At 52.2% G+C, this 57,671-nt stretch carries 50 protein-coding genes (1 of these 50 cut by a window edge); 31 read left to right on the top strand and 19 right to left on the bottom strand.

What is annotated here, in order from left to right; all coding sequences use genetic code 11:
- The 4 genes from acs to ACXYMU_RS14465 form a co-directional block, all read left to right on the top strand.
- Nucleotides 1-1,698: the 3' portion of an acetate--CoA ligase gene (acs, locus tag ACXYMU_RS14480; protein WP_458987121.1), read on the top strand. It extends 204 nt beyond the left edge of the window; only the last 1,698 of its 1,902 coding nucleotides appear in the window; its start codon lies off the left edge, out of view; the stop codon is at nt 1,696-1,698.
- A gap of 734 nt (nt 1,699-2,432) precedes the next feature.
- The gene (locus ACXYMU_RS14475) at nt 2,433-4,910 is read left to right on the top strand and encodes a family 16 glycosylhydrolase (RefSeq protein ID WP_458987120.1); all 2,478 of its coding nucleotides are present in this window, start codon (nt 2,433-2,435) and stop codon (nt 4,908-4,910) included.
- Nucleotides 4,911-5,328: 418 nt separating this feature from the next.
- Nucleotides 5,329-6,600 (top strand): DUF2254 domain-containing protein, encoded by a 1,272-nt coding sequence (locus ACXYMU_RS14470; RefSeq protein ID WP_458987119.1) that lies wholly within the window; start codon nt 5,329-5,331, stop codon nt 6,598-6,600.
- A gap of 221 nt (nt 6,601-6,821) precedes the next feature.
- Complete coding sequence (locus ACXYMU_RS14465; protein WP_458987118.1) at nt 6,822-7,247, top strand: hypothetical protein; 426 nt, start codon at nt 6,822-6,824, stop codon at nt 7,245-7,247.
- 30 nt (nt 7,248-7,277) lie between these two features.
- On the opposite strand, the gene ACXYMU_RS14460 is transcribed toward ACXYMU_RS14465, so the two are convergent.
- On the bottom strand, nt 7,278-7,508 hold the full coding sequence (locus tag ACXYMU_RS14460) for a hypothetical protein (protein ID WP_458987117.1): 231 nt from the start codon (nt 7,506-7,508) through the stop codon (nt 7,278-7,280).
- A 209-nt stretch (nt 7,509-7,717) separates the two neighbouring features.
- Here ACXYMU_RS14460 and ACXYMU_RS14455 point away from each other — a divergent pair, with 209 nt between their 5' ends.
- The 12 genes from ACXYMU_RS14455 to ACXYMU_RS14400 all read left to right on the top strand — a co-directional run bounded on the left by ACXYMU_RS14455 (nt 7,718) and on the right by ACXYMU_RS14400 (nt 23,113).
- Nucleotides 7,718-8,359 carry a hypothetical protein gene (locus ACXYMU_RS14455; RefSeq protein ID WP_458987116.1) on the top strand — a complete coding sequence of 214 codons (642 nt, stop codon included), beginning with the start codon at nt 7,718-7,720 and terminating at the stop codon, nt 8,357-8,359.
- A 92-nt stretch (nt 8,360-8,451) separates the two neighbouring features.
- Nucleotides 8,452-9,024, top strand: a complete 573-nt coding sequence (locus ACXYMU_RS14450; protein WP_458987115.1) for an NUDIX domain-containing protein — start codon at nt 8,452-8,454, stop codon at nt 9,022-9,024.
- A 97-nt stretch (nt 9,025-9,121) separates the two neighbouring features.
- Nucleotides 9,122-9,928: a lysophospholipid acyltransferase family protein gene (locus ACXYMU_RS14445; protein WP_458987114.1), complete on the top strand. Its 807-nt coding sequence runs from the start codon at nt 9,122-9,124 to the stop codon at nt 9,926-9,928.
- Nucleotides 9,870-10,157 carry an Asp-tRNA(Asn)/Glu-tRNA(Gln) amidotransferase subunit GatC gene (gene gatC, locus ACXYMU_RS14440; protein ID WP_458987113.1) on the top strand — a complete coding sequence of 96 codons (288 nt, stop codon included), beginning with the start codon at nt 9,870-9,872 and terminating at the stop codon, nt 10,155-10,157. The genes ACXYMU_RS14445 and gatC overlap by 59 nt, the downstream gene beginning before the upstream one ends.
- A 192-nt stretch (nt 10,158-10,349) precedes the next feature.
- The gene (locus ACXYMU_RS14435) at nt 10,350-13,319 is read left to right on the top strand and encodes a tetratricopeptide repeat protein (RefSeq protein ID WP_458987112.1); all 2,970 of its coding nucleotides are present in this window, start codon (nt 10,350-10,352) and stop codon (nt 13,317-13,319) included.
- Between the two features lie 10 nt (nt 13,320-13,329).
- Nucleotides 13,330-14,049: an ABC transporter ATP-binding protein gene (locus ACXYMU_RS14430; protein WP_458987111.1), complete on the top strand. Its 720-nt coding sequence runs from the start codon at nt 13,330-13,332 to the stop codon at nt 14,047-14,049.
- Nucleotides 14,050-14,056: 7 nt separating this feature from the next.
- Nucleotides 14,057-14,608, top strand: a complete 552-nt coding sequence (locus ACXYMU_RS14425) for a cob(I)yrinic acid a,c-diamide adenosyltransferase (protein ID WP_458987110.1) — start codon at nt 14,057-14,059, stop codon at nt 14,606-14,608.
- Between the two features lie 23 nt (nt 14,609-14,631).
- A complete protein-coding gene (locus ACXYMU_RS14420) occupies nt 14,632-15,705 on the top strand; it encodes a branched-chain amino acid aminotransferase (RefSeq protein ID WP_458987109.1) in 1,074 nt (357 codons plus the stop codon).
- Between the two features lie 97 nt (nt 15,706-15,802).
- Nucleotides 15,803-16,880, top strand: a protein-coding gene (gene prfB / locus ACXYMU_RS14415; RefSeq protein ID WP_458987108.1) for a peptide chain release factor 2 whose coding sequence is annotated in 2 segments (ribosomal slippage) — nt 15,803-15,862 and nt 15,864-16,880 — 1,077 coding nt in all. Because the reading frame shifts where the segments join, the coding sequence is not laid out codon by codon here.
- Between the two features lie 825 nt (nt 16,881-17,705).
- Nucleotides 17,706-20,834 carry a SusC/RagA family TonB-linked outer membrane protein gene (locus ACXYMU_RS14410; protein ID WP_458987107.1) on the top strand — a complete coding sequence of 1,043 codons (3,129 nt, stop codon included), beginning with the start codon at nt 17,706-17,708 and terminating at the stop codon, nt 20,832-20,834.
- A 23-nt stretch (nt 20,835-20,857) separates the two neighbouring features.
- Nucleotides 20,858-22,444, top strand: coding sequence for a RagB/SusD family nutrient uptake outer membrane protein (locus ACXYMU_RS14405; protein ID WP_458987106.1), 1,587 nt, complete (start codon nt 20,858-20,860; stop codon nt 22,442-22,444).
- A gap of 84 nt (nt 22,445-22,528) precedes the next feature.
- The gene (locus tag ACXYMU_RS14400) at nt 22,529-23,113 is read left to right on the top strand and encodes a ribonuclease HII (RefSeq protein ID WP_458987105.1); all 585 of its coding nucleotides are present in this window, start codon (nt 22,529-22,531) and stop codon (nt 23,111-23,113) included.
- A gap of 19 nt (nt 23,114-23,132) precedes the next feature.
- Here the strand turns inward: ACXYMU_RS14400 and ACXYMU_RS14395 are convergent, their stop codons facing one another.
- On the bottom strand, nt 23,133-23,570 hold the full coding sequence (locus tag ACXYMU_RS14395) for a response regulator (protein WP_458987104.1): 438 nt from the start codon (nt 23,568-23,570) through the stop codon (nt 23,133-23,135).
- 35 nt (nt 23,571-23,605) lie between these two features.
- A complete protein-coding gene (locus tag ACXYMU_RS14390; RefSeq protein WP_458987103.1) occupies nt 23,606-25,087 on the bottom strand; it encodes a sensor histidine kinase in 1,482 nt (493 codons plus the stop codon).
- A 338-nt stretch (nt 25,088-25,425) separates the two neighbouring features.
- Here ACXYMU_RS14390 and gcvT point away from each other — a divergent pair, with 338 nt between their 5' ends.
- Both gcvT and ACXYMU_RS14380 read left to right on the top strand, forming a co-directional pair.
- Nucleotides 25,426-26,514 (top strand): glycine cleavage system aminomethyltransferase GcvT, encoded by a 1,089-nt coding sequence (gene gcvT, locus ACXYMU_RS14385; protein WP_458987102.1) that lies wholly within the window; start codon nt 25,426-25,428, stop codon nt 26,512-26,514.
- Between the two features lie 82 nt (nt 26,515-26,596).
- Entirely contained in the window at nt 26,597-27,313 is a 717-nt protein-coding gene (locus ACXYMU_RS14380; RefSeq protein ID WP_458987101.1) for a 2-phosphosulfolactate phosphatase, read from the top strand.
- A 103-nt stretch (nt 27,314-27,416) separates the two neighbouring features.
- Here ACXYMU_RS14380 and ACXYMU_RS14375 read toward each other — a convergent pair whose 3' ends face one another.
- From ACXYMU_RS14375 to ACXYMU_RS14360, 4 genes are all read right to left on the bottom strand, one after another.
- Nucleotides 27,417-27,743 carry a nucleotide pyrophosphohydrolase gene (locus tag ACXYMU_RS14375; protein ID WP_458987100.1) on the bottom strand — a complete coding sequence of 109 codons (327 nt, stop codon included), beginning with the start codon at nt 27,741-27,743 and terminating at the stop codon, nt 27,417-27,419.
- A 16-nt stretch (nt 27,744-27,759) separates the two neighbouring features.
- Complete coding sequence (locus ACXYMU_RS14370; protein WP_458987099.1) at nt 27,760-28,671, bottom strand: hypothetical protein; 912 nt, start codon at nt 28,669-28,671, stop codon at nt 27,760-27,762.
- A 99-nt stretch (nt 28,672-28,770) separates the two neighbouring features.
- Nucleotides 28,771-29,223 (bottom strand): D-aminoacyl-tRNA deacylase, encoded by a 453-nt coding sequence (gene dtd, locus ACXYMU_RS14365; protein ID WP_458987098.1) that lies wholly within the window; start codon nt 29,221-29,223, stop codon nt 28,771-28,773.
- A gap of 131 nt (nt 29,224-29,354) precedes the next feature.
- Complete coding sequence (locus ACXYMU_RS14360) at nt 29,355-30,029, bottom strand: hypothetical protein (protein ID WP_458987097.1); 675 nt, start codon at nt 30,027-30,029, stop codon at nt 29,355-29,357.
- Between the two features lie 106 nt (nt 30,030-30,135).
- On the opposite strand from ACXYMU_RS14360, the gene ACXYMU_RS14355 reads away from it, so the two are divergent.
- Entirely contained in the window at nt 30,136-31,032 is an 897-nt protein-coding gene (locus ACXYMU_RS14355; RefSeq protein WP_458987096.1) for an ATP-grasp domain-containing protein, read from the top strand.
- On the opposite strand, the gene ACXYMU_RS14350 is transcribed toward ACXYMU_RS14355, so the two are convergent.
- Complete coding sequence (locus tag ACXYMU_RS14350) at nt 31,033-31,911, bottom strand: universal stress protein (RefSeq protein ID WP_458987095.1); 879 nt, start codon at nt 31,909-31,911, stop codon at nt 31,033-31,035.
- 158 nt (nt 31,912-32,069) lie between these two features.
- Here ACXYMU_RS14350 and ACXYMU_RS14345 point away from each other — a divergent pair, with 158 nt between their 5' ends.
- Nucleotides 32,070-34,796: a hypothetical protein gene (locus ACXYMU_RS14345; protein ID WP_458987094.1), complete on the top strand. Its 2,727-nt coding sequence runs from the start codon at nt 32,070-32,072 to the stop codon at nt 34,794-34,796.
- Between the two features lie 114 nt (nt 34,797-34,910).
- Here the strand turns inward: ACXYMU_RS14345 and ACXYMU_RS14340 are convergent, their stop codons facing one another.
- The 3 genes from ACXYMU_RS14340 to ACXYMU_RS14330 form a co-directional block, all read right to left on the bottom strand.
- Complete coding sequence (locus tag ACXYMU_RS14340; RefSeq protein WP_458987093.1) at nt 34,911-35,498, bottom strand: FEKKY domain-containing protein; 588 nt, start codon at nt 35,496-35,498, stop codon at nt 34,911-34,913.
- Nucleotides 35,499-35,508: 10 nt separating this feature from the next.
- On the bottom strand, nt 35,509-36,639 hold the full coding sequence (gene corA / locus ACXYMU_RS14335; RefSeq protein WP_458987092.1) for a magnesium/cobalt transporter CorA: 1,131 nt from the start codon (nt 36,637-36,639) through the stop codon (nt 35,509-35,511).
- 153 nt (nt 36,640-36,792) lie between these two features.
- Complete coding sequence (locus ACXYMU_RS14330; RefSeq protein ID WP_458987091.1) at nt 36,793-37,395, bottom strand: IMPACT family protein; 603 nt, start codon at nt 37,393-37,395, stop codon at nt 36,793-36,795.
- Between the two features lie 177 nt (nt 37,396-37,572).
- On the opposite strand from ACXYMU_RS14330, the gene ACXYMU_RS14325 reads away from it, so the two are divergent.
- The 8 genes from ACXYMU_RS14325 to ACXYMU_RS14290 all read left to right on the top strand — a co-directional run bounded on the left by ACXYMU_RS14325 (nt 37,573) and on the right by ACXYMU_RS14290 (nt 46,387).
- Entirely contained in the window at nt 37,573-37,980 is a 408-nt protein-coding gene (locus ACXYMU_RS14325) for a sugar 3,4-ketoisomerase (RefSeq protein WP_458987090.1), read from the top strand.
- Between the two features lie 25 nt (nt 37,981-38,005).
- Nucleotides 38,006-39,112 carry a DegT/DnrJ/EryC1/StrS family aminotransferase gene (locus tag ACXYMU_RS14320; RefSeq protein ID WP_458987089.1) on the top strand — a complete coding sequence of 369 codons (1,107 nt, stop codon included), beginning with the start codon at nt 38,006-38,008 and terminating at the stop codon, nt 39,110-39,112.
- Nucleotides 39,113-39,209: 97 nt separating this feature from the next.
- Nucleotides 39,210-40,460 (top strand): MATE family efflux transporter, encoded by a 1,251-nt coding sequence (locus tag ACXYMU_RS14315; protein WP_458987088.1) that lies wholly within the window; start codon nt 39,210-39,212, stop codon nt 40,458-40,460.
- Complete coding sequence (locus tag ACXYMU_RS14310; RefSeq protein ID WP_458987087.1) at nt 40,457-41,413, top strand: glycosyltransferase; 957 nt, start codon at nt 40,457-40,459, stop codon at nt 41,411-41,413. Before ACXYMU_RS14315 ends, ACXYMU_RS14310 begins: the two co-directional genes overlap by 4 nt.
- A 199-nt stretch (nt 41,414-41,612) precedes the next feature.
- The gene (locus ACXYMU_RS14305; RefSeq protein WP_458987086.1) at nt 41,613-42,593 is read left to right on the top strand and encodes an acyl-ACP desaturase; all 981 of its coding nucleotides are present in this window, start codon (nt 41,613-41,615) and stop codon (nt 42,591-42,593) included.
- A gap of 562 nt (nt 42,594-43,155) precedes the next feature.
- The gene (locus tag ACXYMU_RS14300) at nt 43,156-44,253 is read left to right on the top strand and encodes a vWA domain-containing protein (RefSeq protein WP_458987085.1); all 1,098 of its coding nucleotides are present in this window, start codon (nt 43,156-43,158) and stop codon (nt 44,251-44,253) included.
- Between the two features lie 5 nt (nt 44,254-44,258).
- Nucleotides 44,259-44,759 (top strand): hypothetical protein, encoded by a 501-nt coding sequence (locus ACXYMU_RS14295; protein WP_458987084.1) that lies wholly within the window; start codon nt 44,259-44,261, stop codon nt 44,757-44,759.
- A gap of 110 nt (nt 44,760-44,869) precedes the next feature.
- The gene (locus ACXYMU_RS14290; protein WP_458987083.1) at nt 44,870-46,387 is read left to right on the top strand and encodes a sigma 54-interacting transcriptional regulator; all 1,518 of its coding nucleotides are present in this window, start codon (nt 44,870-44,872) and stop codon (nt 46,385-46,387) included.
- Nucleotides 46,388-46,894: 507 nt separating this feature from the next.
- Here the strand turns inward: ACXYMU_RS14290 and ACXYMU_RS14285 are convergent.
- Together ACXYMU_RS14285 and ACXYMU_RS14280 are read right to left on the bottom strand one after the other, a co-directional pair.
- Entirely contained in the window at nt 46,895-47,179 is a 285-nt protein-coding gene (locus tag ACXYMU_RS14285) for a hypothetical protein (protein WP_458987082.1), read from the bottom strand.
- A gap of 152 nt (nt 47,180-47,331) precedes the next feature.
- Nucleotides 47,332-47,652 (bottom strand): hypothetical protein, encoded by a 321-nt coding sequence (locus ACXYMU_RS14280; RefSeq protein ID WP_458987081.1) that lies wholly within the window; start codon nt 47,650-47,652, stop codon nt 47,332-47,334.
- Nucleotides 47,653-47,840: 188 nt separating this feature from the next.
- Here ACXYMU_RS14280 and ACXYMU_RS14275 point away from each other — a divergent pair, with 188 nt between their 5' ends.
- Nucleotides 47,841-48,251, top strand: coding sequence for a hypothetical protein (locus ACXYMU_RS14275; RefSeq protein ID WP_458987080.1), 411 nt, complete (start codon nt 47,841-47,843; stop codon nt 48,249-48,251).
- Between the two features lie 186 nt (nt 48,252-48,437).
- Nucleotides 48,438-49,175, top strand: a complete 738-nt coding sequence (locus ACXYMU_RS14270; RefSeq protein WP_458987079.1) for a hypothetical protein — start codon at nt 48,438-48,440, stop codon at nt 49,173-49,175.
- Here the strand turns inward: ACXYMU_RS14270 and ACXYMU_RS14265 are convergent.
- Together ACXYMU_RS14265 and ACXYMU_RS14260 are read right to left on the bottom strand one after the other, a co-directional pair.
- On the bottom strand, nt 49,153-50,457 hold the full coding sequence (locus tag ACXYMU_RS14265; protein WP_458987078.1) for a dicarboxylate/amino acid:cation symporter: 1,305 nt from the start codon (nt 50,455-50,457) through the stop codon (nt 49,153-49,155). The genes ACXYMU_RS14270 and ACXYMU_RS14265 overlap by 23 nt on opposite strands.
- A gap of 352 nt (nt 50,458-50,809) precedes the next feature.
- Nucleotides 50,810-51,268: a peptidylprolyl isomerase gene (locus ACXYMU_RS14260; protein ID WP_458987077.1), complete on the bottom strand. Its 459-nt coding sequence runs from the start codon at nt 51,266-51,268 to the stop codon at nt 50,810-50,812.
- A gap of 152 nt (nt 51,269-51,420) precedes the next feature.
- Here ACXYMU_RS14260 and ACXYMU_RS14255 point away from each other — a divergent pair, with 152 nt between their 5' ends.
- On the top strand, nt 51,421-52,056 hold the full coding sequence (locus tag ACXYMU_RS14255; protein ID WP_458987076.1) for a fasciclin domain-containing protein: 636 nt from the start codon (nt 51,421-51,423) through the stop codon (nt 52,054-52,056).
- 76 nt (nt 52,057-52,132) lie between these two features.
- Here the strand turns inward: ACXYMU_RS14255 and ACXYMU_RS14250 are convergent, their stop codons facing one another.
- From ACXYMU_RS14250 to ACXYMU_RS14235, 4 genes are all read right to left on the bottom strand, one after another.
- The gene (locus tag ACXYMU_RS14250; RefSeq protein ID WP_458987075.1) at nt 52,133-53,599 is read right to left on the bottom strand and encodes a sodium:solute symporter; all 1,467 of its coding nucleotides are present in this window, start codon (nt 53,597-53,599) and stop codon (nt 52,133-52,135) included.
- Between the two features lie 75 nt (nt 53,600-53,674).
- On the bottom strand, nt 53,675-54,688 hold the full coding sequence (locus tag ACXYMU_RS14245; RefSeq protein WP_458987074.1) for an MBL fold metallo-hydrolase: 1,014 nt from the start codon (nt 54,686-54,688) through the stop codon (nt 53,675-53,677).
- 241 nt (nt 54,689-54,929) lie between these two features.
- The gene (locus ACXYMU_RS14240) at nt 54,930-55,607 is read right to left on the bottom strand and encodes a hypothetical protein (RefSeq protein ID WP_458987073.1); all 678 of its coding nucleotides are present in this window, start codon (nt 55,605-55,607) and stop codon (nt 54,930-54,932) included.
- 112 nt (nt 55,608-55,719) lie between these two features.
- Nucleotides 55,720-57,555: a M61 family metallopeptidase gene (locus ACXYMU_RS14235; RefSeq protein WP_458987072.1), complete on the bottom strand. Its 1,836-nt coding sequence runs from the start codon at nt 57,553-57,555 to the stop codon at nt 55,720-55,722.
- Nucleotides 57,556-57,671: the final 116 nt, after the last annotated feature.

Here is a 57,671-nt window from a genome sequence, read left to right as displayed (position 1 = left end):
GACCGTCACCTGAAAACCCGCGGCAACAAACTGGCCCTGATCTGGGAGCCCAACGACCCGAAAGAACGCTACATCCGGTATACCTACCGCGAACTGCACGAGAAGGTATGCCAGTTTGCCAACGTGCTCAAAAACAACGGGGCCAAAAAAGGCGACCGCATCTGCATCTATATGCCCATGATTCCGGAGCTGGCCTTTGCCGTGCTCGCCTGCGCCCGCATCGGGGCCATCCATTCGGTGGTGTTCGCCGGCTTCTCGGCCTCAGCCATGGCCGACCGCATCAACGATGCCCAGTGCAGCATGGTGCTGACCGCTGACGGCCTGAACCGCGGCTCGAAGCAGATACCGGTGAAGCGCGTGGTGGACGAGGCGTTGGAGCAGTGCGACAGCGTGCGGAAAGTAGTGGTGGTGGAGCGCCTGGGCTGGGCCGTGAACATGGTGGAAGGCCGCGACGTGTGGTACCACGAGGAGGCAAAGGACGTGAGCAAAGAGTGCCCTGCCGAGGAGATGGATGCCGAGGACATGCTGTTTATTCTGTATACCTCCGGCTCTACGGGCAAACCAAAAGGCGTGGTGCATACCTGCGGCGGCTACATGGTATATGCGCAGTACAGCTTCAGCAACGTGTTTCAGTATCAGGAAAGCGACGTGTACTGGTGCACCGCCGACATCGGCTGGATAACAGGCCATACCTACCTGCTGTACGGGCCGCTGCTCTCGGGCGCCACTTCGGTGATGTTCGAGGGCGTGCCGACGTATCCGGACAATGGCCGTTTCTGGCAGATCTGCGACAAGTTTGGCGTGTCTATTTTCTATACTGCCCCTACGGCCATCCGCTCGCTGATGGGCGGCGATATTGAGGATGTGCTCTCGTATAGCCTCGACTCGCTGCGGGTACTGGGCTCTGTGGGCGAGCCGATAAACGAGGAGGCCTGGCAGTGGTACTATCGCCACGTGGGCAAAGGGCGCTGCCCGGTGGTAGACACTTGGTGGCAGACCGAAACAGGCGGCATCATGATCTCGACGCTGGCTGATGTAACCCCCATGAAGCCAAGCCACGCCGGACTGCCGCTGCCGGGCATACAGCCGATACTGGTAGACAGCGACGGCAACGAGATAACTGAGAACGGGGTGGAGGGCTATCTGTGCATGAAGTTCCCGTGGCCGGGCATTATCCGGACAACCTACGGCGACCACGAGCGCGCCCGCCTCAGCTACTTCTCCACGTACAAGGGCCTCTACTTTACCGGCGATGGCGCGAAACGCGACGAGAATGGCCTGTACCGCATCATTGGCCGTGTAGATGATGTGATCAACGTATCCGGTCACCGCTTCGGAACAGCCGAGATTGAGGAAGCCATCAACCACAACGACCACGTGATAGAGTCGGCGGTGGTGGGCTACCCGCACGATGTGAAGGGGCAAGGGATTTATGCCTTTGTGACGCTGAAAGACCGACCAGAAAACGAGGACTGGCTCCGTGCCGAGATTATCGAAACCGTGGTGGAGAAGATCGGTAAAATTGCCCGTCCGGATAAGATACAGATCGTGAGCGGACTGCCCAAAACACGCTCCGGCAAGATCATGCGCCGCATCCTGCGCAAAGTGGCTGAAGGCGACACCTCTAACCTCGGCGATACCTCCACACTGCTGGACCCAACGGTGGTAGAAGAGATTAAGGCAGGCGCAATAGCTTAAGCGTCTCCGGTCAAATTAAAAGCCCTGCAGTTCTATACTGCAGGGCTTTTTTATGCCTCCTATTTCGAAAGTTTTTTCAGGATTCGGCTGATGCTGTTGCGTGAGGAGTTGCCAATTTCACTAAAATCGTACTTAAAAGGAGATGTGCAGTCTTGCTGTTGGTCCTTCTTCTCATGTGGGTTGCGCGTGCTTCTAGCATCGTGATACCCGGTATGCGGGAAGCTTACGGGTAGGACTTTAAAAAGGAACTGCGATTTCTCCATTCACGAATGAAGAGCATTCTTCTCTCCATTTTAAGCGGATTTTATGCCGCAGGCCATTAGCTTTTCAAGTATTTTTGAGAGTCATTTCTTTTCAGTCTGTGACTTACTGCCCTAAGCATCACTGCACGTTTTACAGCTTTAGCCTTTCGATACCAGATGCTCTGTTTTCTCATAAAAATACTAAGTCACCTCGGCACACTTTCTTCATCCGCAGTGGTACTGCTGGAGGTCATATAGCGTCCCATGTTCATGGGTAACTTACGAGCTTTATAATTTAGCCAAAAAAACAAAGTGAGGGATCACTCATATTTATTCTTTGTTATGTGATTTTTGATATTGATTTTTGCTGAATGACGTATTCATGACGTACTGTTTGAAGTAAAATTGAGGTATGTGCTCACTCAACTAAGCAATTGGTTAGGAGTACATTAGGTATGTTAAATGTCGTACAAATTAACTTACCCCCTAAACATGATGAAAAACAGTTACAGAAAGTGGTTTATGGCAACCTTTATGGTTGCTGTGGCATTTATTTGCCCGAGACTAATATATGCACAGCAGTGCCCAAATGTAGTATGGGCCGACGAGTTTAATGGCAGTACACTAGATGGAACAAAATGGAGTTACCAGACCGGTGACGGTTGCGCAGAAGGTATATGCGGATGGGGTAATAGCGAATTGCAATATTACCAGGAGAGCAACGTAACCGTAACCAATGGCCAGCTCCATATCACGGCCAAAAAACAACGGGTGCAGTCGAAGGCGTATACCTCTGGCAGAATCCGGTCGATCAACAAAGGCGACTGGACGTACGGGCGCTTCGAGGCGCGCATCAAGCTTCCGGCAGGCAAAGGCTTATGGCCGGCTTTCTGGATGCTGTCAACGGACGAAGCGTATGGCGGCTGGCCAAAAAGCGGTGAGATCGACATCATGGAATATGTGTCGGCGGAGGCAAACAAAGTATTGGGCACCATCCACTACGGCGATCCATACCCTAACAACCAGCACACGGGTGCTAATTATTACCTGAACTCAGGTTCTTTCTCAGATGCTTTTCATGATTTTGCGGTTGAGTGGGAGCCGGGCGTAATTCGCTGGTTTGTGGATGACATTCTTTTCCTGACAAAAACCTCTCAGGACATCGCGCCTTACAACTGGCCTTTCGATAAGCGTTTCCATTTCCTGCTGAACGTGGCAGTAGGTGGTAACCTGGGTGGTACTGTAGACGACAGCATCTTCCCGAAGGCTATGGACGTGGACTATGTGCGGGTATACAGTGGCTTCAAGCCTTACGCTACCGGTAAACGCGTGGTGCTGAACAAGGAAACCGGAGTGGCCTACAGCGTAGGCAACCTTGATGCAGGTACTTCAGTAACCTGGGCTGTGCCAGCAGGCGCTACCATCACTTCAGGCCAAGGCACCAAAAATATCACGGTAAACTTCGGCGATGCCAGCGGTAACGTGTCGGCTACCTTCTCCACCACATGCGGTTCGCAGCAGATAAACGTGCCAGTGGAAGTAGAGCCTCCGTTCGTGAGAGAGTTCAGCTTCGAAAACTTCGATCAGCCGGCCACTGCCACCTTAGGAACTTACACCGGTACGTATTCCAAAGTAGCGAACCCTTCTGCCAGCGGCGTAAACACATCCGCCCAGGTAGGCAAGTACATTCGTAGCTCTACTCAGCAGTATGATTTGATTACCTACAACGTAACCAATATCACCGACGCTAGCCTGTACACCAGCAAGAGCAAGAAGTTTTACCTGGACGTGTACACCAGCGCACCGGTGGGCACCGAAATCACGCTGCAACTGGAAACGTCAACGGCCACGTCCAGCAATTATCCTACCGGGCGACATAGCCGGTATACCGGAAAAACCACTGTGCAGAATCAGTGGCAGCGCATCCCGTTCACGCTGCTCGACAGACCTGATGGGGCGGCCTCCAACACAGGCGTCACAAAAATGATCCTGCTCTTCGCCTCTAACACCTATACCGGCGATACCTATTACTACGACAACCTGGACAGCTACCAGGCAGGCACCGCAAATGCTGTCCCTACTGTTTCCATCACATCACCGGCTAACGGGGCCAGCTTTGCCTCTGGCGCCTCTGTTGCAGTAGCCGCAAACGCCGCTGACACTGATGGCACGATCTCCAAGGTAGAGTTCTTTGCTAATGGCAACCTGATCGGCACTGCTACTAGCAGCCCATACAGCATAAACTGGGTGATAGGTACCGGTACCTATGCCCTGACAGCCAAAGCAACAGATAATGCCGGTGCCACAACTACTTCAGGCACTGTTTCGGTAACAGGCCAGGGCGGTAGCGCCACATCCCTTGCTGTATCCTCTATCGTAACAGGCACGGTAAGTGCCAGCGGAGGCAACAAGTATGGTTTAGCAACGGTAACGATTAAAGACAACTTAGGAAACCCTGTGGCTAATGCAACGGTAACGGGCACCTTCTCTGGTTCTTATACCGGTACAAGGAGCGGCATAACCGGAGCGAACGGTACAGTGGATATTGTAACCACCAGCACTGCCAAAGGTACTGTTACCGTGAACTTCTGCGTGAACAGCGTGACACACGGCACCCTGCCATACGATCAGTCTAAAAACACCGTTACCTGCACAGGGGCTGGGGCGACCAGCATGAACACCAGCACCACACAAAAAATGAGCGCGCCTGAGATGGCCAGTATACAGGCATACCCGAACCCGTCGAAAGGCGCGTTTACGCTGAGTGTAAACCTGCCAGCTAAAAGCGATGTACAGGTGACTTTGTATGATATTCGGGGCAGAATGGTAGAGCAGGTGCCAACTGCTACCCTTTCTGCCGGAACGCATAGCCTGTCCTTCGACAAGAAGGTGAAAGCAGCAGGGTTATACCTGATTAAGGTGCGCGTAAACGACCAAGAGTACCAGTTGCGACAGGTGAATCAGAAATAACCTATTCTATACTTTATACAAAGGCCCTGGGGAATAAATACCCAGGGCCTTTTTGTTTAAGGGAGTCGGTATAGCACAGCTTCTGTTTTCAGTTGCTGGCAGCCGTGCGGGATATATTGTTCTTCTATTCCAATACCTGCTGTCCTTTCGAGCCCTGGCAAGAAAAATGGAGTGTCAGTGGCTGTGTCTCAGATCTCTCCCGATGGTCGAGATGACGGCGGAGTTTGGTTTTCGCTACGGCTGATAGAGAGCGTGATTGCTTCAGCACAGGGTGCAAACCTTAAGCTCTCCGCCATACAGGTATAGCGGCCTGTCAATAGCGCATTTTCGACGATTATACTGTTTAACACGTTAAAAAATCATATAGGTATAACCTCCCAAATTTTCAAACCCAGTATCGGTACACAGCAGCAAAGCCATGCAACGAAACATTCTTTACTTTATTAACCGCCTGAAAGAGCGCCTATGGATCAGACCGGTTGTGTTTTGCATCCTCTCGATTGGGATTGTTTTTCTGGCGCAGTTAGCCGACAGCTTCGATTTGTCGGTCTACGTGCCAACATTAGAGCGTAGCTCCATCAAGGAACTGCTTACTACCATTTCGGCCAGTATGTTGGTGATCTCTATTTTTGCCGTAGGTGCCATGATCTCAGCCTACAGCGCCGCCAGCAGCACAGCCACACCACGGTCTTTTTCGTTGATCATCGCGGACGATGTTTCCCAGAATGCGCTTTCAGTTTACATCGGCTCCTTTATTTACAGTGTGGTAGCAACCATTGCCTTGCAAAACGGCTATTTTGGTGTAGCCGGCCAGTTTGCTCTTTTAGTTACCACCTTGTGCATCTTCGCCTTGGTGATCATGACGTTTCTGCGTTGGGTAGAGCGCATCGCCCGCCTCGGAAGGCTAAGCACCACCATCGAGAAAATTGAGGAGGCCGCTGCCACCGCCATTAAAAACTATAAGGCAAGTCCGCATTTTGATGGTAGACCCGTTGCATACGCTAAAGGTGTCGGAGTGCCGGTTGATAGCGAAAGCATCGGGTATGTCCAGCACGTTGATTCAGAAGCATTGCAGGAAGTGGCAAAGGAACTGGACGCGACCATCACCGTCAAAACCTTGCCGGGTGCTTTCGCGGCACCGGGCAGGCCAGTCGTGTCTGTTGCCCCACAAAATACGGTGATAACAGCTGATCAGAAGAAAAAAATAAGTGATGCGTTTACAATTGGCAAAAACCGGATTTTTGACGAAGACCCGCGGTTCGGTTTGATTGCCATGACGGAGGTGGCGAGCCGTGCCCTTTCGCCGGGTATAAACGACCCCGGTACGGCCATCGCCATCATCGGGAGCCATGTCCGGTTATTTGCGCTGTGGAGCAAACCCGTAGCGCCAGCGGAGGCGCCGGATGAAACCTTAGACAGGGTTTTTGTGCCAACCATATCCGTTCAGGATTTGTGCGAGGATGCTTTCAGGCCCATTGCCCGCGATGGAGCAGGGAATATCGAGGTGATGATTCGGCTGCAGAAAGCATTCCACTCCATAGCCGCGTTCGGGGACGCCGCACTCAGGGAAGCAGCTGCCCATCAGGCAACACAGGCATACAAGCGAGCAAAAGCCGAAATGAGCTTCGAAGACGATTTAAAAGTCCTGAAAGCGAATTTCGCCCTGCCTGAGCGTGTACCTGGCGCGTAAGCACTTTCTGTGCAACAGATAAGTCTTGACAACTGGTGCCAGGTATCATCCGGCCATTTAAAATCCGGCAAGCCAGTATTGTATTTTGAGTGCTACCTGCTTGCATCCTTGGGAAATATGAATCGTGCCTACATGCTACAGGGCATGCTTTCAAAACCCCAGGTGGTGGTTTACTGTCACCTTTGGCCACTTCATAGCTGCTAATTTGCTAAATTTGAGGTATGGTGAAAGCAATTGTTCTCTTATTTGTGGCTAGCGGTGTCCTGTACTTTCTGTTTTATCCTTTTCTAAAGAACAAGGTTAACCGGAAGAAGACCCTTAAGTGGTTTCTGTACCTGTATGGTGGAGCCCTGCTGCTTTCCACGATAAGCTATTACTTTACCGGAACAGAAAAGCCGGACTCATTTGAAGAAGGAGTGAAACTGATTACAGAGCAGGAAGCGGTCAAGTCCCGGATTGGCAAGTTCAAAGCCGTAACATTTGAGGAAGACGATTTGCCCAGCAAAGCCGACAACCCCGCCGACCTGAAATTTACCGTGCAGGGGAGCAAAGCCACCATGCTGATAGAAGCCAAGGTAGCCAAAAACAGAGAAGGCAGCTGGTACCTGATCAGGATTGAAAAAGACAGCCTCCTGAAAAGACACTGATCCCCGGAATCAACATTCCAGTAAATGGATCTATACCTCCCAATCGCCTTGTACGGTAAAAGACATTGTAGAGGTAACGGAATGGCCATCGGTGACGATGAAAGGCAAATCCGAGAACCTGAAAGTATATGAGGTGCTGAGAAAGAAGTAGGTCTTACCATCTGCCGAAGTAATTTCAAAAAAGCCTCTGAAGGTCATCGCACTTTCAGAGGCTTTTGCATGTAGTGTGATTTTGCCTTTCCAAATAGTCATTTGCCGCATACACATGAATAAACTGTTATTTATACCGCACTCTAACTTATTGGAAGATGGATAAGGGGTGCTGGTATAAAAGAGACAGGTTTTACAGGATTAGCCCTAATAATATCTGATTTTAAGTATATATTACTGCTTGATGTTCACCATTGTACTGTGTTGCAGCATGCGATAGACGTGCACGAGTAATCAAGAACGTAACGCCCCTTAAAACTATGACTGCTGGATTTACTGAAATCTATGAATGCCCGACCTGCGCTCTCCTCATTTTGCAGCCGGGTTCAGGCAGTGGAAGCACGGTCGATGCAAAATACTTCTCCGACGGAAAGCGCGAAGCCCCCATGTTGCCAGCATACCCCGAAATCACCAAATGCACCTCCTGCGACACCATTTTCTGGCTGAGCAAAACGCAGAGCATCGGGAAGTATCACCCAATGTTTTCTGGGGAGTTACCTGGCGGATGGGAAGCTGCCAAGCGGGCACAGCACCTTACGTTGTATGAATACAACATGGCTTTTGAGGCAAACCGAGCCAGTGCAGACAAGGACAAGTTATTTTTGAGCAAGCAAATCTGGTGGGCCTTTAACGACAGAACGCGCAGAACAGAACCCCTGTTTTGTAGAGAGGAAGATGAAGCGCTCTGGGATAGAAACATGTTCCGGCTTTTATATTTGCTGGGCGATGAAGACGAAAACAACCGTTTGCTGAAGGCGGAGTTATACCGTAATCACGGCGATTTCGACCGGAGCCTGGAGATACTGGTAACCATCCGGCACCAAGACCTCCTGAAGCACAGAGCAGCTTATGAATGCGCCTGCCGCCAACAGAACAAACTTGTTTTTGAACTGGAGCGCTAGTTAATCGAATCATTAAGTTTGGCGAAGGTGGCACTATACCTGCACAGCTTTCCGGAAGCCTGCTATCTTTGCAACTGAACAAAACCAGCGCAATGACAGACGAAACCCACAACCCCTGGACCACCCTCTCCTCGAAAGACGTATACCAGAACCCTTGGATAAAGGTGCGCGAAGACCAGGTGCTGAACCCCAAAGGCGGGGAAGGCATCTACGGCGTGGTTAGTTTTAAGAACAAGGCCATTGGCATCATCCCCGTTGATGAGGAAGGGTATACCTACCTGATTGGGCAGTACCGCTACGCCCTCAATGAGTACAGCTGGGAGATACCCATGGGTGGCGGCCTGATCGAAGACGACATCCTGGAATCGGCCAAGCGGGAGCTGCGGGAGGAGACCGGCTTTACGGCTGCCAAATGGACCAACATTGCCCGGCTGCATACCTCCAACTCCGTAACCGACGAGGAAGGATTTGTTTTTCTGGCACAGGAACTAACCGCCGGCGAAACTGCTTTTGAAGAAACAGAGGAGCTGCACATCTGGCGGCTCAAGTTCTCGGAGGCAGTAGAGATGGCGCTGAACAACAAAATCACCGATGCCATTAGTGTGGCAGGCATCCTGAAGGCGGCCTTCCTGCTGCAGCGCCAGGAGGCAGCCCCCTCCAGATAGCCTGAAAACTGTGGCAGGTGCCAGCGTTTTGAGGCTGAGGGCGCTAACTGCCAACGCCCTGATTGTACACTAACTGATAATGCTTACTTTTGAACACATGAAAGCAGTCAAGTACATTGGTCATCGGATTTATAGCACGTGGTGCTGCACCTGGTTTGTGCTGCCCTTCCTGGTAACCTATCCGGTGCAGGCTGCCCTCATCCGGAAGGAAAAGTGGCTGCACCGTGTCCACAGCATTAACCGGGGCTGGTCCACGGTGTTTCTGCGCATGTTCCTGACGCCGCTTTTGGTGGAGTGGCGCATGAAATTCGACCATGACCGGCGGTATATCTTCACAGCCAATCACAGCTCCTACCTTGATATCCCGATGATGCTGCATACCATCCCCGGATTTCTTAACTTTGTTGGCAAAAGCTCGCTGGCCAGGGTGCCGCTGTGGGGCAAGGTGTACGATAAGCTCTACATCACGGTAGACCGCAGAAATCCTGTGAGCAGCGCCCGAAGCTATATTAAGTCATTGCGCACGCTGGAGCAGGGGCGCAACCTGGCTATTTTCCCGGAGGGCACCATCCCCAAAACGGCAGGCGAGAAGCTGATGGCCTTTAAGGACGGACCCTTTAAGCTGGCGATTGAAAAGCAATTGCCGGTGGTGCCGGTTACCATGCCGTATAATCAGCACTTTCTGCCCGACCTGGACGGCAAGTTGAAGATACGGCGGCATCCGCTCAAGATCATCATACACGAGCCGATCGAGACGGAGGGAATGACGCTGCAGGACCTGCCGCAGCTGAAAGAGCGGGTGTTTAACATTATTCAATCAGAACTAACGAAACATAACAAGACGCATGTCAACGGATATTCAGACCATCAAGAAATTAGCGCATTTAGCCAGGCTGGAGTTTAACGAGGAGAAAGAGCAGGAAATGCTGCAGGACCTGAACAAGATCCTGAACTGGATGGACAAGCTGCGCGAGCTGGACACCACATCGGTAGAGCCCCTGACGCACATGACCGAAGAAGTGAACGTGCTGCGCGACGATGTGGCAATGAACACTGTAACCCACGAAGAGGCATTGCTGAACGCCCCTAAAAAGGACTCTGACTACTTCCGGGTACCAAAAGTACTGGAGTAAACCGTTATCATAAGTACAAAGACAGGTTGAGGTAGCGCCTGCGGGACAAAGTTTCTGCATCCCTGCTGCCTGTACAAGGTTTAATAGGTCTTTTGTCTTGCTACTTGTGTCGGGAAAATCTTTATGAGCAAAATTAAGTTTTGGAAAGACTGGGATACGTCAATGCGGTATCCCTATCTTTTTTTACTGCTTATGGCAGGCCTGGCGCTCTTGTTGGGCATATACCACTATTTTACGGGCAACGACCTGGCTTTTGGCTGGGATAGGATAACCGACCTGCAGGTGGTGCCGGTGCCGGTGCACGAGGTAACGCGCCTGCTGGAGCCGTTTACCCTTACCGCCGACGGCTTCCTGCTGTTCGAGCAGTATGACGTGGCCCTGCCCACCATCAATACAATGGCCGCGACCATGGCACTGGGTATACTGGGGGCATGCCTGGCCTTTTATGGGGCTGCCATCAGCACCATGCGGCAGTTGCCCTACTTTGGGGCGGTGCTGTTGCTCATGCTCTTCCTGGCCACATTTAACTTTAGTCTGCTGGGCGGTTTTGGCGGCTCCAGCCAAACGCTGCTGCTCATTTCCATTGCCGTGTTGGCCACGCTCAGCTATGGTTTCCAGTCCTTTTGGCAGGGTGTCACGTTCTCACTGCGCCTGCTGGCCATGCTAGTGGCAGTGTTGCTGATCGGGGTGATCGCTTTTCAGTCGGCCCAGCTGCCTCCCAACCTCGTTACGTTACACCTGGTCAATTACAGTTCCATCGGGGTGCTGGTGGCCACGGTGCTGTTTATGCTGTGGGTGGCTTACGAAAACGTGAATGCCCTGCTTTGGATAAACACTCAAGCCAAAACGCCGGAGCGTCGCTTCAGCATGTGGCAGTTCATCCTTATCAGCGTGCTTTACCTGCTCAACCTGCTGCTGCTGTACCTGCGCAACGTGGGATACCTGAAACTGGACATCTTCTACATCAACGGTTATGTTATTCTGCTTCTCTCGGCAGTGGCGGGCTTTTGGGGGATGCGGCAGCGCGAGGCTTACTATAAAGGCCTTTTTCCGTTCAGGCCAACCGGCGCAATACTATACCTGGTGTTTGCCACTATTGCTTTTTTGAGCATCGGTTATGCCTTTGCCACCGCCAATGACTCCCTGACGGTCTTTTACCACGACATGATCGTCTACACACACCTGGCCTTTGGGCTGGGCTTCTTCCTGTACATCATGATCAACTTCGGGCGACTGATTGACCAGCGCCTGCCGGTGTACAAAGTCGTGTATGAGCCCAAAAGCTTTTCGTTGTTTTCCTTTGCCCTGATGAGTTTGATTGTGTGCGCTATCCTGGTGATGCGCACGCAGTACCGCGTTTACTTTCAGGTGCAGGCCGGTTACTATAACTACCTCGGCGACTTGTATACGGCATCCGACAACAGCATTCTGGCGGAGCGGTTTTATGAGGAGAGCGATGTGTATGACGCTAACAACGTGAAGGCCAACTATAGCCTGGCCGCGCAGCACCGGCAGCAGCAACAGCCGAACGATGAGATCCTGCGCCTGAAAGACGCCATCGACCGCCGCCCGAACCCAAAGCTATACATCCGCCTGGCTAACCTCTACGATGACAACCAGTACTTTTTCGAGAAGTTGTACGTGTTGCAGCAGGGAGCTGAGAAGTTCCCGGAAAGTGGGGCGCTGTACAATAACCTGGCGCTGCTATACGCCCAGACAAGTGTGCAGGACAGCGTGGAATATTACTTCGACCTGGCCCAACGATTTACCGACGATGAGGATTTTGTGCGCAGCAACCGCCTGGCATACTATACCCGGCAGGCCATGCTGGAGCCAGCCAAGGCCGTTTTAAAAGAAAGCGACCAGGCAAAGCGCAAATCGTTGCGCAGCAACATGGCTGCCCTGCGCCAACTGCTCGGCCTGGACCCGCAAACACAGGAGACATTTATGCCTGACTCGTTGCAGGAAATAGGGGACTTTACCCTGTTCTACAACGAAACCTTAAGCAGGCTAAACAAGGGCGACACAACGCGGCTTGAGGGTATAAATGCTTACCTGGAGGCTCCCGGTAACCAAATGTTTTATGCCAACTTGCTTTTCCTGAAAGGGTTGGTGCACCATTACAACGGGCTGCCGCAAGAGGGGCGAAGGGTCGTGGAAAACCTGGCCCTGCAGTCGGAGCGGAACAGCGGCTATTATTACAACACCCTGGGGCAATGGATGCTGGAGGAGCAGAACTACCTGGCGGCCGCCGCCTATTTTAAACAGGCCAAAGACCACGGCTACCCGCAGGCCTACCTGAGCCAGGGGTATGCACTTGCCCTCGCCAACCGCTTGCCGGAAGCGGTGCAGGCGCTGGAAGAGGTAGGGTATACCGAAAACGAAGACGCCATAAGGGTGGCCCAGGATTTGGCGGAGGTACTGCAGCAGGACGTGAAAACCATTGTGCAGGAGGTACCCGACCTCGAGAAGGTGCAGTACCTGCTGGCCCGCCTGCCGTTCCTGACCGAGGACGAAGTGAACAGGTTGGTACAGGCCATCACAGACAAGGACTTGAAGCGGCGTGCCCTGGTGGCCCGGGTAGATTACCTGATCGGCAAGGAGAAGTGGGTAGCGGCCTACAAAGCGATGAAGGAGGCAAGCCCGCAGCTACAGCCGGAAGGGGAACTGCGCTCGGCTTTAAACCTGCAGCAGCTAAAGGTTTGGCTCAATACCAAGATGTATGACGCACTGTTCAGCAAAATGGACAAGCTATACCTCACAGACCGCGACAAGCGCCTGAGCCTGTACTTCAAGGCACGGATTGCCGAGGCGAAAGGAAGAACAGAGGAAGCGGCGGTCCGCTACGAGCAGGCGCTTAAAATGCTGCCATACGACGAGGAAACTGTACTAGCCGCCGCCCGATTTTATGCTGACTACAAGCCGGAAAGTGAGCGGGCCTACCGTATTTTGCTGCAGGGCATCACATACAACCCCTATGCCGCAAGTTTGCAAAAAGCCTATGCCCTCGAGAGTTTAGACCAGGGCTTATTCAGCTACGCGGAGCAGGCGCAGGAAAACCTGCGCAACTTGCTTCCTCCAGCAGAATATGCTACATTTAATGGTAAATTAGAGCAAAAACGCCAGGAGATAGCGGCCCGCGCCGAAGACTGGCAACAATGACAGCAAGCCAATGAGCATACTTATCGAAACTGACGATATCTCGAAGATATACCGGATGGGTACCGAGACGATCCATGCCCTCAAGTCTGTGTCTATCAAGATCACGAAGGGGGAGTATGTCGCGTTTATGGGGCCATCAGGCTCTGGCAAATCCACGTTCATGAACATTATCGGCTGCCTCGATACCCCAACCGGCGGCACCTATGTCCTGAACGGGAACGATGTGAGCAACATGACCGACAATGAGTTGGCCGAAGTGCGCAACAAAGAGATCGGGTTCGTGTTCCAGACCTTTAACCTGCTGCCGCGCCAGTCGTCGCTCGAGAACGTGGCCCTGCCATTGATCTATGCCGGGTATGGCAAGAGTGCCCGGGAGGAGAAGGCGCAGCGGGCCCTGGAGAGTGTGGGCCTCGGTACCCGCGGGAAGCACAAACCCAACGAGCTGTCGGGTGGCCAGCGGCAACGTGTAGCCATTGCCCGGGCACTCATCAACAACCCCAGCATTATTCTGGCCGATGAACCGACCGGTAACCTGGACTCAAAAACCTCCTACGAAATTATGGAGCTGTTCGAGGACCTGCACGCCAAAGGCAACACCATTATCATGGTAACCCACGAAGAGGATATCGCCAAGTATGCGCACCGCATTGTGCGGATGCGGGATGGCCTGATCGAATCGGATGTGATGAACAATGACATAATCACCGCTGCCAGACTACAGGGAGCTTAAACACCACATGAAGTTATACACCAAAACCGGAGACAAAGGAACAACTGCCTTGATTGGGGGCACCCGTGTATCAAAATCCGACCTGCGCATTGAGGCCTATGGCACTGTAGATGAGTTGAATTCATACATTGGCCTGGTGCGCGACCAGGCTGTAAACCAAGCCCGCTCCGGGGTGCTGAAGGAAGTGCAGGACCGCCTGTTCACCATCGGCTCGCTGCTCGCCACAGATCCGCTCAAGTCTAAGATGAAAACACCGGACTTGCATGAGGAGGACGTGGAACTGCTGGAGACAGAGATAGACAGCATGACGGAGGAAGTTCCGCCCCTGCGGGCATTTGTGTTGCCGGGCGGGCATCAGTCCGTATCTTTCTGCCACGTGGCGCGCTGTGTGTGCCGCAGAGCCGAGCGCCTGGCTATTCATCTACAGGAACTTGCACCGGTCGATGACTTAATAATCAAATATCTGAACAGACTCTCTGACTATCTGTTCGCACTTTGCCGTAAAATGACACAAGAGCTCGGTGCCGAGGAAGTAACCTGGCAGCCGCGCCTCTCATAACACTATAAACTAAACTATTTGCTATGTCAGTTGATACTTCAGCAATTTCTATCGAGCGCGTGGCTCAATCGCGTATTTCGGAGGTAGATTTTGATAACCTACAATTCGGGAAAACCTTCTCTGACCACATGTTTGTGGTGGATTACAAAGACGGTGCCTGGCAAAATCCACAGATCATACCTTACGGCGACATGACGCTGAGCCCGGCCACTTCGTCGCTGCACTACGGGCAGGCCCTGTTCGAAGGGATGAAAGCTTACAAAGACGAGAACGGCGACATCCTGATGTTCAGGCCAACCGCAAACCTGGCTCGGTTAAACAAATCTGCGGAGCGCCTTTGCATGCCGGAATTACCTGAAGACCTGTTTATGCAGGGCCTGGAGCAATTGCTGCGCCTGGATGAAGCGTGGGTGCCGACAAAAGAGGGCAGTTCGCTTTACATGCGCCCGCTGATGTTTGCGACAGACAGCTTCATCGGGGTACGCCCGTCTGAGACATACCGTTTCCTGATCATCACCTGCCCGGTTGGCAAATACTACGACAAACCGGTAAAAGTAGCCGTAGAGCCCTACTATGTGCGATCGGCGGAAGGCGGCGCAGGCTATGCCAAGGCAGCCGGTAACTACGCGGCGGCTTTGCTACCGTCACTCAAGATGCAGAAGAAGGGGTATGACCAACTCATCTGGACGGATGCCAAGGAGCATAAGTACGTGGAGGAATCCGGCACTATGAACGTAATGTTTGTGATTGATGACGTGTTGGTGACACCAAGCCTGAGCACCAGCATTCTGCATGGCGTAACCCGCGATAGTGTGCTGCAAGTAGCCAAAGACCTGGGTTATACCGTAGAGGAGCGCAAAGTTGCCGTTGAAGAAGTGATTGAAGCCCAAAAGGCAGGCAAACTGCAGGAGGCGTTTGGTACCGGAACAGCTGCCATCATCTCTCAGATCGCCCTGATCCACTACAATGGCCAGGACTACGAGTTGCCGCCGGTAGAAGGCCGCAAGATCTCGAACCAGGTGGCAGCAGAGTTAGATAAGATCAGAACAGGCAAAACGCCTGACACGCATAAATGGGTATACAGAATTAACCTGTAGGCAATATTTAAATAACAGGATGCTGCTGGCAAGGCCTTGGGGGCTTTGTGGCAGCATTCTGCTTTTACGATAAAATCATCTTATACATCAAAAATCCATGACAACTGAACAGGTTAAGGAATTAAAGGCCAGAGTTGAGGCCTTGAGGAGGTATCTTTGACTACGCTGGCAAGAAAGAACAGGTAGCAGCCACCGAGCAGCGCAGCACCGCGCCTGATTTTTGGGACGACCCCAAGGAGACTGAGAAGGTGCTGAAGGAAATGAAGACGGTGAAGGTATGGACGGACCACTACGAAGAAGTGGAGAAGGCTGTGTCGGACTTTGAGGTGCTGTATGATTTTTACAAAGACGGGGACGTGTCTGAAGAAGACATCCTGCAGGAGTATAAGAAAGCCGAAGCAGCGGTAGAAGGTCTGGAGTTTAAGCGGATGCTTAGCGGCGAAGAGGATCAGCTGAGCGCCATTATAGAGATAAACCCGGGTGCGGGCGGTACCGAAAGCCAGGACTGGGCCGAAATGCTGATGCGCATGTACATCATGTGGGCGGAGTCGCACAAGTTTGGGGTGAAGCAGATTAACTACAACGCAGGGGAGGGCGCAGGTATAAAGTCGGCTACCCTGGAGATTACCGGCGACTTTGCCTATGGCTACCTGAAGTCTGAGATCGGGGTGCATCGTTTGGTGCGCATCTCGCCGTTCGACTCGGGCGGGCGCCGCCATACCTCCTTCGCCTCCGTGTTCGCCTACCCCGTGGTAGACGATACCATCAACATCGAGGTAAACCCCGGCGACATTGAATGGGACACCTTCCGCTCAGGCGGCGCAGGCGGACAGAACGTGAATAAGGTAGAAACAGCAGTGCGCCTGAAGCACAAGCCTACCGGCATCGTGATCGAGTGCCAGATTGAGCGATCGCAGCTCATGAACAAGGAACACGCGATCCGCATGCTCAGGTCGCGGCTTTACCAGATCGAGGTTCAGAAGCGCAACGAGGAGCGTGACCGTATTGAAAGCACTAAAAAGCGCATCGACTTTGGCTCACAGATACGCAATTATGTGTTGCATCCTTATAAGCTTGTGAAGGATATCCGGACGGGAGTGGAGCGCACTGATGTGCAGAACGTGCTTGACGGGGACCTGGATGAGTACATTAAAGCCTTCCTAATGCAGGCATAAGCCTCAAAACTCAAAATAGCTATTGAAAAGGCATCCAATCGGGTGCCTTTTTTTGTGTCTGCTTGCTTCTCTACAAAATGAGGAGCAGGCCAGAAGTATTAAGTTTTAACAAATAGTAAGGCGAGAAGGGTATGAAATAAGTGCTGGCTACAAGGTATGATTTTCAGGAAGTGGGAATTGCCGTTTGATTCTGCTTTCTGTTAACGAATAAGGAACTTGCTATTTGAGAACTCATCGTCCCCAAATATTATAAATTTCAGAAACCGATAAATATCAATGTGTTGAGAGGTGTAAAAGCGGCTTAATAATTTGCAGAAAGACAAAAAATATAAATATCTCAGTAGGCATGCATGTCAGGAAAGGGCAGGGAAAGTGAGGACTTGCTCTGCTTTTTACCGCGTGAAATTATAAATAACAAGGGCTGTATCTTTCTGTTGTTTTGACATCAATAAGAAAGTGTAAACGCTGATAAATTTATTTTTTTAGCGCCTATTGTTTTTGAATTTGCTAATACATAATATTGGCTATCGATAATACGGGGGCGATTAGAGGATGGTTTAGGACAATAGGAAGCAGCGTAGAATTCGGTATCATTCCCAATCTTACTTTATGTAAAATGTGTCTGTTGTAGAGCACATTAACTGAAGTAACAACTTATGCAAACTTATTTATAGGCTTTAAAGAAGATTTGTGCTGACAGGCATATAGGTGCCTTGATGTCCGGATTTTAAAACACCCCTGGGTGTTGCTGGAACTGTTTTGCCAAAATATTACAATAAACCATTCTTACTTTTAAACTTTAATCAACTAAACAACAATCAATCAATGAGAAAACTACTCCTAATGAGTTTTGTTCTGGTTCTCACGCTGTTACAACAGGCGTATGCGCAGAATAAAACAGTCTCTGGTACGGTGATCGACCAGAGTACAGCACAGGGGCTACCAGGTGTAGCAGTTATTGTGAAAGGAACAACAGTGGGTACGACGACAGGTGTGGACGGTTCATACAGCTTAAGCATCCCAGCCAACGGCACAACGCTTGTTTATCGCTTTATTGGTTACACCACGGTAGAGCGACCGATCGGCAATACTTCTACCATCAATGTATCCCTCCCGGTTGACAACAAGCAGTTAGAGGAAGTGGTGGTTGTGGGTTACGGTACACAGCAGAAGAAAGACGTAACCAGCTCTATTGCTAAGGTGAAAGGCTCTGAGATTGCGAACCTGGCTACACCTAGCTTTGACCAGCAGTTGGCAGGCCGCGCAGCGGGTGTTCAGATTACACAGCCTTCTGGTATCCTGGGTGCTCCTCCGGCAATCCGTATCCGTGGTGTGAACTCTATTACAGGTGGTACTTCTCCACTGGTGGTAATCGACGGTGTTCCTGCATTTTCTGGCAACGTAGGGGGATTTGCCAACGCAAACGCCCTTGCCGACATCAACCCGAACGATATCGAGTCTTTCGAGATCCTGAAGGATGGTGCCGCAACTGCCATCTATGGTTCGCGCGCTTCTAACGGTGTGATCCTGATCACGACCAAAAAAGGAAAGCAGGGCCAGGTAAAGTTCGACTACAACGGCTACACGGGCTGGGCAAAAGCCACGCAGCTGCACGACTTGCTTAACGCTGAGCAGTTTGTGGAGATCCAGAACGAGAAGTTCCGCAACGCCGGTGCCACTACGTCGCCAGCCGCACTTGATGCAGAGGGGACAAACACAAACTGGAACGACTTTGTATATAGAACTGCTTTGCAGCAGAGCCACACGTTCTCCGCGAGCGCAGGTACTGACAGAACGAAGTACTACGTGTCGTTGGGTTATACTGACCAGGAAGGTATTGCAAGAGCAAACAGCCTGAAGCGCTATACCCTGCGCACGAACTTAGACCAGAAAGTAACGAACTGGTTGAGCTTCGGTGTACAGGCAGGTCTTTCCCGCCAGGAGAACATCGGTCCGTTGGCAGGTTCTAACAACCTTTCCGGTAACACCTTCTCAGTTATCAGAATGTTGCCAAACGTAGGTGTTTACGACGTGAACGACCCGACAGGCTACAACATCGACGATACTGACCCGCGTGCTTTGGGCCGTGGTGCAAACACCATGACGATTGCTAACGGTATCCCGAACATCCGCTTCGTGTTGGATAACAATATCCGTAGAGCGGTTAGTAACCGTGTGGTAGGTAACACATACCTGGATTTCAACCTGCTGAAGGGAATGACCTTCAGAACGTTGATCGGTGCTGACTTAAGCTACGTGGACGACTACTCGTTTCAGGATCCCCGCCACGGCGATGGTTACACGGCTGGTGGTTCGCTTTCGCAGGCCTACTCTCCAACCAACCGCTGGAACTGGCAGAACATCTTGTCTTACAACAAGTCTTTCAACGAAGCGCACAACATCAGCTTTACTGGTGTAACGGAATACACGAAAACACGCTCTTCTTTCTTCCAGGCAACAGGTACGGGTCTGTCTGACCGTTTCTTCCAGGAGAACATCGTGAGCGGAACAATCGCTACGCCAACAATCGCGGGTGGTATCGGCGAGAACGGCTTGGCTTCTTACCTGGCCCGTGTAAACTACAACTACAAGAGCAAGTACTACATCGGTGGATCGATCAGAACAGACGGTTTGTCTAAGCTTTCTCCTGAGAACCGCTGGGGTTATTTCCCAGGCATATCAGCAGCGTGGCGTGTGTCTGAAGAAGGATTCTTCAAGAACATTGGCGCGCTTAGCGTGATCTCTGACCTGAGAATCAGAGGTAGCTACGGCCAAGTGGGTAACTCTGATATCTCTGGTGGTAACTATCCATACCTTGGCTCTTACGGTTCAGCACCGTATGGTCTTCAGAACGGTATCGCATTTAACAACACTGGTAACCCAGACTTGCGTTGGGAAGAACAGACAATCACTGACTTAGGCGTTGACTTAGGTTTGCTGGGTGGCCGCTTGAACCTGGAGTTTGCATACTGGAAAAAAGACAACGACAACGTAGTATTGGGTGCTCCTACAGCTCCATCGCTGGGTGTACCGGGCAACCTGATCTACCGCAACATTGGCCGCGTGGTAAACGACGGTCTTGAGTTTACGGTAAATGCAGCGATCGTTGACAACAGTGACTTCAGCTGGAATGCCAACGTGAACGTGTCCACACAGAACAACGTGGTGAAAGCGCTTGTAAAAGGCCAGGATATCTTCCCGAACACATACACCATTATCCGCGAGGGCGAGTCAGTTAACTCTATCTACGGTTATGTTTTCGAAGGTGTGAACAAGGCGAACGGTAACCCGATCTACAAGAAGGCTGACGGTTCATTGGTGCAGGGTAACATCGTGGCTAACACAGCTACAGGTGCCAAGGCGACTACCTACTACGTGTACGACCCGTCTAACCCAGAGGTAATGACAGAGCAGTCTTCGCTGACAGCTGCTGACAAGCAGGTATTGGGCAACGCCCTGCCGAAGTGGTTTGGTGGTATAGACAACACGTTCCGCTACAAAGGATTCGACCTGAACGTGTTCCTGCGTTTCTCTGGTGGCAACTACGTGATGAACCGTACCCGCCAGGACTTGTTAACGCAGCAGTTTGAGAACAACGGCGTGGAAGTACTGAACAGATGGCAGAGCCCGGAAAACCCAGGTGATGGCATGACGCCAAAACTGTATGCTGGCCGAAGCAACTTCATCAACACAGAGGGTGAGTCTTCTACAAGATTCGTGGAGAAAGGCGACTTCATCAAGCTGCAGAACGTGGCCCTGGGTTATACCCTGCCTAAGTCGCTGACAGAGCGTGTGAAAGTTGACCGCCTGAGAGTATATGCACAGCTGCAGAACGCACTGACTATCTCTGACTACTCAGGCCTTGACCCGGAAGTTTACTCTGGTTTAGGATTTGACTACAACACCAACCCGCAGCAAGGTGTGTTCACTTTGGGTATGAACCTCGGTTTTTAATTAACTGCTAACGAATTACTGAAATGAGAAATCAATTTTATATAAAGAACAAGCTGAAATTAGCACTCATGACGCCTATGCTGGGCCTTTCACTGATGCTGGTTTCATGCGAGAAGGAAGTGGTGGAACTGACCCCTTTCGACAGAATTACTGAGAGCACAGCTTTCGAAACCCCTGCCCGCGTTGAACTTTCGATGGCAGGCGTGTACGATGCAGCGCAAAGCGGTTTCTATGCCGGTGGTGCTGTGCGCGGCTATCCGTTCGGTGCAGCACACGTAGAGCAAGGCGATACACGCGGCGAAGACATGCTGAACCTGGCGGCCTTCTACCAGATTACCTACGAGAGCACTTACAGTGCCGCTACAGCCAACAACCAGTATATGTGGGAGACCCTGTACTCGTTGATCAACAAGGCGAACGTAGTGATCGAGGGTGTTGAAGGGGCCGTAGCCAAGAACGTGATCACAGCCGATCAGGGAAAAGCATATATTGCGGAGTGCAAGTTCCTGCGCGCGTTGGCGCATCACGAACTGGTAACGCACTATGCGCGTCCTTATAACCACACAGCTGACGCATCGCACCTGGGCGTTCCTTACAGAACAACAGCTGTGAACACGCCTGCCCGTGTAGAAGAGGCGAGCACCAAAGGCCGTGATACCGTAAAGGAAGTATACAAGCTGATCCTGGAGGACTTAGCCTCTGCTGAGTTGGGCTTGCCAGATACACGCACTACGAACAAAGTAACGCGTGCCACGAAGGCGGCCGCCATCGCCCTGAAAGCGCGTGTAAACCTGCACAAGCGCGATTGGAGTGCCGTAGTTACAGAGTCGAACAAGATTGTTTCTGCTGCGGCTCCTTTCATCAGCCCGTTTGGTGGTTACCAGCTCACAGCTACGCCAGAAGGACCGTTTGCCAACAACAAGAACAACACAGAGTCAGTATTCTCTATTGAGAACTCCAGTGCAGACAATGCGGGTACTAACGGCGCCTTGCCACAGATGTACAGCATCTCTCCTGCACGTGGTCTGGTTGCGATCAGCCCGATCATCTGGAACCAGGCTTTCTGGCCACTGGATGACCTGAGAAGAACACAGTTGACGAAGCAGGCGACCACTGGTTACTTCTTCACAAACAAATACCGTGATATCACGACGTTCTCTGATAATGCACCGGTCATCCGTTACGCGGAGGTGTTGCTGAACAAAGCAGAGGCCCATGCCCGCTTGAACCAGCCGGCTGAGGCTTTAGCCCTGCTGAACGCAGTACGTGGCAGAGCTACTAGCCTGATCTACGTTGGCCTGAGCGGCAACGAACTGGTACAGGCCATCATCAACGAGCGCCGTATTGAGTTCTTGTCAGAGGGTCTTCGTTGGAAAGATATTCACCGCCTGGCAGTAGAAGGCCAGTACGGTCCGAATGGTATACCTGCTAAGATTGCCCCAAGCACAGCTAGCAAAGCTGACTATGTGGCGGCAAGCGGCGTTGTTAGACCAGGAGCCGTGAGTTTGGCAGCTATCCCTTACGACAGCTACAAGTTTATCTGGCCTCTGCCGTTAACTGAGGTGGCAGCTAACCCTGTCCTGAAGGATCAGCAGAACCCTGGTTATTAATTTGTCATAATTCGCTTAAATCAAAGGCCCTCTAATGTATTTTAGAGGGCCTTTTTTTATACTTGCATCAAACAACAATTTGTGATGCTCCTTTCAAACCACAGCGGCTATACCCTGGAGGCAGGTGTAGATGAAGTAGGCCGCGGCTGCCTGGCGGGCCCTGTCGTGGCCGCCGCCGTTATACTGCCCATCGATTACCGGCACCCACTGCTGAACGACTCCAAGAAACTGAGCAAGAAGCAGCGGGAATCACTGCGCGAGGATATTGTGAAGGATGCCCTGGACTGGGCCATCGGGGAAGCCACACCAGCAGAAATAGACGAGGTGAATATACTGAACGCCACCTACATGGCCATGCACCGGGCACTTGAAAAGCTAGAAACGGAGCCAGCATACCTGCTCGTGGACGGCAACCGGTTCAAACCTTACAAAGAGGTGCCCTACAGCTGTATGGTGAAGGGGGATGGCCGTTACCTTTCTATTGCGGCGGCCTCTGTGCTGGCCAAAACATACCGCGACGATTTGATGTGTGCCTTGGCAACAGAGCACCCCCATTACGGTTGGGAGCAAAACGCAGGCTACCCGACCATAAAGCACCGCCAGGGCATTGCGCAGCACGGCGCCACGTCCTGCCACCGGAAGTCGTTTACCTTATTGCCAAGGTTTTAGACGCACAGCACAAGCCGCCTTATTTGAGTTTGATCAGGTCCAGGAAGAGGCTGAAGCTATCCAGCGAAGAGTGGCTTTTCTCAAAGCTGTCGAAGGACAAGGGCTTTACGATGTAGCCGGTCACGTTGAGGCGTTGGGCAGCCAACCGATCGGTTTCCTCGTTGGAGGTGGTCATGATGAAAACAGGGATGTGGCTGAACTCGGGCTCGTGGCGCATTTCAGCTAAAAACTCCAGCCCATTCATCTTAGGCATGTTGATGTCCAGTAGTATAACACTGGGCACAGGGGAAATCTTCTCAGCACCCTCGGTGCCGCGCAGAATGTTCAGGGCTTCGCGCCCGTTGCGTGCCACATGCAGGGGGTGGTTTAGGTTAATTTTGCTCAGTTCCCGCTCTACATTCATAATATCCAGGTAGTCATCTTCTACTAACAGGATATTAACAACCTTGTCGCTCATAGTATATTCAGGTGCTTAAAAACAAATTTATAAAATTATACGGCTTCTGATGGCTCCTTGGGCCACGTAAAAGTGAAAGTGGCTCCCTGTCCGGGCAAAGAATGCAGCCATACAGTGCCTCCGTTCCACTCCACTATTTTTTTGACGATGGTCAGGCCAACGCCGGTGCTCTCCACCGCGTCCCGCTCCTGCAGCGTCTGGAATATCACGAAAATCCTTTCGTGGTATTCCCGGTCGATGCCGGGGCCGTTGTCGGAAACCGAGAATAGGTGAAAGTCCTCCGTTTCCTCGTAAGCCACTTTTATCAGCCCCACGGGCTTGTCGTGGTATTTGATGGCATTGCTGATCAGGTTGCTGAACACTTGCTGCAGCTGTATACGCACGGTATGCAAAATGGGCAAGTTGTCCTGCACCTCAATTCTGAATTTGGCAGGAGGGGCCAGCATGTCCATGATTTCGCTGAGCAGGATGTTCACGTCTACCTCTTCAGCAATCTGGTTTGTGCGGCCGATGCGGGCCAGCGCCAGTATACCGTTGATGAGGTTCTCCATGCGGTGCACCCGGATGCGCATCATCATGAGGTACTCCTGCACTTTGGGCGGCAACTGTGTGCCCATGTCCTCTTCTACCCAGCGCGAGGCAATCTCGATGCCCCGCAGCGGTGCTTTCAGGTCATGGGATACTACGTAGGCAAACTGGTCCAGCTCTGTGTTTTTGCGGTCTAATTCCGTAAACGTTTCGTCTATGGTGGCCGACATGCGGTTTAGGGAGCTGGAAAGCTGGCTTAACTCATCGCGGGAATTGTCTATAATCTTGGTTTTGTAATCTCCGTTCGATATCTCCTCTGCCAGGTTCACCATCTTGATGATGCGTCCGGTAATGAGGCGGGTAATGTAGTAGGCCCAGCTCAGGCCAAGTATCACCGACAGGATAGTGAGCACAGTGGATACCTGGCGGGTGGTGTTGATGCTGTTGCTCAGGCGCTCGCGCCGCTGCTCGCGCAAATTGTACTCATAAGCGTTAAACTCCCGAAACGCATTCCGGATCGAGTCCATCAGTTTTTTCTCACCCAACACCAGGTTGTCGATCTGGTTGTTCATCTGTCTGTTATACCCGTTGGTGGTATCGGAGCGCATTAGGGAAATGAGGGGCTTGGCGAATTCTTCCTCGAACTTCCTGTGCAGGCGCATGATCTCATCCAGCTTGGCAGCTTGCTCCGGGGTTCCGGCTATATACCGGTGGGTATCTTTGTAAAGGTTGGGTATCTGGCTTTTGGCCTGCACGTATGGCTGCAGGAAAGTCTCGTTGCCGTTTAGCAAAAAGCCGCGCATACCCGTTTCCATGTCAATGATGTTGCGCTGCAGCGAGGCCGAGTTGCGTATCACGATCTGTGATTTCGTGACCCATACCGTGTTTTCGATCACGGCTTCAGACAACCGGAAATTTACGATGGCCACGGCTGTAAAAAGCAGTGAGATCAGCAGAAATCCGGCAAAGAGTTTAACAGAGAGCTTCATGAAGGTGGCTTTCCTTTAAAGGCTAGTGTATGGCCAAAAGCTAAAGGTACAATAGTTTTCGGCAGCAGAAAACTCACAAAGCCCCTTGGGTAGGGTGGCCGCTAGCGGCATTCCCGCTAATTGTGCCGGGCAACGGCGGTATAAGGAAAGGTACAACGTGGTTTATCTAGGTTAAGTAAAATAAGTAGCCACCTAAGTACGCGGCGGGTATCGGAATGTTACTTTGCCCGCTGGCCAGCAGCGAGGACAGCCAGGCCATACATTAATTTCGGAAGCGGCTGAAATTTACTTATTTTTGCCGCACAACCCCTTAACTCAACTAACCGAAGCTACTACTCATGGAACTGAAGAAAATTGCCCTTAACGATGTGCACGAAGCGCTAGGCGCCAAAATGGTGCCCTTTGCCGGCTACAATATGCCAGTGCGTTACGCATCGGATATAGAAGAACACAACACGGTACGCAATGCCGTGGGTATTTTTGATGTGTCACACATGGGCGAGTTCATGCTGCGCGGGCCAAAGGCCCTGGACCTGATTCAGCGCATCACCTCCAACGATGCCAGCAAGCTGGCAGACGGTAAGGTGCAGTACTCCTGCTTCCCGAATGAGGAAGGTGGTATTGTAGACGACCTGTTGGTATACCGGTTAAGCGAAGAAGAGTATATGCTGGTGGTAAACGCTTCCAACATCGAGAAAGACTGGAACTGGGTGAACAAGTTTAACACCGGGGGTGTGGAACTGGAGAACATCTCCGATGACATGTCGTTGTTTGCGGTGCAGGGTCCGAAGGCAGTGGAGGCATTGCAGCCGCTCACGTCCATCGATCTGGCTGACATGGTATACTATACCTTTGATAAAGGCACGTTTGCCGGGGTGCAGGACGTCATCGTTTCGGCGACAGGCTACACTGGTTCAGGCGGCTTCGAGATCTATGTGAAGAACAAAGACGCAAAGGCTGTTTTCGATGCGATCATGGAGGCTGGCAAACCGCACGGCATCAAGCCAATTGGCCTGGGCGCGCGCGACACCCTACGCCTGGAGATGGGCTTCTGCCTTTACGGCAACGACATCAACGACACTACCTCACCGCTTGAGGCTGGCTTAGGCTGGATCACGAAGTTCGATAAAGACTTCGTTAACGCGGATAACCTGAAGGCGCAAAAAGCCGCAGGTGTGCAGCGCAAGCTTATTGCGTTCGAGATGCTGGAGAAAGCCATTCCGCGAGCGCATTATGATATTGTGAATGCCGAAGGCGAGAAAGTAGGGGAGGTTACCTCTGGTACGATGTCGCCTTCGTTGGGCAGGGGCGTTGGCCTGGGGTATGTAGCTACAGACCTGAGCAAAGCAGGCACTGAGATCTTTATCCGGGTCCGCAACAAGGACATGAAAGCACAGGTAGTAAAACTGCCTTTCTATAAAAAATAATTACGCGTGTTTGTTAGGGTATCTTTTTCAGGCAGGAGTTACCCTGACAGACACGAGCAACCAGCAACGAAAAACGAAATAAATGGCAAGTATAGATGTGTGTTACAGCCCCGAGCTGCTGCACTTATATGATTTAGAGGGGAAAGCCGTGGTGGCGGTGGATATCTTACGGGCCACCTCTACCATGGTCACGGCTTTCGCGCATGGGGCCACAGCAATTTACCCGGTGATGGAGCTAGAGGAATGCCGCAACTTCAGTACGCAGGGCTGCCTGACAGCGGCCGAGCGAAACGGTATAAAGGCGGAGGGTTTTGATCTGGGCAATTCACCGTTTAGTTATATGAATGGTGTGGTGCAGGGCCGCGAGGTCGCGATCACTACCACCAACGGTACGCGGGCCATACGGCTGTCAGAGGCTGCAACGGAAGTGGTGATCGGAGCTTTCCTGAACCTGCAGTGTGTGGCCGACCACCTGAACGAACTGGGGCTGGACGTGCTGGTGGTATGCGCTGGCTGGAAAGGTAAGTTTAACCTGGAGGATACCCTGTTTGCCGGAGCACTGGCCGAGTGCCTGCAGCCGAACTTTACGTTTGAGAGCGATGCCACCCTGGCTGCGCTGCACCTGTACCAGGCGGCTAAAGGCGACCTGTTTGCTTACCTGCAGCAGTCCTCGCACGTGCACCGCCTGCAGAACCTCAACATCTACGAAGACATCAAGTACTGCCTGCAGCACAACACCCACGACGTACTGCCGGTATGGCGCCATGACAGGTTAGTAGACCAAGCCTTGGTCGTTTGATTTACAAACTTGAGAAGTTAAAGCACTGAAGAGCTTGGTTGAAGAAATAAACGGAAACTTAGGGCCTTTTCGATTTCTAAACCCAAACTCTTCAGCTTTTAACTCAAAGCAATTTCTTATTCTGCTTGTGGCGCTCGCTATCGCGGGACGTTTTCTTCTCCAGGTTTTTCTCTAAAGCTTCCGTCAGGTTAATGCCTGTCTGGTTGGCCAGGCAAATAAGTACAAACAGCACATCGGCTAGTTCATCGCCCAGATTTTTGCCCTCATCGCTTTTCTTAAACGACTGCTCCCCATACTGGCGGGCGATGATGCGGGCCACTTCTCCCACTTCCTCAGTAAGAATGGCCATGTTGGTGAGTTCGTTAAAATAGCGAACCCCGTTCTCCTGTATCCATTGATCTACGGTGGCTTGCGCCTCGGCTAAAGTCATAGTATGTATTTTGACGTTACTTGCCAAATTTAACCACAAAATCGACATAAGGTATACCGATGAACAATACATCGCGGGCAATGTCGGGGTTGTTCAAGAAAGCCAGGTCCACCGTCATTTTCTCGCCCATGAACCGGATACCATAGGAGTATATACCCTGATAACCATCTATTGGCACCAGCCAGTTCTCGCTGACAAACGCTGTGTTGCGTCCTGTCCGTTTCATGCCGCTGAGCGTAAACACGGGTTTGCCGGAGGCTTCCCCATCCACATAGCCAAAGCCCGTTCCGAAGGTTATATTATCGTCCAGGTTTCCGTAGGTTACAATGCCGTAGCCAACCCCTAGGCCACTGAAGTCCTCCATCGCCGCATTAACATACAGTATACCTGCCCCAGCATTCCATTTGTCGCTGATCGGGAACGTGTATTTAGGGGTGATGAAGTAGATCGGCTCGCCAGAGAAGGTAGAAATTAACTCAAAGCCAGCTCCAATGGTTAGCCGGTCGGTTATGCCAATGTTAATGGAGTTCAGCACCAGGTAAGTGTTCTGGTAGTAAAACTCCCCTTCTTTTAGGCTGAAGGCACTAGGGGAGTAGAAATAGCGCGTCGCGTTGGGGTTCTCGAACCAATACTGGCCATCCCGGAAGTTGCGAGCATTCAGGATTTTAAAGCTCTTTACGGAGGCCATCGGAATAGTAATCTCACCGGCAGTGTCGCTCAGCAGCCGAATACCCGCCTCGCTTTGGCCTAAATACACGCCCTGGATGATAGAGCCGTCAGTGGTTTCCACGAGCCAGCGCTGTGGGGTGCTAGCTTGTGTTTGGGTTGTGTCTGTTTGTTGCGCAAGCACCGGAGCAGGGGCGATGCAAAGCGCGATACCTACCAAGAGCAGTATCGCAAAAAAACGGAAGCGGATAGGTATAGTCATAATTTGTAAAGCCTAAGATGTATACGCCAAGTTAATCTTGAAATGATACTGCAATATCAATAATATTTACAGATGGCAATATATTGTAAAAATTTTTGGCTACTCTTTATTTTTTGAGTCGATGATGATCGTGACAGGGCCATCGTTCAGCAGCGCTACTTTCATGTCTGCGCCAAACTCACCGGTCTGTACCTGTTTGCCTAAAGCACTTTCCAGCAGAGCCACGAATTTCTTATACAAAGGAATGGCTATTGCGGGGGGAGCCGCATTGATGTAAGAGGGGCGGTTGCCTTTTTTAGTGTTGGCAAACAGCGTAAACTGGCTGATGACGAGGATATCTCCCTGCACGTCCTGCACGCTTAAATTCATCTTGCCTTCGTCATCCCCGAAAATACGCAGCTGAGACACTTTGCTGGCCATCCATTTAAGGTCTTCTTCGGTATCGTCGGGGCAAAACCCTGCCAGGGCCAGCAGCCCGTGGCCAATCTCACCTTTTATTTTCTGATCTATCGCTACGGAAGCCTGGGTTACCCGCTGTAGTACAATGCGCATGGCCTGATTCGTTGGTTTCGGGCAAATATAAAAATTTTCTGCGCTAGCATTCAGCAGGAAGGTCGCACAAAGCCCATAAGGCTGAGGTGAGGCATCAGAAGTGCAATTCAGGAGAAGGGGTTCGTAGAGCGTTAATCTACATAGCCTTCATACCGGATGCGGTTCACTTTTCCGTTTTTGAGATGGAACTGGAGCGAGGCAGGCGCGCCCTCACGGTTAGAGGCAATCACCTTTTCGCTGCTTTGGGTAATCACCATTTCCCTGCTCCGCCCTTTCAGCCTGCTTAGGAGTTCCTGCTCGCTCATACCTACGTGGAGGTTATTGCGCAGGGCAATGTCGCTGCTCCTGATATCGGCTACCTGCAGCAGCAACTCCCCAGACTGGCTGGGTGCGTAAAACTCCATCATGGAGCTACCAAAACGGATCGTGAAAATAGTATCGGTGATGTTCGGCTTGTGGCGGTTCTCGATCGCATCGGCGTCCACCGTGAAGTCGGCATTAATGCGGTCGTAATAACTGCTCAGGCTATTGATTTGGGTGCTTATAAAAGGGTTACCCAGCAGGCTGATTGTAGTGGCCGCCCGACGGGGTGCAGCAGCAGTGTCGGTGGGTGCGGCACGACGCTCCTCAGCGATGTCAGAATCCTCCTCACGCCCTAGGTCGGCGCTGCAGGCAGTCGTTACGATGTTTAAGAGCAAAAGCAACAGCAGCAACCGTACGCCAAAGGTGTATTTGTATCGGGAGAAGCTATTGCGGAGGGGTAACATGTTAATGGGGGTATAGATACGCTGTGTTAAATTATACATACATACGAGATGATGCCGCTGAAAAGTTATAGCTAAATCGCCTCCGCTGGTTGTTTTGCCCCGGCATTAAGTATAATTTTGCAGCAAAGATTACACAAAAATGAATATGCAGCAAGTAGCTTTAGTAACATATACAAGCAAGGGCAATTATACCGGGATTTCTGATGATGAGAACAGCCTGTTGTATGATATGTTAACAGGAAAAGGCCTGCAGGTTTCTTTTCATATCTGGGATGACCCAACCGTGGACTGGACCGCCTTTGACGTAGTGGTACTGAAGTCGCCATGGGATTATTTTGACAAAATAAACGCCTTTTACACCTGGCTGGATAAGTTGGAGCAACTGCAGGTGCGCGTGCTAAACCCCATCAGAACAGTGCGATGGAATGCCGACAAACGCTACCTGCTGGACCTGCAGCAGCAGGGCGTAAACATCGTGCCGACGGTATGGCTGGAGAAAGGGCAGGAGTTCTCTGCTGAAAGTATTTTCGAGGCCCTGGCTGCTGAGAAGATAATTGTGAAACCAGCCGTGAGCGGCGGTGCCAAAAACACCTTTGCCCTTACGCAGGCAGAGGCAGAAGCGCAGACAGCAACCATCAACGGCCTGCTGCAAGAAGAGGGTTTTCTGGCGCAGCCTTTCGTGGAAGAGATCAAAACAAAAGGCGAATGGTCTTTCCTTTTCTTTAACGGAGTATACAGCCACACGGTGCTCAAAACCGCCAAACCCGGCGACTTCCGGGTGCAACATTTCTTTGGGGGCACCGTGCATACCCCGGAACCGCCGGCCGCCCTATTGGCCTCCGCGCAGGCTATTGTAGACCAACATGCCCGAGGCTGCCTGTACGCCCGTGTGGATGGGGTGGAACTGAACGGAGCGCTTGCCCTCATGGAACTGGAACTCATCGAGCCCTTCCTGTTCATGGTGCTGAGCGAAGGTGCTTTCGAGCGTTACTACGAGGCGCTGCTAAGCCACTTGAAGCAACTGGCTCCTTCGGCGGTATAGCTAGTCATGGAAAACCAGCATTGGCACCTCTGTTTCCAGCACAAGTTTCTTGGTGAGGCTGGAGTGCAGCAGGCTGTCTAGGAAAGAGCGTTTGTGGTTGGTAACTGCCAGTAAGCTCACTTGCTCTTCTGCTACAAAGTCCTCTAAGGCGTCGGCCACATCATCGCTTTCCAGTAGGGTAAACTGTACGTTAGAGTTTATGCCACGCTGGGCGGTAGCTGCTTTCAGGCGGTCCATGTTCTCCTGATCCTCTGCTCCCACGCTGCCTTTGCACACGTGCAGGCAGAGGATACTAGGCTGGAACGGAGCCAACAGTTTTTGCAGGTCAGCGATAGCCTGCGCATCGGCAGGATTGAAGTCGGTGGCGAACAGCACCCGCGAAAAGCTGTGCTGCCGGGCCTTTACGGGTACGGCCAACACAGGTACTTTCGCATCCTCGGCCATTTTTGTGGTTACGGTGCCAAACAACGAGCGGCTCAGACTATCCTCGCCAAGGGTGCCCATCACTAACAGGTCCGCCTGCACACGCTTGGCTTCCTCCAGGATAGCATCCTCCGGGTTGCCGCTTACAAAAGCAGTTTGCAACTGTACCTGATCTCCGCTCAGCTGCTGTTGAAGTTCATGGCGCAAGGCTTCCAGTTTATTGCGCTCTTCTTCCTCGTTTCGTTGCAGCACCTGCTCCGTAATCTCCTCCGATGGCGGCGGTATAATGCCTGGTGTATTGTAGGGCATCGGTTCCCAGGCAGGGGCCAGGTAGTCGTTAAAGCAATGCAGCAGCAGTACCTCGGCTTGCGGGGCGGCTGAGGCTAACCGAAGGGCGTACTGGCAGGCGTTGTTGGTGCTGTCTTCAAAAGAAACCGGAACAAGGATTCTGAACATGGTGCTGTGTTTAAGGTTTGGGCTGTATACGTGCCGGCGTAGTTCTTTAGTTGTAGTTGCGCGGGCCATTTCCGGTATACCGTTGGTGCTGGTTTGCGCGACCGGCCCCTCTGTAGTTTCGAAAATTACCTTAGTTTTGTAGTCTGAGAACACTGGTCATGCCCAAACGCATTGTATTTTACTTCATCGGGTTTGTTTTGCTTGCCTCACTGGCTTTCTACGGCTTCAACCGCTGGAGAGACTCCAGGGAGCAGGTAGACCTATGGGCGCTGGTGCCGGAAAGCGCAGTGTTTGTGCTGGAAACGAACAATCATGCTAACCTGGTGCAGCACCTGCGCGAAACAGAACTGTGGTCGAGTCTTACGGTGCTGCCCTTCGCACAGCGGTTTGAGGAAAGCCTGGCCGCCATCGACAGTGTGGCCCCCGGCACTGAGCGCCTTTCGCGGTTCCTGGATAAAAAACGGATATTGACCTCTCTCCATGTGGTGGGCAAGGCAGAGGTGTCCTATGTATACTACGTGCCCGTTACCTCGGTAGGCGAGCATCGCTTTTTCCGCACCCTCACCGAGAACATTAGCAAAAGCGAAGAGTTTGAGGAGGAGGTGCGTGAGTACCAGGGCATGGTGCTCACGGATATTACCAACACGCGCCTCGGCACCCGCTATACCTATATCACTTACCACAACAATGTTATCCTGAGTCCCTCGGCCATGCTGGTAGAGGAGATTGTGCGCCGCCTCAACCATGGGGTTACCGGTACCATTGCCGGAGAGTTCCGCAGCACAGACTACCTGGACGAGCCGGATGTATATGCCAACGTATTCGTGAATTACCGGGCTTTACCGGAGTTCTTGAATTTGTTTCTGAAACAGGAGGTGATGCCGGAGGTGCGCTACCTGGCTTCACTTAGCCAAAGCGCCATGCTGGAGCTGAAATTGCATGAGGATAAAATATTCCTCAACGGATTCTCCGCACCTGAAACACTCCGCAATTCCCTGCACAAAATCATGGAGCCCCAGAAGCCGCAGGTCTTGGGCGTGAAAGCGTACCTGCCTAGCCGTACGGCTTTGTTGCTGCATTTTGGCCTGCAGGAAATTGAGCGGATGCTAGGGCCCAGGCAAGAGAACGGTTCGGTGTATGGCGTGACGGTAGACAGCCTGGCCAAGTCGTTGAGCGAGGAAGCGGCCATCGCTTACCTGGAGTCGTCCAGCATCAATGCCAGCCCCGAGAAAGTGGTGTACATGCATATGGCTAACCCTGCTCGTAGCATGAGGCTGCTGCAAAGTCTGAGCGACCAACTGGCCACTGCCCGCAAGCAACGGCCGGTTAAAGAACAGTATGGGAACTACGCGATAGAGCTATTAAACGTACCCGAACTCCCCAAGCAGTTGCTGGGGCGTTTGTTTGAAGGGTTTGAGCAATGCTACGTGGTGCAGGTAGATGATTACCTGCTTTTCTCGGAACGGGTCACGACACTGCGCACGCTGCTAAGCGACCTGGCGGAGGAAAACATCTGGGCCAAGTCTATCATGCAGAAAGCCTTTCTGGAGCAAACCCTGCAGGAGGCGAACCTGAGCGTGTACCTCAACACCGTAAACTCCTGGTATATCCTCAACCGCTATGTGAACGATGATGCCCGGGATAACCTTTTGCAGAATGCTTCCCTGATCAAGCGGTTCAGCCAGGTGAGCCTGCAGTTTGCCAAAGTAGAGGAGCAGTATTATACTAGCCTTGTCATCCGCAGGCCCGACCGCAACAACAGCGAGTCCGTGCAGGATGTGTTTGTCTCGGAAAAGGCCATCACATTCAAGAGCCGACTCAAGTCGCGCCCCTTCCTGATTCAGAACGGCACCGACCGCAGTCGCGAGCTGCTGGTGCAGGATTCCGCTGACGTGCTGCTCAACATTATGGCCAGCGCCGAGCTGGGGTGGGTAGATACCGTCGGGGCGTCTGTGCGCGGCGACATCCACCAGATAGAAGCTGCGGGCGACAGCAAAAAGCTACAATACCTGTTTGCCACCTCCAACCGCATACATGCCCTGAACGAACAAGGGCAAGAGCTGGAGAACTTCCCTTTTAACCTGGGCGATTCCCTGGACATACAACACCTGGCCGTTTTTAATTACGAGAACGATGGCAATTACCGGCTGTTGGTGGACGACATTATGGGCAACCTGTATATGTATGACATGCGTGGTGCAGCGGTGCAGGGGTGGCAGCCCCGCCGGATGGATTACCGGCTTGCCACGGCTCCCCGCCACTTGCGTGTGGGCGGCCGCGACGTGATTCTGGTGGTGCTGGAAAACGGGTATATCTATGCCCTCAACCGCCAAGGCGATACTTACCCGGGTTTTCCGGTTAACCTGAACTCTCCGGTAACAGGGAGCCTGGCCGTGAACCTTGGCCCGGACCTACGGCGCACCACGCTAACGACGGTTACGCGCTATGGCAGCGTGGCAACACTCAACCTGCAGGGTAAACTGCTGAGCCGGGAGCAACTGGAACGCCCAAGCAAGCGGGCGCTGTTCGATTTGGTGCCGGAAAGCAGCAATGGGCGGTCATCGGTTATCGTGCGGCAGGAGCAGGGCAAGGTCACGCTATTCGACCAAGACCTGAATGAGCTTTTCCAGAAGCGCTATGTCACCTCAGCACCTAAAATTGTGCAGTACTTCGATTTTGGCGGTGGCAACCGGATTTACGCCATCACCGAAACCGGCCCCCAGAAAACGTACCTCTACGACAGCGAAGGCAACCTGGTCGGGAACCGCATTTTGGAGAGCAGTGGGCCTATTACAGTTACCTACAACGAATCGTCTGACATCTACAGCCTGAGCAAAGTCTTCCGCAACGAACTCAAACAAATTGAATTCAGGCTGCCGGACTGATTCGCTCAGAAGTCAGCGATGAGATACAGGTTGTAATTGAAGTTATCTGGTATCTGACGGCAAACCATCCTAATGGCAGATCAGGACGAAACGCAGATTATAATAATCTGCGTTTTACAGCCCAATTACATCTTTTCGAACTTCTTTTCGCCACTTTCTGCCGTATCGTTTGTCAAGGTACTCAAATACTACCTTGTTATACAGCGCTATACATTTTTCATTGGGGGCAACGCAGCCAAAGTCATGGTATGCTACATCATATCTCTGCTCGAACTTTTGCTGATTTGCGTAGACGACAGGAGCTATACCTCCCACCAATAAGAGCCTTGGTCTTTGGTATTTGATGTCCCTGTAAGCTACATCCTGATTAACTACACAGTTGGTGCGGGCCAGCAGATTGATACCTGTAACGGGTGCATTTGTTATAGTCACTGTGGTATCTATAACAGGGACGCTAAACCCGATTATCTGCAAGTGGTGTTTCCCTGGTGCTATGTTCTCCAGCTTAAAATTACCAAGGCTATCTGTGTTGGTTGCCTGTCCAGTATTTTTTACTGTCACCAAGGCTTCCTGCGCAGGAACTATGTCAAGGCCTATCAGCAAGTTTACCTTACCACTTATACTATACAAATCCGTTTGGCCCTGTGCCAGGGCTGCCAAGGGAAGTAGGGGTATTAGTAAAAGTAAGATTCGTTTTTTCATGCCTATTCTCTCAAACGCTACTGAACCAACCCTTACGGTAGAAAAAGTAAAGTTGCACCAGAATCAGGGCAAACATTAGCCCTATTAAAGTAGGGTAGGCATATGGTTGATAGAGTTCGGGCATGTTGTGTGGCATCACCTGACCCGTTTCCGGGTTCTCGCGCGAGAAGTTCATCCCGTAAAGCCCCACGATAAAACTCAGGGGTATAAAAATACTGGAGATGATAGTAAGCACTTTCATGATCTCATTCATGCGGTTGCTCACCGTGGACATGTGCAGGTCCACCAAACTGCTGGCCATTTCCTTATGATTCTCCACCAGGTCGATGAGTTGCACACTGTGGTCGTAGGCATCGCGGAAATAGGCTCGCAGGCTTTCCGGAATCACCTGCTCGTCCATCCGCAAAATCTCGCTCATTTTGTCGCGCTCAGGCCACGTGATACGCCGTAGCCGTACCAGTTCACTCTTCAAATCCAGGATCAGGCGCAGGTTGTCCTTTGACGGGGTTAGGATAATCTGGTGCTCGAGGTCCTCGATGTACTCGCCGATCTCCGCCATCACCGGGAAGTAATAGTCCAGCACCACGTCCATCATGGCGTAGGCCATGTACATGGTGGGCCGGTGCCGAATCACGCCTTTGCCAATCCGGATGCGCTCCCGCAGCGGGTCCAGGCAGTCGCCGTAGTCGCTTTGCAAGCTCAGCACGTAATTGGGGCCCGTAAACAGCGACAACTGCACATCGTCCAGCGACTTGAATTCCGGGGCCCAGCGCAGCATACGCGAGATGATGAACAGGCGGTTGTGGTCAAACTCCTCCACCTTAGGGCGCTGGTAGTCGTTGATCACATCCTCCATTTGCAGCGCGTGCAACCCGAAGTCCAACGGCAGCTGCTCCAGCATTTTCTGGTCGTTATACCCCCTGATGTCGATCCAATGGCGGGCGTCGGGCCTGGCTCTCACGTGTTGCATCAGCTCCGCGTAGGTTTCCAGTTCCAGTTCCTCGTGGAAGTCCGCCGTGAAAGAAATCAGGAAAAAGCGCGGCGTGTAAGAATGCGCCGGGACGGTGATGGTACCCGGCTTCAGGCCTGCTTGGCGTTCTAGAATCTTGTTGGGGTTGCGGCGGTGTTTGCGTTTGGACATGCGTTGGTTGCGGGTTGTAGGCTATCTGTGGTTAGCTGAAAACGGCTTTTTAAGTTTAGACGGCGAAAAAGGGCCGCTACACTTGTCGGCTTCTACCCACAAAATAGATGAATTCGCCACTCAAATCAACAATTTAAGAAAAACAATCCAAGGTTACGGGAGCAGCGTTACAGTCACGCCCTCTGTTTCTTGAAGTTTAGCGGTGATTTCCTCTTCCAGGCTCCGGCGTACTTCCAGTGTCAGGCGGCAGTCGAGCGCAAACTGCTGCGCCAGCACGTTCAAATCGTATTCCTTCACCAGGCTCATCACATCGTTCATCTGCGGGTAGGCATAATGCGCTTGTAACTGTACGGTTTCGTGCTGCTCTACCACGGTGGCGTTTGCCAGGGCTTCGGCCGTGGCCGTTTTATAGGCGTGTATCAAGCCACTAACACCCAATTTCGTGCCCCCAAAATAGCGGACCACTACTACCAGGACATTGCTGAGGTCGGCAGAGCGGATCTGTCCGAGAATCGGGTCGCCGGCAGAGTGGTTAGGCTCGCCATCGTCGTTGGCCCGGTAGCGGCTTTTGTCAGCGCCCAGGCTGTAGGCATAGCAATGGTGGCGGGCATCGTAGTACTGCTTCCGGAGTTCTGCCAGCACTTCTTTCACCTCGTCCTCGCTGTATACCGGGTAAGCCAGGGCGATAAACTTGCTTCCCTTCTCCTTGTAGAGCCCTTCGGAGGGAGCCTGTATGGTGTTGTAGGTGTCTTCCATGTCGTTAGCAAAAGCGGTATCGGGTGCGCGAAACAGATAAGCCGGGGGTACTGCGGAGGAGGCCCGGTAAGCAGCAAAGGTAGCCGATCTGTGGCCTTGGGCAAAACCGCTAGGGCCAAGGGTGTGTTATTGCGCCAAAAAGTTTTACTTTGTGCCTGTCATCAACCCAACGCAGCATTGCCAGCCATACCCCCATACCTGCTCTCATTCGACCGTATCGGCACGCCAACGGAAGGGTATATCACCTCCACGCAGTATACAGACAAAGTACCTTTTGCTATCCGGCGCGTGTTTTGGACACAGGGCACGCCTTCTGGATATACGCGCGGGCACCACGCCAACAAAGTAACGGAGGAAGTGCTTATTGCCTTAAACGGCACCGTTTGGGTGAAAGCGGATACCGGAGATGATGTGCAGGAGTTTGAGTTACAGGATGCGCAGACGGGGGTATACATCCCGGCTTTGTGCTGGACAGAGATCCGGTTTTCGGAAGATGCGACGGCCCTTTGCCTGACCTCCACCGACTACGATCCGGCAGACTATATCCGGACGTACGAGGACTTCCTGCAGCTCGTGAAGCGGTAGCTGCACGCTAAAACATCCCATCGCTATGAAACCCATACCCTATTTTGAGTTCAGAGATTTTCCGGAAGGCAGCGAGGCCGCTGTACAGGAGAGCTTACTGAGAGCAGTGGCTGGCAAGCATTATATTCTAGGGCCGCAGCTAAGCGCTTTTGAAGAGGAATATGCCCGTTATTTGGGTGCAGCAGCGGCGATAGGTGTTGGCAATGGGTATGATGCGCTGGTACTGGCCCTGAAAGCCGTGGGCGTGGGGCCGGGAGATGAAGTGCTGGTGCCGGCCCATACCTTCATCGCGACGCTCCATGCAGTGCATCACATCGGGGCCAAACCGGTATTAGTAGAACCAGACGCTGCTACCAACAACATCACGGCTGCCACTGCTCAAGCGGCCATCACGCCTGGGGCGAAAGCGTTGGTACCCGTGCACCTCTACGGGCAGGTATGCGACATGCACCCGCTGCTGGAACTGGCGCAGGAACATGGCCTGAAAGTAGTAGAAGACGCTGCCCAGGCGCACGGTGCCCGCTACCAAAACCGGTTGGCCGGAACGTTTGGCGATGCCGCGGCCTTCAGCTTTTATCCTACCAAGAACCTAGGTGCCCTGGGCGATGGCGGGGCGGTGGTGACTAACAGCCAGGACGTGGCGGCATTTGTGCGGATGCACCGGAACTATGGCGAGACACAGAAATACCGGAGCGAAACGGTGGGCATTAATTCCCGGCTGGATGAACTGCAGGCAGCCGTGCTGTGGGCAAAGCTGCCATACCTGGACCAACTGAATGCAGAGCGGCAACGGTTGGCGGGCATTTACCTACAGCAACTGCAGGGCATTGAACAACTGACGTTGCCTTATGCTGCGCCGGGCTGCGGCCATGTCTTCCATATTTTCTCTATCCGGACCAGGCACCGCGACAGGCTACAGCAGCACTTGGCAGCGGAGGGTATCAAAACAGCTATCCACTATCCGGTGCCGGTACACCTGCAGCCAGCTTACCGGTTTTTAGGGTATGGGCCAGGCGATTTCCCGGTGGCCGAAGAACTGGCCCGCACCAGCTTGAGCCTGCCCCTGTTTCCGGGAATGCACGCCTTGGAGCAGGAAAGGGTGGTGGAAGAAATCCAGCGATTTTTCAGGTAAACCCCCTGGCCTTGGTGTGCAGAACAGGCCCCGCTGTTCCGCAGGCTTTTGTGTGCTCGGATAAATAGCCTATTTTGCAGCCTCCGCCAACGCTGCTATGCTGCAACTGCTTAAATCGTCTGCCTGGTCTCTGCTCTCAGTGCTGGTGCGTGCCTTCTCTGCGCTGGGCATCAACAAACTGCTGGCGCTCTACTACGGGCCAAACGGTATTACGCTTTACGCCCACTTCCAGAACCTGCTCAGCATTATTACCACCGTGCCAAACGGGGGCGTGAATATCGGTGCAATCACCCTGCTGGCTTCCCACAAAGCATCCTCAGTACCATACCAGCGCTATTTCCTGGCGGCACTGCTGCTTAACCTGATTTGCCTGGTTGTGGCGCTGGGGCTTATCCTCCTTTTCCCGGGGTACTACCTGCAGGTGTTCCGGAGCGAGCTGGTGCTTTTGCACTGGACCCTGGTTTTTGCTTTTGGCAGCCTGTTGCTCACGCTTAACTTGTACCTGCTGGCGGTGCTGCTGGCAAGGCGCGAGTTAAAGTGGTATGTGCTCGGGGTAAGTGTGATGAGTCTGGGCGGGCTGGCAGCCGTTTATGCCGTGTCGGGTAAGTGGGCGATGCCGGAACTGCTGCTGCTGATGTTTGCCGCACAGCCGGCTACCTTTCTGCTTGTACTGCCGGCGCTTTATTTCCGCAAGATGCTACCTGGGTTCACCAAAATTCCCATACCGGCCACTGTATACCGCGACCTGTGGAAGTACATCCTGATGGCATTAAGCGCAGTGGCCTGCCTGAAACTTACAGACTTTTATATCCGCGATTTTGTTATTGGTCGCTACAATTTATACCAGACCGGGCTGTGGCAGGCCGTGGTGCGGGTGTCGGAGCAATACAGTAACGTCTATACCTCTGTGATCGGGATGGTGATATACCCCCGCATGGCAGCCCTGGTGGGCGAGCCGGAGCAGCTACGAAAATATGTCCGGAACGCTTTTTACCTGGTGCTGCCCGCCCTTGCGCTTGCCTTGCTGCTCGTCTACCTGTTCCGGAACTGGGTGCTGTTGCTGCTCTTCGACGAGGTGTTTGTGCAGGCCAGTTACCTGTTCAAGTACCAACTGCTGGGCGACTTCTGCTGGATGGCCAGCATGCTGCTGACTAACCTGCTGGTGGTGCGGGCGCACGTAAAACTGTATATTGGCTGGCAAATTTGCTCCGCCTTGGTATATATTGCCCTGGTGTTCCTGTTGATCGGGCCGTTGGGCTTGGCGGGCGTCACGCTGGCGCATGCCATACGCTATGCAGTGGTGCTGGCCTTTTTCATGATTTTCTACGCAAAATATATCCGCCTGTGAGTGCTACCCCTTTAGTTTCTGTGGTAAGCCTTTGCTATAACCACGCCCCCTTTCTACAACAGGCCCTGGACTCAGTGCTAGCCCAAACTTACCCGAGCCTTGAGGTAGTGGTGGTAGATGACTGCAGTACGGATAACAGTGTCGCGATTATAGAGGCGTATCTCCAAAAGCACCCGCATATACGCTTTATCAGTACGGGCCATAACCGGGGAAATACAGCTGCCTTTAACCTAGGGTGGCGCGCCAGCCGGGGCGAGTATATCATTGATTTTGCCACCGATGATGTGTTGCTGCCGGATCGGGTGGCGCAGCAGGTAGCGGCTTTTCAGGAATTGCCCAGCACTTACGGCGTTATCTATTCAGATGCTGAATACATCTCAGAAGCAGGCGCACACTTAAAGTACCATTACCGGCGCAAGCCCAGCGGACAGTTAAAAGATGATGCCCCATCCGGGGATGTGTTTGCAGCTTTATTGGAAAGATACTTTATCTGTCCGCCTACCATGATGGTGCGTCGCCAGGTGTTTGAGGCACTAGGAGGGTATGATGAGGCGCTGGCTTATGAGGACTTTGACTTTTGGGTACGCTCTGCCCGGAATTATCACTATTATTACCTCAATGCCGTTACCACACAGCGCCGGGTGCACCCCCAATCGCTTTCGGGAGGCTGGTATAAGCTAGGCAATAAATTGCTGGCTTCTACTGTGCTGGTATGCCAGAAAGCAGCCGGGCTGGTCGAAACACAAGCTGAGCGTGAGGCACTGGCAGTCCGGCTGCGGTACGAAGCCCGGCACGCCTACCTGACGGGCAACTTTGAGGAAGCGGCCCAGTTCTTGCATATACTGGCAGCACAAGGCCGAATGCCGGTTTTATACCAATTGATACGTGGCCTGAACAGTCGTCAGATTAACCTCGGGATTATACGCAGACTGTATCATTACATCACCCATTGAAATTAAATTGCGTGTTTAACTGTTGGTTAAGCAGCAAGTGTTCTCTGAGCATATAACCCTTTCTGCCATTTACGTAAGTATAAGTTCTTTATTTGCTTAGCGGGAAATTCTCATTTTGAATTGGACGGGAAATTCCCGTCTTTGGGCAGCAATATTGAGTTTAATAAGTATATTTGACTTTTAATAAACAGACATAAGAATGATTACAGCAAGCACCACCACTCGGGCAGAGGTTATTAGATGGATGGAGGACTTTGTAGGCGAAAAGTTCACTGAGCTTCTAAAAACCGTAGAGGACAGTTGGCAGCCGGCCGATCTTTTGCCAGATGCCACCATGGAGACGTTTTTCGATGAACTGAAAGAGTTGCGTGAGCGTGCCCGTGATTTAAGCTACGATCTGCTGGCTGTGTTGGTGGGCGATACCATTACGGAAGAGGCACTCCCAACGTATGAAAGCTGGTTGATGACTATCCAGGGCCTCCCGCAAGACCCGGACAGCCCTTGGATGAAGTGGAACCGCGGCTGGACAGCTGAGGAAAACCGTCATGGCGATGCCCTGAACCGTTATTTATACCTGAGCGGCCGCATTAACATGCGCGAGATGGAAGCCTCTACCCAGTTTTTGCTGGCCGATGGCTTCGACCTGCAGACGGACATGGATCCATACCGTTCGTTCGTGTACACCAGCTTCCAGGAGACTGCCACCAACATCTCGCACCGCCGCGTAGCTCAGATCGCTAAAAAGCAGGGAGACCTGACATTGGCTAAACTCTGTGGACACGTAGCAGCCGATGAGGCCCGCCACGCCAAAGCCTATAAGGCTTTTGTGAGCAAGATATTTGAAGCCGACCCGAATGAAATGATGCTGGCTTTCGAGGACATGATGCGCAAGAAGATCGTAATGCCGGCTCACTACATGCGCGAGCTTGGCGTAGACCTTGGCAAAACGTTCGGCCACTTTACAGATGCGGCACAGCGTATCGGTGTTTATACCTCTTTTGACTATACCGACATTCTGGAAGGTTTGATCAAGGAGTGGAACATTGAGGGTATAAGCGGCCTGAACGAAGCCGGTGAGCGTGCCCGCGACTACGTAGTGGCCTTGCCTAACCGCCTGAAGCGTGTTGCTGACCGCATGAAAGCACCCGGACTAGAGTACAAGTTCCGCTGGATCGCCTAAGCAGCGAATTCATACATAAAAAATCGAGCGCCTGTGCACACCTGCACAGGCGCTCGACGTTTATAGTGCTCCAGGTATAAGGGAGCCTGCTCTCTCCTGGGGACAGGTTTCGTGCCAATGCTGTCAACTGAAGAGGGCAACGGAGCAATGCTGTCATTTCGACCAGTGGGAGAAATCTGAACTTCACTATACAGGATAATTACCCAGATTTCTCCTGCTGGTCGAAATGACAATTTCCACTTACTTATATGCACATCTGCCGTAGCATAGAAGCGGCTTAATCGCGAATTGGTTGGCAGCACTATCAACAGTGTATCCTGAACAACGCAACGACCCTCACGCCTCTTTAGGGGCAGTGTGGCCTCATCGCTCTCCGCAAGCACCGTCTCGGGTCATATCGCTTTCATGATTTTTTCGTTTAGTGTAAATGAACTGTCATCTGTTGATGAACCTCTTCATAGGCAAAATCCGGTTAAAGACAGCAAATGTGGTAGATTTTGTGCTGCTCATAACATAAAACAAAGTAGCCGCTGTGCGTGTTATACCTCCAAACCCTTTTACCATGGCAATAGGATACCGATTCTCTGAATATATACCCCCCCAAGACGACAAACCCGGATTCGACTCGCTGCTGAAGATTTTCATGCAGTTGGTTACCATCACGTCCGGTGATGTGGGCGAGGCACTGAATTGGCTCAGCTCGCTGGACAAGCAGTATAACCTGACCGGCGACGAATATGGCATCGGTGATTTTATAGAGGACCTCCGAAAGAAAGGTTACCTCGACGAAGACAAGGAGAAAGGCAGCCTGCAACTGACGGCCAAAAGTGAGCAGGGCATTCGGAAAAGCGCGCTGGAGGAGATCTTCGGCAAGCTGAAAAAAGGAAATAAAGGCGGCCACGCCACCCCGCACACCGGCACCGGCGACGAAGCAAGTACTGACCGCCGCGAATACCGTTTTGGCGACTCGCTAGAGCAGATCTCTATGACCGACTCGCTGCGCAACGCCCAGATCAACCACGGCATTGGCGACTTGCGGCTCACGGAGCAGGACCTGGAGGTAACCGAAACAGAACATAAAACGCAGGCGGCCACCGTGCTGATGATCGACATTTCGCACTCCATGATTCTGTATGGCGAAGACCGCATCACGCCGGCCAAAAAAGTGGCGATGGCCCTGGCCGAACTTATCAAGCAGAAATACCCGAAAGACACCTTGGACATTCTGGTGTTTGGTAACGACGCCTGGCAGATAGAAGTGAAAGACTTGCCCTACCTGGAGGTTGGGCCATACCATACCAACACAGTGGCAGGCCTCGAACTGGCCATGGACATCCTGCGCAAGCGCAAAACACCGAACAAGCAGATCTTTATGATCACGGATGGCAAGCCGACTTGCCTGAAGGAAGGCGTGCAATACTATAAAAACAGCTTTGGCCTGGACCGTAAGGTGGTGAACAAAACCCTGAACCTGGCTGCCCAGTGCCGCCGCATCAAAATTCCGATCACTACGTTTATGATTGCCTCTGACCCCTACCTGCAACAATTTGTAGATGAATTCACGAAGGTGAACAACGGGCAGGCCTACTACAGCAGCCTGAAAGGCCTGGGTCACCTTGTGTTCCGGGATTATAAGCAGAACCGCCGCAAAAATTTTTAAACTGCATGGATAGCAGAAATACAGCGCCATTGTTTGATTTCAGTGGGGTAGGGAGCGCCATGAGTACCTTCCTGCCGCATCTGCTGGTACAAATCACAAGTCTAATGGTGGCTTCGGGCGGGTTTATCCTCATGGCTCTTTCGGAGTCTGCTGGCTTCATTTTTATGCTCTGCTTTCTGCTCTTTCATCTGTGTCTGCATTTTTTTATCAAAGGCACGAACAGCTATGCGCAGGCAATCTCATCCCTCCCGCTGCAAGTTGTGATCAAAGCCATACAGTCGGTTTTTATCCTGATGGGGATGATCGCACTGGCTGTTTGCTTTTATGAGTTGTTTCAATGGACCTACTTTGAACTCTACAAAGAACACCAAAGCGAGGCGTTCTACTTTGAGTGGCATCATGAAATAGTATCGCTGGCACCGCCTGTCCTGAAGGTAGGATTAGTGGGAGAACTGATTCGGCAACTTTTCCCCTACCTATGGCAGGGGAAAAGAGAAATGGCCTAGGGTTACGCTGCCTTCAAGTAACCTTCGTACAACACATTTGAGTATCAATTCATATTTATAGTTCAACAACAAATCGGTTACACTGGCTAGCCGGTAAACAAATAAGATTCATGCAATACAAGAACATACCAGCCGAAAAGCTTTTACAGATAAAAACACTGGGCCAGCTAAAGGCAGCAGGCTACGAGCCACTGTCGGTGAAGCAGGAACTGCGCGGCAATCTGATTAAGAAGCTGAAGAACAAGGAAGAGGTTTTTCCGGGCATCTGGGGCTATGAGGAAACCGTTATTCCGGACATGCAGCGTGCTATCCTGTCGATGCACCACATCAACCTGCTTGGTTTGCGCGGACAGGCTAAAACCCGTATTGCGCGCCAAATGGTAGACCTGTTGGATGAGTACATTCCGGTAGTAAAGGGCTCGGAGTTGAACGACGACCCGCTGCAGCCGCTGTCGCGCTTTGCCAAGGACCTGGTGCACGAGCACGGCGATGATACCCCAATTGAGTGGATGCACCGCTCAGATCGCTATACCGAAAAGCTGGCCACGCCAGACGTATCGGTGGCCGACCTGATTGGTGATGCCGACCCAATTAAGGCGGCTACCCTGAAACTGCCTTATTCTGATGAGCGCGTGATTCACTTTGGCTTGATTCCGCGTTCGCACCGGGGCATTTTCGTGATCAACGAGCTGCCCGATCTGCAGGCGCGCATCCAGGTGTCGCTGTTTAATATTCTGCAGGAAGGCGATATCCAGATTCGTGGCTTTAAAGTAAGGTTGCCTTTGGATATACAGTTTGTATTCACGGCCAACCCCGAGGATTATACCAACCGTGGCTCTATCGTAACGCCGCTAAAAGACCGTATCGACTCGCAGATCATCACGCACTATCCGAAGGATATTGAGACCGGTAAGAAGATCACGAAGCAGGAAGCGCAACTCAAAGATGGGCAGCAGCTGGTGAAAACCAACATCATCATCGGTGATCTGATTGAGCAGGTAGCCTTTGAGGCCCGTGAGAGTGAGTATGTGGATGCCAAAAGCGGTGTGTCTGCCCGCCTGACCATCTCTGCCTATGAAAGCCTAATTAGTGCGGCAGAGCGCCGTGCCCTGATGAACGGCGAAGAATCTACGTATGTGCGTGTGGCTGATTTCCTGAACACCATACCTGCCGTGACCGGAAAAGTGGAGTTGGTGTATGAAGGCGAGCAGGAGGGAGCCGGCCACGTGGCGCAGGTGCTCATGGGCAAAGCCATCCGTACGCAATTCCTCCAGTACTTCCCGGACCCTGACAAAGGCAAAAAGTCGAAGCAGGGCAGCCCGTATAAGAGCATCACCGAGTGGTTCGGCGACGGAAACTCAGTGGATATCCTGAACGATGCTTCGGAGGCAGACTACAAGAAGGCGCTACAAGCCGTACCTGGCCTGAAAGCGCTGGTAGAGAAATTCCAGCCAGAGTCGAAGGGCGAAGAGAAGCTATTTTTGATGGAGTTTGTGCTGCACGGCCTCGCCGAGCACAGCCAACTCAGCAAGAACCGCCTGGCTACCGGCCTGCAGTTCAAAGACCTGCTCAGCGGCATGTTCTCCATGCCCAGTTTTACCGACGAGGAGGACGAGGACGACTTTTAAATGAGTTTTTAGTTCCGAATTATGAGCTCCGGGTTAATGTAGTCCTACAGAAAAATCACCTTTGGGGGTAGGAGGATGAAAGGCTGTTTGCCAGAACCAAAAAGCTATAACCACTGGCGCAATTCTCCAGAATTGTGACTTGCTTATAAAATCGAGTCTGCGACTCGATTGGGCCGAAGGGCCAGAAACAACAAGCGCCTCTGCCATGGAGTGAAATCTGCGGCAGAGGCGCTTGTTGTTTCCGTATACAATACGTCTGTGTAAAAATCATCCCCCTAACCCTTCAAAGGGTAGGGCCGTTTCCTTCTAAGCTTGCCTTCGCTCGCATCTTGCGCGTGTAGGATATAGTTGGGCCTCTGGCCCAGTCGAGGTGCAAACTCGACATCATTTTTAGACACAAGTTTGAAAACTTGCGCTATTGAAATAAGAGAATGAAACAGTATTGCTTCAAAGTGGGACTAACAAAAGAGTGGTCAGAAGTCGCTGAGACTTCTGACCACTCCTGATTTATAGAAGAGCTTTTGTGATTTGCTCCCATTCCTCATCTAAAGTCAAATCCGGGCGCTTTTTGCCAGCTTTTCTATACCAGTAGTCGGCATTCCAGGTGTCGCCTTCTTTGCGGTGCAGGTAGGCGTGTATCCAGGCAGCGTTCTGGTCGGGCAGGTCCTGAATCAGCTCATGCGATTTTTCCCAGTTGCCTTTGCTGTCGTGCCAAAGGGCCTGCAGATATACCGATGCGTCTGCAGGTGGTGTTGGGTTGTTGAGGCTTTGTTGAAAGGTCTGCAAGTCCATTGCTGGTATTGTTAATGTTTTGTATCAGGGTTTCAATGGGGTTTTACCCACCAAGGCTATATACAGTTTTCTGTTGTATGAGGCATCGGTATAAAGAAGCTGTATTACTTAACATTGCCCCCCCCAAACAGGTTTTGATGAGCTATCTGATGCTACGCCTCTTGCTCGAAATCTATTCGAAGCCCGCCAAACCATTTGGCATATAAGTTATACAGCATAGCCTCCAACAGCCCTAGCAAAAATCCGGCAACTGTAAGGCTGATGGGCATGCCCACCAGCGCCCCAAATGCGAGCACGGTTCCATAGCTGAGTCCGGGCGTTTCGTCTGATGTAATCCAGCCGAGGGTTACCAGGGCATCTACGACGAAGCCGCCAAATGAGTATATAATCCCTAAAACCAACCCGATGATGGCCCCCATCACTGCCTGCAGCTTCGCGAAGGAGAACACACCGAGTTTTTTGAGCTTTTGCATTTGGGGAGAGGGTTAATAATCTAACGTGCTGGTATAGCGGATTGCAAGGCGTAGCCGCAGCAGTACTGCTATACTTGGTTAGCACTTGTTTTATTGTTTTAGGGAATGCTTACTCTACAGTTTTATGATTGAAATAACATAAATTTCTTTAAAAAGTATATATTTAAATCGAACACAAGCCTATCCACATGAAACTCTTAAACTACCTTCTTACCACAGTAGTGGTGTTGTTTAGCTTTGGAGCATCTGCTCAGTCAAATACACAGCAAACTTTTTCGGAAAAATTCGAGGTATTCATCGAAATGCCATATGCTCAATTACGCTGGACACAGTCTCCTGATGCTTCGGAGAGTGCTGCTTATTCGACCCCAATGCCAAATCCCATTGATGTCACAAAAACGTATGTAGAAGATCCTGAATCAGGCTTATGGCATTACCCAAACATAGGGAAAGTTCATGACCCTGAAACTGGTTATTATATTGATTTTGATGCCCATAGGTATTACTTGTATCGTGTGAATCCCAAAACAGGTAAAATTTACAAAGGAAAATCAGAAGTAGAAGTTAAGAAGAAAAAGACCGATAATAATAAACATTAATGTTTTTCTCAAATCAATAATTCCAAATTTGTGCTAACTATTGGCTAAACGGCATTATGACGTTTATCTGCCTTATGTGCGGAGTTATAAACTTTCTGTTCCGCTATTTCAGTATCAAGATAGTCAAATATTCCTTTTCTCAGGCGGCTTATAACCCATTCGGTTGTAATAAAGTACCTGTTGGGTATGGGACATATTTCAATCTGGCCAATTCTGTTGTTGGCGCTTGTACATACATTGGGGAGCAGGCTGCGGTTTCTGAGCGGCTTTCCGCGCAGTGTCTGGTTGTCAGGGGCCGGCGGGGTGTCGGTGGCCTATGTGTTCATCCACCTGTTCCCGGAGTTGCAGGAGGGGCAGGAGCACCTGCAGGAGAACATGCCCTGGGCCGAGACATTCCTGCAGCACCACATGTACCTGGTGGCCCTTATCGGCTTGGCTGTGTTTTATGGCTTGGAGCGTTCGGTGGTATCGGCCAGGCGCAAGCAGGTGAAGCAAGACCAGAACGAGCAGAGCAAGCCGCCTAAAGGGGTGTTCTGGCTGCACATTGGCTCCTTTTCCCTCTATAATGCCCTGATCGGGTATATCCTGTTTCAGCGGGAGGAGGAGCCGACTCAAACCATCGTCCTGTTCAGCATCGCCATGGCGCTCCATTTTCTGGTAAACGACTATGGCCTGCAGGAGCACCACCGGCAGAAATACCGCAAATACGGGCAATGGGTGCTGGTGCTGGCCTTGGTGGTGGGTTGGTCTGTGGGGTATGTGCAGGAGGTGTCTGAGACACTGGTGGTTATTCTCACTGCGTTTATTGGGGGTGGGGTGATCCTGAACGTGTTGAAGGAGGAATTGCCCGAGGAGCGGGAAAGCCGTTATGGGGCCTTCCTGCTCGGGGCGGGTTTATATGCTATACTGCTGCTTTCGCTGTAGGCTGGTGCAACTGGTTTTCGGTGCGGGCCACCATCATCGACACGGTGGCATCGCCGGTTACGTTCACGGTGGTGCGGCACATGTCCAGAATGCGGTCAGGGGCCAGGATCAGGGCAATTCCCTCTACCGGTATACCGGCTTGCTGCAACACAATCACCAGCATCACGGTGCCGGCGCCCGGCACTGCGGCTGCGCCGATAGAGGCGAGTGTAGCCGTCATCACAATACCCAACTGCGCCATAATATCCAGGTCAATGCCATAGGCCTGGGCAATAAATACGGCGGCAACGGCCTGGTATAAACTGGTGCCGTCCATGTTAATCGTCGCACCCAGCGGCAGCACAAAGCTGGTTATCTCGCGGTTTATACCTAAGTTCTTCTCCGCGCACTCCATCGTAACGGGCAAAGTAGCGGCACTCGATGAGGTGGAGAACGCCAGCATCTGCGCCGGAAAAATCCCCCGGAAAAAATCTTTGTACTTCGTTTTTCCGACCGTGATGGCAAGCAAAGGGTATACCCCAAAAATCATGATGGCAAGTCCGGCAATGACCACCAAACAGTAGTAACCCAGCACCAGCAGCAACTCTACAGCAGCCCCTGGGTCATCGCCGGCAAACTCCACTACCAGGCCTGCCAGTAGCGCAAACACACCGTAGGGGGCCGTTTTCATGATTAGGTCCACAATCTTGAGGATGACGAGATTCACACCCTCAAAAAAGTCGTTGACGGGCGCGGCCTTGTCGGGTGGTATCATGATGAGGGCGATGCCAAAGAGCAGGGCGAAAAAGATGACCTGCAGCATGGCGCCATTGTTGGTCAGCGAACCGAAGATATTATCAGGCACAATGTCGATCAGCGGCTGCAGCGGGCCCTGGTCTTTCACGGCAGCGGCATCCGTAGATTTTTGGGTGGTAGTGGCTGCAAACTGCTGGTTAAATTCCTCGCGTTTCTCCGCGGAGAAAGCCTTGCCAGGCTCGGCCACGTTAACCAGTAACAGGCCCAGCACCACCGCTACCACAGTGGTGAGCAGGTAGATGCCAATCGTTTTGGAGCCGATGCGCGAAAGCTTGCTCACATCGCTCAGGCTCGTAACGCCCGTAATCAGCGACACCAGCACCAGTGGCACGGCAATCAGTTTCAGGAGGTTGATGAAGATCGTTCCAAAGGGTTTTACCCAGTCGGTGGTGAGTTCAACCAGGCCAAGTGAACTGGCCAGCATTCCCCATAGCACGCCCAAGGCCATGCCAATCAGGATCTGCCAGTGTAAAGCAAGTTTTTTCATATGCAGCTTAGCAGGCAGCGCAGAAACCTGGCTGCCTCTGTTTCAGTGTAAATGATTTAGACAGAGCGCCCCGTAGCTGAAGGGGTATACCTGGCAGCTTAACCAGCTAATACGCAAAACAGCCGAACGCTTGTTAGGTAAATTTAAGCATATTTAGGCTGCTAACCGGAGTTTCGGGCTAAAGTTTCTACTTTAACGCGGTATATTGCCATGAAGGGGTATGAGCAGTTCTGTAGGGCGCATGCAATCAGGTATGTGTTTGGCGGCGCCATACCCTCTAAACAGCGACAGCCGGCCTTTAAAGCAAAGGCCGGCTGTCAGTACAGGAATGCGGAAATGGGTGTGCGGAGGACTATTCCTCGGTCACAACAATCTTCTCAATTTTATCATTGGCTTTGATCTGGTCGATCACCTCATCGCCTTCTACCACTTTGCCAAAGCAGGTATGGTTACGGTCGAGGTGGGCAGTATTTTTGCGGCTGTGGCAAATAAAGAACTGCGAGCCACCCGTGTTGCGGCCAGCGTGCGCCATGCTCAGCACCCCGCGGTCGTGGTACTGGTTTTCGCCTGTCAGTTCGCAGTCGATCTTGTAGCCTGGGCCACCTGTGCCCGGCGTGCCTTTTGATCCCTCGCGCGAGTTAGGGCAACCACCCTGGATCACGAAGTCAGGAATAACGCGGTGGAATGTAAGACCATCGTAAAAGCCTTCTTTAGCCAGCTTCAGGAAGTTATCTACGGTTTTAGGGGCGTCCTTCTCATAGAACTCTACCTTCATCACGCCTTTGCCAGTATGTATTTCTGCAGTTTTCATGGTTTAATCTTAATTTCTGTAAAACAATGTGGATAACAAAAGTACGGAATTTTAAGTTTAAGAGAGCAATAGGCAGCGCTACTTCTGGCATGCACGCCATGGCTGCGCCAAGCTTTGCACCTGAAATAATCTGATAATTGTAATAACAAGCTATGAAGAGAAATATCATATACGCTTTTGCCCTGTTCCTGAGCTTCCAACTAACAAGCTGCAACACCGGCGATGAACGTTACCAAAACGAAATGCAGGAGGAGAGCACCGAGCCGAACATGCGCCGTGAGGCAGACTCGCGAGGTGTAGAACCCAGCACGCCCTTATCTACTGTAGGGGGTGAGGAAGGCCGGGCGCAAATCGGCGACCTCGAGATGACGCCAACTCAGAACCTGGTTGAGAATCTTGCTTCGGATGCAAAACTAACGACCCTGTCTTCGGTCATCAAAAAGGCCGATTTCGTGAAAGTGCTGAATGCCACAGGTCCGCACACAGTTTTTGCGCCAGCCAACGAGGCTTTCGAGAAGCTTCCGGAAAATACCCTGGAAGATTTGATGAAGCCAGGGAACAGGACCCAACTGACTGCCCTGCTTAAAAACCATGTAGTTGCCGGCGAACTCAAGGCCAACCAGTTACAGGACGGCTCTACCTTAACCACGTTGGGCGGCACGCAGCTGAAAGTGATCAAGCAGGGAGACCGGGTGACGATAAACGGTGCTGAAGTAAGCCAGGCAGATGCTATGAGTGAGAACGGTGTGATTCATGTCATCAACAAAGTGATTACTTCAAACGAATAAACAATGGCCGTATAAAACAGCAAAGGCTGGCAGATGAAGTTCTGCCAGCCTTTGCTGTTTTAAAATGAATTGGGTATTACTTCTGAGCCAGTTCCAGTTCACCGATTTTGCCTGAGGAGAGCGCCAGCAGCCCGGTGAATGTCAGGAAGCCGTTGAGGATAAGTACTTCAAAACCAAACTCATACCCCCAAAACCAATCCACGGAGTTGTAACTGATGATGTAGGTAAGGAGTGGGGCAATCAGGCAGATGGCAGGCACAAAGCGGTCGCGCACGGCGCGTTTGGTATAGAGCCCAAAGGAGTATAAGCCCAGCAGCGGGCCGTAGGTATAGCCCGCCACCTTAAACACGGCCGTAATCACGTTTTCGTTGTTCAGCACATCGAACGCCAGGATCACCAGCACCAGCACCACCGAAAAGCCCACATGCACAATGTAGCGGAGCCTGACACGCTCGTGCTCGCTGCGCTCTTTAAAGTTCAGGAAATCGACGCAGAAAGAGGTGGTAAGCGCCGTAAGAGCAGAGTCGGCGGAGGCGTAGGTGATGGCGATGATGCCCAGGATGAACACTACCCCCACCACGTGCGGGAAGTAGCCCAGCGCCAGGAACGGGAACACATCATCGCCTTTGGCTGGCAGCGGAATGCCCTTGGTGGTGCCGTAGATGTAGAGCAGCGCCCCCAGCGACAGGAACAGGATGTTGACAAACACTAGGATGATGCTGAACCAGAACATGTTTTTCTGGGCCTCGCCGATGTTTTTGCAGCTTAGGTTCTTCTGCATCATGTCCTGGTCCAGGCCCGTCATTACGATGGCGATAAAGGCCCCGGAGAAAAACTGCTTCAGGAAGTAGCGGCTGTCTTTCACGTCCCAGAAAAACACCTGCGAGTACTCGCTCTCCTGTATAGTCGTGACTAAACCCTGGAAGCCGAGGTTCAGCTCCTCCGAGATCAGCCAGATGCTGATGCCCACGGCCAGCAGCATAGCCGTTGTTTGGAAGGTATCGGTCCAGATGATGGTTTTCATGCCCCCCCGGAAGGTATAAACCCAGATCAGAGCGATGGTGATGACAACAGAAACCGCAAAAGGCACCCCTAAATCATCGAATACGGCTAATTGCAGCACACCCGCTACCAGGAAAAGCCGAATGGCGGCCCCCAGGGTGCGCGAAAGCAGGAAGAAACCAGCCCCCGTCTTATAGGACCAGTAACCGAAACGCTGCTCCAGGTAGGTATAAATCGAGACGAGGTTCAGGCGGTAGTACAGCGGCATCAGCACCGTGGCGATAACAAGGTAACCCAGCAGGTAGCCCAGCACCAGTTGCAGGTACGAGAACTGCGCCTTCTGCACCATGCCCGGTATCGATACAAACGTTACCCCCGACAGCGAGGTACCGATCATACCAAAAGCCACCACATACCACGGCGATTTGCGATTAGCCAGGAAAAACGTGTCGGAATCGGTGTTTTTGCTGGTGAGGTACGAAATGAAGATCAGGATAAAAAAATAGGCGACGATCAGGCCAATGATAAGCGTTGGAGACATAAAAATGCTATTGGGTGTACCAGCTTGTTTATTGCTTTACACAAATATAGCAAAAGTATGCACCCGGCAGCGCCTCTAAGGCAGGTTGTCGAACAATACCGGTTCGCCGATGGCCGGGATGCGTAGGCCCTGCAGCATACCGCCTGCCGAAATCTGGCGCAGCACCCGCACTGGCTCGCCCGCCGGCTCATCCGAAAGGTCGAAGGTGCCATAGTGCATCGGGATAAAGGTGCCGCCACGCAGGTAATTAAAGGCCTTTACGGCCTCGTGCGGGTTCATGTGGCTTTTCGACATCATGAAAGCGGGTTTGTAGGCGCCCACAGGCATCAGGCACACGTCCATCGGGCCCAGCAGCTCCTCAATCTCCTCAAAATGCGCGTCCATGGCTGTGTCGCCTGCAAAATACAGGCGTATCTGAGGGGTTTTCAGCACGAAGCTTCCCCACAGCACTTTGTTCATGTCGCGGACCCCACGCCGGTGCCAGTGGGAGGCAGGCATAAAGTATACCTCTACCTCGCCCGGCACCAGGTCATATTTCTGAAACCAGCCTGCCTCCTGGTAAGGTAAGTTGGGGCTGATGCCGCGCAGTAAATTGCCTGCCTCGAGTGGGGCCAGTGCTTTTACCTGCGGATTATGCTCCAGCACCGTCTGGATAGATTTTTTGTCGAGGTGATCGCGGTGGCCGTGCGAGAGCAGGAGGAAATCGATATTCTTAAAATCTTCCGGAGCGCAAGGCAACGGTGTTTTGCGAGGGATCAGGGGCAAGTCGTATAAAACCGGGTCGATCAGGAAAGAGATGCCCGCCATGCGCACAAAAAAGCTGGCGTGGCCCAGCCATACCACCATGTCCTGTTGAGAGGCCAGGAAAGCGGCGTCCTGGTGCACTTGCGGCAAATAGGTGTCCTTGCGCTTCTCTTCCTTCTGCGGGTTGGTGCTCAGCTTCCAGCGAAGTACGTTGCTAAAGTCCGGCGCGTAAATCGCGTCCCCGTTCGCAAAGCGCCCTTTGATGAGCTTGTTCCCGCGGTAATCTCTTTTGATAGTCTGGAGGCGTTCGTTTTTGAGGTGACGGATACGAGTATTCTTTTGCAAAATCGTAATAAGTTTGGTTTCTGATGGATCTTGGTAGTGGGTGGTTAGCGACAACCACTGCCGTTAGGAGCGTGGTAGTTAAGGTAGCAGCAGTTGGTTTCAGGCTGCTTGTCGGGTTAAAAATCAAAAACGGTCGTAGCGCATAGCACACGATTATAGGGTACGTGCGCCAGGAATTTCGGTTAAAAGCAAAAGCGCTGCCCTGGCTGGCAGAGAAGCGCTTGTAAGGTGAGGTATAAGTTTAGTATCCGAAGCTGTTGTAGTTGCCAAAGCCCGGGCCATTATGGTATGGGTTGGCGTAAGGCGAGGCACCGTTGGTATACCGCATGCCACCGGTTACAGAGATATTGTCAGAGATCTTGTACGTTGCCCTGAAATCCATCCCCATGCGGCCGGGGCTGTACAAGCCGAGCCCGTTGTAAGACATGTTTTGCTGCATCGGGGTGTTCGAGAAATCTTTCCAGATGTTCCCGCTCAGGATCAAGCGCTCTGTGGCCAGGTACTCGATACCTGCATGAGCCAGGTAATGGCTGCCGCCACTATTGCGGTACAATACGGTGGTACCTTCCGGCGTGGTGCCCGACAAGCTGTGAGGCGATACATACAGATATGTTAGGCCGGCATTCACCCGAAAACGGTTGCTGACCTGGTAGCGCACCGAAGGCGCGATGAACTGCGTGTTTCCAAAGCCATTGCTGAAGCTCATGCCAGTAGAGAGGCTGTAGCTTAGCTGCGGACCTGACCAGGCGGGTTTCGTTACTGCCTCGGTGGCCTCGGTACGCAGTGGCGCCTGCACCGCCGGCAAGTCTTCCAGTGCCGGGCCGGCCTCCAGGCTCGGCTTCACTTCCTCCTGCGCCATGGCCTGGCTTGTGCAGAAAAGGAGGCAAAGCGCCCCTAGAATTTTATGTATGTTTTTCACGTGAAATAGCTAAGTGACCTTATTTATACTAAGTTAGCGGGAAAGTAGTTCAAATCAAAGTTTGCTTCCGTTCGCTTCAAAACGTGGTCAAGGGGCCTTTGTTGCTCAGCAGCTAGTTTACCTTAGCCCCAAGCCAATCCTGGCGGTACTGCTGCATGTCCGGTGTCAGTTCCTTGCCGATGTTCTCGTAAGGCACGAGTTCCAGCGTCGGCACCTCATCCAGCGTGAGCGTTGTGCTGTGGGGCTGGCCCAAACGCAGGAATGTAACCGGGATGCTGTCGCCTGGCTGGTGCTTACCCAGCAGCTTCTGCAGGTCTTTTTCCTTCCTGATCTTCCGGCCATCCAGTGTCAGTATGAGGTCGCCTCTGTCTAACCCGGCTTTGTAGGCACCTGTCTGCACTACTGTGCCGTCTGTGATGGTGGCGCCTGCCTTGCTGTACTCCAGATATACCCTCTCTAGCGTGGCTACCCCTGGCTTGGCTTTACGCAGGTCTAAACCGGCTTTGGCCAGGAGCGGGCCATAGTCAGGTAACGTGCTGCCGTAGATGCTTTCTCTGAAAAACTGACTGGCCCAGGCTTTGTCGCCGGATACCTCTGCCAGTGTTTCTTCGAGGTCCGGGAGGGTATAAGGCTTTTCGGGTTGGCCATACTTGCGCCAAAGCGCCTGCATGTAGTCATCCAGGGTTTTGCCGAAGCGCTGCCGCAGGGCCATGTCCAGGGCTAGGCCCGTCATGCTGCCATAGGTATAGTAAGAGATAAAGGTGTTGTGGCGGTTCACGGGGTCTACAGAGCGGGCCGCGTCCACAAAAGGTGCCTGCATGCTCATCTCCATCAAGCTGTGGTACTGGCGGCCCGGCGAGAGCAGGACATAGTTCAGGTTGCCGGCCAGGTCGGAGGTGTACTTTTTCAGGTCGAAAATGCCGGTGCGGGCCATGGTCAGGTCGCCATAGTAACTCGTAAAGCCCTCCGCCAGCCAAAGCGCTTCCGACATGTTGGCTTCCTGAAAATTGAAAGGCTCCAGGCTTTTCGGCCGGATGCGCTCCACGTTCCACGCATGGAAAAACTCATGCGACACCGTGTTCAGCAAACTGTTCATGGCGGCTTCGAGCGGGCGCGAGCTCGTCAGCACCGTGGAGTTGCGGTGTTCCATGCCATCGCCCACGGCCTGTGGCATATAGCACCCCAGAAAGGTATAACGGCCAAAGTCGTAGTCGGGCAGCTCACCGAAAATAGCCTGCTGCTCAGCTACAATGCGCTTCACCTTGCTAACATACAGCTGAAACAACTCTCTGGTGCTTTGGTGATGCAAGGCCACGTGGATGGTTTTGTTTTTCCCCTGATCTGCAACTACCCACTCGGCAAAGTCGAAGTTGCTGAGCTCTGCCGGGCTATCCATCAGGTACTGGAAGTTAGGAGCGGAGTAGGTGGTGCCCTGCTCGTGCTTGAGCTGCGTCGCCACTTTCCAGTTGCTGCCCTCCGGCAGCTTGAACGTAACAAAAGCCGGAGTCTGCTCATACCCTTTGGCATAAAGCAGGGTGGCGGGCATGTTCAGGTGCGCGTGCGTTTGGTCCACGCCAGCGTAAGTGCCGTCGGCATGGTCCGCGAAGAGGATATAGGTTACGGTAATGTTGCCTTGCTGGGCGGGAACAGCCCATTGGTTGGTCGCGGTGCGCGTCAGGGGGAGTTGATTGCCCTGCCCATCGGTGGCCTGCACGTTGTAAATGTTTTTAGCGAACTCATGGATGGCATAGCGCCCTGGCGAGGTGCGCGGCATCAGCACATGTAAGGTGTCTTGCTTCACATCCGAAAACGTGACCTGTATTTCCGCTTCGTGGTGCACGGCATTCGGAAATGAGAGGGTATAAGCTGTTTGCTGCTGCGCCAATGTGTGCAGGCACAGGAAGGGTGTCAGGAACAGGGTGAGTAGGGTAGCGAGTGGATGCTTCATGGGTCGGGTTGAAAATATCGAAGTTTAAATATAGTGTATGTACCGCTGAGGTGCAATTATCCTGCCCTCAGCGCCTGCACAAAGCACAATTGCTACGGCTTATGTAGGGGGAGGAT

It is taken from the genome of Pontibacter sp. CAU 1760 (assembly GCF_054482735.1).
The sequence above is the reverse complement of the archived record's forward strand: the minus strand, read 5'-3'. Positions and strand labels throughout refer to the sequence as shown.

Bases quoted from the DNA above. Each gene is read 5' to 3' on its own strand.
- ACXYMU_RS14475 (WP_458987120.1), top strand. From the start codon at position 2,433: ATGATGAAAAACAGTTACAGAAAGTGGTTTATGGCAACCTTTATGGTT.
- ACXYMU_RS14470 (WP_458987119.1), top strand. From the start codon at position 5,329: ATGCAACGAAACATTCTTTACTTTATTAACCGCCTGAAAGAGCGCCTA.
- ACXYMU_RS14465 (WP_458987118.1), top strand. From the start codon at position 6,822: ATGGTGAAAGCAATTGTTCTCTTATTTGTGGCTAGCGGTGTCCTGTAC.
- ACXYMU_RS14460 (WP_458987117.1), bottom strand. From the start codon at position 7,508: ATGCGGCAAATGACTATTTGGAAAGGCAAAATCACACTACATGCAAAA.
- ACXYMU_RS14455 (WP_458987116.1), top strand. From the start codon at position 7,718: ATGACTGCTGGATTTACTGAAATCTATGAATGCCCGACCTGCGCTCTC.
- ACXYMU_RS14450 (WP_458987115.1), top strand. From the start codon at position 8,452: ATGACAGACGAAACCCACAACCCCTGGACCACCCTCTCCTCGAAAGAC.
- ACXYMU_RS14445 (WP_458987114.1), top strand. From the start codon at position 9,122: ATGAAAGCAGTCAAGTACATTGGTCATCGGATTTATAGCACGTGGTGC.
- gatC (WP_458987113.1), top strand. From the start codon at position 9,870: ATGTCAACGGATATTCAGACCATCAAGAAATTAGCGCATTTAGCCAGG.
- ACXYMU_RS14435 (WP_458987112.1), top strand. From the start codon at position 10,350: ATGGCAGGCCTGGCGCTCTTGTTGGGCATATACCACTATTTTACGGGC.
- ACXYMU_RS14430 (WP_458987111.1), top strand. From the start codon at position 13,330: ATGAGCATACTTATCGAAACTGACGATATCTCGAAGATATACCGGATG.
- ACXYMU_RS14425 (WP_458987110.1), top strand. From the start codon at position 14,057: ATGAAGTTATACACCAAAACCGGAGACAAAGGAACAACTGCCTTGATT.
- ACXYMU_RS14420 (WP_458987109.1), top strand. From the start codon at position 14,632: ATGTCAGTTGATACTTCAGCAATTTCTATCGAGCGCGTGGCTCAATCG.
- ACXYMU_RS14410 (WP_458987107.1), top strand. From the start codon at position 17,706: ATGAGAAAACTACTCCTAATGAGTTTTGTTCTGGTTCTCACGCTGTTA.
- ACXYMU_RS14405 (WP_458987106.1), top strand. From the start codon at position 20,858: ATGAGAAATCAATTTTATATAAAGAACAAGCTGAAATTAGCACTCATG.
- ACXYMU_RS14400 (WP_458987105.1), top strand. From the start codon at position 22,529: ATGCTCCTTTCAAACCACAGCGGCTATACCCTGGAGGCAGGTGTAGAT.
- ACXYMU_RS14395 (WP_458987104.1), bottom strand. From the start codon at position 23,570: ATGAGCGACAAGGTTGTTAATATCCTGTTAGTAGAAGATGACTACCTG.
- ACXYMU_RS14390 (WP_458987103.1), bottom strand. From the start codon at position 25,087: ATGAAGCTCTCTGTTAAACTCTTTGCCGGATTTCTGCTGATCTCACTG.
- gcvT (WP_458987102.1), top strand. From the start codon at position 25,426: ATGGAACTGAAGAAAATTGCCCTTAACGATGTGCACGAAGCGCTAGGC.
- ACXYMU_RS14380 (WP_458987101.1), top strand. From the start codon at position 26,597: ATGGCAAGTATAGATGTGTGTTACAGCCCCGAGCTGCTGCACTTATAT.
- ACXYMU_RS14375 (WP_458987100.1), bottom strand. From the start codon at position 27,743: ATGACTTTAGCCGAGGCGCAAGCCACCGTAGATCAATGGATACAGGAG.
- ACXYMU_RS14370 (WP_458987099.1), bottom strand. From the start codon at position 28,671: ATGACTATACCTATCCGCTTCCGTTTTTTTGCGATACTGCTCTTGGTA.
- dtd (WP_458987098.1), bottom strand. From the start codon at position 29,223: ATGCGCATTGTACTACAGCGGGTAACCCAGGCTTCCGTAGCGATAGAT.
- ACXYMU_RS14360 (WP_458987097.1), bottom strand. From the start codon at position 30,029: ATGTATAATTTAACACAGCGTATCTATACCCCCATTAACATGTTACCC.
- ACXYMU_RS14355 (WP_458987096.1), top strand. From the start codon at position 30,136: ATGCAGCAAGTAGCTTTAGTAACATATACAAGCAAGGGCAATTATACC.
- ACXYMU_RS14350 (WP_458987095.1), bottom strand. From the start codon at position 31,911: ATGTTCAGAATCCTTGTTCCGGTTTCTTTTGAAGACAGCACCAACAAC.
- ACXYMU_RS14345 (WP_458987094.1), top strand. From the start codon at position 32,070: ATGCCCAAACGCATTGTATTTTACTTCATCGGGTTTGTTTTGCTTGCC.
- ACXYMU_RS14340 (WP_458987093.1), bottom strand. From the start codon at position 35,498: ATGAAAAAACGAATCTTACTTTTACTAATACCCCTACTTCCCTTGGCA.
- corA (WP_458987092.1), bottom strand. From the start codon at position 36,639: ATGTCCAAACGCAAACACCGCCGCAACCCCAACAAGATTCTAGAACGC.
- ACXYMU_RS14330 (WP_458987091.1), bottom strand. From the start codon at position 37,395: ATGGAAGACACCTACAACACCATACAGGCTCCCTCCGAAGGGCTCTAC.
- ACXYMU_RS14320 (WP_458987089.1), top strand. From the start codon at position 38,006: ATGAAACCCATACCCTATTTTGAGTTCAGAGATTTTCCGGAAGGCAGC.
- ACXYMU_RS14315 (WP_458987088.1), top strand. From the start codon at position 39,210: ATGCTGCAACTGCTTAAATCGTCTGCCTGGTCTCTGCTCTCAGTGCTG.
- ACXYMU_RS14305 (WP_458987086.1), top strand. From the start codon at position 41,613: ATGATTACAGCAAGCACCACCACTCGGGCAGAGGTTATTAGATGGATG.
- ACXYMU_RS14300 (WP_458987085.1), top strand. From the start codon at position 43,156: ATGGCAATAGGATACCGATTCTCTGAATATATACCCCCCCAAGACGAC.
- ACXYMU_RS14295 (WP_458987084.1), top strand. From the start codon at position 44,259: ATGGATAGCAGAAATACAGCGCCATTGTTTGATTTCAGTGGGGTAGGG.
- ACXYMU_RS14290 (WP_458987083.1), top strand. From the start codon at position 44,870: ATGCAATACAAGAACATACCAGCCGAAAAGCTTTTACAGATAAAAACA.
- ACXYMU_RS14285 (WP_458987082.1), bottom strand. From the start codon at position 47,179: ATGGACTTGCAGACCTTTCAACAAAGCCTCAACAACCCAACACCACCT.
- ACXYMU_RS14280 (WP_458987081.1), bottom strand. From the start codon at position 47,652: ATGCAAAAGCTCAAAAAACTCGGTGTGTTCTCCTTCGCGAAGCTGCAG.
- ACXYMU_RS14275 (WP_458987080.1), top strand. From the start codon at position 47,841: ATGAAACTCTTAAACTACCTTCTTACCACAGTAGTGGTGTTGTTTAGC.
- ACXYMU_RS14270 (WP_458987079.1), top strand. From the start codon at position 48,438: ATGGGACATATTTCAATCTGGCCAATTCTGTTGTTGGCGCTTGTACAT.
- ACXYMU_RS14265 (WP_458987078.1), bottom strand. From the start codon at position 50,457: ATGAAAAAACTTGCTTTACACTGGCAGATCCTGATTGGCATGGCCTTG.
- ACXYMU_RS14260 (WP_458987077.1), bottom strand. From the start codon at position 51,268: ATGAAAACTGCAGAAATACATACTGGCAAAGGCGTGATGAAGGTAGAG.
- ACXYMU_RS14255 (WP_458987076.1), top strand. From the start codon at position 51,421: ATGAAGAGAAATATCATATACGCTTTTGCCCTGTTCCTGAGCTTCCAA.
- ACXYMU_RS14250 (WP_458987075.1), bottom strand. From the start codon at position 53,599: ATGTCTCCAACGCTTATCATTGGCCTGATCGTCGCCTATTTTTTTATC.
- ACXYMU_RS14235 (WP_458987072.1), bottom strand. From the start codon at position 57,555: ATGAAGCATCCACTCGCTACCCTACTCACCCTGTTCCTGACACCCTTC.